At 59.1% G+C, this 57,671-nt stretch carries 50 protein-coding genes (2 of these 50 cut by a window edge); 27 read left to right on the top strand and 23 right to left on the bottom strand.

Going from position 1 to position 57,671, the window contains the following annotated elements; all coding sequences use genetic code 11:
- The 3 genes in view from BMY54_RS22410 to BMY54_RS22400 are tightly spaced (each overlapping or abutting the next) and all read left to right on the top strand, a layout consistent with a single transcriptional unit that may run on beyond the window.
- A protein-coding gene (locus tag BMY54_RS22410) for an ABC transporter substrate-binding protein (RefSeq protein ID WP_093437631.1) crosses the window boundary here: on the top strand, positions 1-700 show its 3' portion. 482 nt of this gene lie to the left of the window's left edge; the window shows 700 of its 1,182 coding nt (coding positions 483-1,182); its start codon lies off the left edge, out of view; its stop codon occupies positions 698-700.
- A complete protein-coding gene (locus BMY54_RS22405) occupies positions 697-1,758 on the top strand; it encodes a FecCD family ABC transporter permease (RefSeq protein ID WP_093437627.1) in 1,062 nt (353 codons plus the stop codon). The genes BMY54_RS22410 and BMY54_RS22405 overlap by 4 nt, the downstream gene beginning before the upstream one ends.
- On the top strand, positions 1,752-2,507 hold the full coding sequence (locus BMY54_RS22400; RefSeq protein WP_093437622.1) for an ABC transporter ATP-binding protein: 756 nt from the start codon (positions 1,752-1,754) through the stop codon (positions 2,505-2,507). Before BMY54_RS22405 ends, BMY54_RS22400 begins: the two co-directional genes overlap by 7 nt.
- A 103-nt stretch (positions 2,508-2,610) precedes the next feature.
- Here the strand turns inward: BMY54_RS22400 and BMY54_RS22395 are convergent, their stop codons facing one another.
- A complete protein-coding gene (locus tag BMY54_RS22395; RefSeq protein ID WP_093437618.1) occupies positions 2,611-3,609 on the bottom strand; it encodes a bile acid:sodium symporter family protein in 999 nt (332 codons plus the stop codon).
- An 84-nt stretch (positions 3,610-3,693) separates the two neighbouring features.
- Here BMY54_RS22395 and BMY54_RS22390 point away from each other — a divergent pair, with 84 nt between their 5' ends.
- Positions 3,694-4,482, top strand: a complete 789-nt coding sequence (locus BMY54_RS22390) for an AraC family transcriptional regulator (protein WP_093437614.1) — start codon at positions 3,694-3,696, stop codon at positions 4,480-4,482.
- On the opposite strand, the gene BMY54_RS22385 is transcribed toward BMY54_RS22390, so the two are convergent.
- A complete protein-coding gene (locus BMY54_RS22385) occupies positions 4,483-5,427 on the bottom strand; it encodes a Dyp-type peroxidase (RefSeq protein WP_093437610.1) in 945 nt (314 codons plus the stop codon).
- 164 nt (positions 5,428-5,591) lie between these two features.
- Between BMY54_RS22385 and BMY54_RS22380 the strand changes: the two genes are divergently transcribed.
- Complete coding sequence (locus BMY54_RS22380; protein WP_093437605.1) at positions 5,592-6,566, top strand: TerC family protein; 975 nt, start codon at positions 5,592-5,594, stop codon at positions 6,564-6,566.
- A 126-nt stretch (positions 6,567-6,692) separates the two neighbouring features.
- On the opposite strand, the gene BMY54_RS22375 is transcribed toward BMY54_RS22380, so the two are convergent.
- Both BMY54_RS22375 and BMY54_RS22370 read right to left on the bottom strand, forming a co-directional pair.
- The gene (locus tag BMY54_RS22375; protein ID WP_093437600.1) at positions 6,693-7,793 is read right to left on the bottom strand and encodes a polyamine ABC transporter substrate-binding protein; all 1,101 of its coding nucleotides are present in this window, start codon (positions 7,791-7,793) and stop codon (positions 6,693-6,695) included.
- A gap of 249 nt (positions 7,794-8,042) precedes the next feature.
- Positions 8,043-9,449: a purine-cytosine permease family protein gene (locus BMY54_RS22370; RefSeq protein ID WP_093437595.1), complete on the bottom strand. Its 1,407-nt coding sequence runs from the start codon at positions 9,447-9,449 to the stop codon at positions 8,043-8,045.
- 324 nt (positions 9,450-9,773) lie between these two features.
- Between BMY54_RS22370 and BMY54_RS22365 the strand changes: the two genes are divergently transcribed.
- Positions 9,774-10,259, top strand: a complete 486-nt coding sequence (locus BMY54_RS22365; RefSeq protein WP_016987069.1) for a flavin reductase family protein — start codon at positions 9,774-9,776, stop codon at positions 10,257-10,259.
- Positions 10,260-10,411: 152 nt separating this feature from the next.
- Complete coding sequence (locus tag BMY54_RS22360; protein ID WP_093437590.1) at positions 10,412-11,455, top strand: LLM class flavin-dependent oxidoreductase; 1,044 nt, start codon at positions 10,412-10,414, stop codon at positions 11,453-11,455.
- Positions 11,456-11,544: 89 nt separating this feature from the next.
- Here BMY54_RS22360 and BMY54_RS22355 read toward each other — a convergent pair whose 3' ends face one another.
- The 9 genes from BMY54_RS22355 to BMY54_RS22320 form a co-directional block, all read right to left on the bottom strand.
- On the bottom strand, positions 11,545-11,940 hold the full coding sequence (locus BMY54_RS22355) for a DUF6911 family protein (RefSeq protein WP_093437585.1): 396 nt from the start codon (positions 11,938-11,940) through the stop codon (positions 11,545-11,547).
- A gap of 225 nt (positions 11,941-12,165) precedes the next feature.
- Positions 12,166-12,645 carry a pentapeptide repeat-containing protein gene (locus BMY54_RS22350; RefSeq protein WP_093437581.1) on the bottom strand — a complete coding sequence of 160 codons (480 nt, stop codon included), beginning with the start codon at positions 12,643-12,645 and terminating at the stop codon, positions 12,166-12,168.
- The gene (locus tag BMY54_RS22345; RefSeq protein ID WP_175559649.1) at positions 12,642-12,938 is read right to left on the bottom strand and encodes a ParB N-terminal domain-containing protein; all 297 of its coding nucleotides are present in this window, start codon (positions 12,936-12,938) and stop codon (positions 12,642-12,644) included. The genes BMY54_RS22350 and BMY54_RS22345 overlap by 4 nt, the downstream gene beginning before the upstream one ends.
- Complete coding sequence (locus BMY54_RS22340) at positions 12,938-13,630, bottom strand: transposase (protein ID WP_093437576.1); 693 nt, start codon at positions 13,628-13,630, stop codon at positions 12,938-12,940. The genes BMY54_RS22345 and BMY54_RS22340 overlap by 1 nt, the downstream gene beginning before the upstream one ends.
- A gap of 151 nt (positions 13,631-13,781) precedes the next feature.
- Positions 13,782-13,985: a hypothetical protein gene (locus BMY54_RS30285; protein WP_139213433.1), complete on the bottom strand. Its 204-nt coding sequence runs from the start codon at positions 13,983-13,985 to the stop codon at positions 13,782-13,784.
- A gap of 43 nt (positions 13,986-14,028) precedes the next feature.
- Entirely contained in the window at positions 14,029-14,589 is a 561-nt protein-coding gene (locus BMY54_RS22335; protein ID WP_093437572.1) for a hypothetical protein, read from the bottom strand.
- An 11-nt stretch (positions 14,590-14,600) separates the two neighbouring features.
- Positions 14,601-23,429 carry a two-partner secretion domain-containing protein gene (locus BMY54_RS22330; protein ID WP_093437567.1) on the bottom strand — a complete coding sequence of 2,943 codons (8,829 nt, stop codon included), beginning with the start codon at positions 23,427-23,429 and terminating at the stop codon, positions 14,601-14,603.
- A gap of 24 nt (positions 23,430-23,453) precedes the next feature.
- Complete coding sequence (locus BMY54_RS22325; protein ID WP_093437562.1) at positions 23,454-25,160, bottom strand: ShlB/FhaC/HecB family hemolysin secretion/activation protein; 1,707 nt, start codon at positions 25,158-25,160, stop codon at positions 23,454-23,456.
- A 173-nt stretch (positions 25,161-25,333) separates the two neighbouring features.
- A complete protein-coding gene (locus tag BMY54_RS22320; protein WP_093437557.1) occupies positions 25,334-25,783 on the bottom strand; it encodes a winged helix-turn-helix transcriptional regulator in 450 nt (149 codons plus the stop codon).
- 186 nt (positions 25,784-25,969) lie between these two features.
- On the opposite strand from BMY54_RS22320, the gene BMY54_RS22315 reads away from it, so the two are divergent.
- The 10 genes from BMY54_RS22315 to argE all read left to right on the top strand — a co-directional run bounded on the left by BMY54_RS22315 (position 25,970) and on the right by argE (position 34,523).
- Positions 25,970-26,788 carry an alpha/beta fold hydrolase gene (locus BMY54_RS22315; protein WP_093437554.1) on the top strand — a complete coding sequence of 273 codons (819 nt, stop codon included), beginning with the start codon at positions 25,970-25,972 and terminating at the stop codon, positions 26,786-26,788.
- Positions 26,789-26,917: 129 nt separating this feature from the next.
- A complete protein-coding gene (locus BMY54_RS22310) occupies positions 26,918-27,682 on the top strand; it encodes a COG4705 family protein (protein ID WP_093437549.1) in 765 nt (254 codons plus the stop codon).
- 27 nt (positions 27,683-27,709) lie between these two features.
- Positions 27,710-28,147, top strand: coding sequence for a hypothetical protein (locus BMY54_RS22305; protein WP_016987063.1), 438 nt, complete (start codon positions 27,710-27,712; stop codon positions 28,145-28,147).
- A 96-nt stretch (positions 28,148-28,243) separates the two neighbouring features.
- Entirely contained in the window at positions 28,244-28,909 is a 666-nt protein-coding gene (locus BMY54_RS22300) for a response regulator (protein WP_016987062.1), read from the top strand.
- Positions 28,885-30,255 (top strand): ATP-binding protein, encoded by a 1,371-nt coding sequence (locus BMY54_RS22295; RefSeq protein WP_093437541.1) that lies wholly within the window; start codon positions 28,885-28,887, stop codon positions 30,253-30,255. Before BMY54_RS22300 ends, BMY54_RS22295 begins: the two co-directional genes overlap by 25 nt.
- A gap of 58 nt (positions 30,256-30,313) precedes the next feature.
- Positions 30,314-30,580, top strand: a complete 267-nt coding sequence (locus tag BMY54_RS22290) for a FecR/PupR family sigma factor regulator (RefSeq protein ID WP_016983890.1) — start codon at positions 30,314-30,316, stop codon at positions 30,578-30,580.
- A 207-nt stretch (positions 30,581-30,787) separates the two neighbouring features.
- Positions 30,788-32,107 carry a flavin-containing monooxygenase gene (locus tag BMY54_RS22285; RefSeq protein ID WP_093437537.1) on the top strand — a complete coding sequence of 440 codons (1,320 nt, stop codon included), beginning with the start codon at positions 30,788-30,790 and terminating at the stop codon, positions 32,105-32,107.
- A 57-nt stretch (positions 32,108-32,164) separates the two neighbouring features.
- Positions 32,165-32,581 (top strand): RidA family protein, encoded by a 417-nt coding sequence (locus BMY54_RS22280; RefSeq protein ID WP_007910844.1) that lies wholly within the window; start codon positions 32,165-32,167, stop codon positions 32,579-32,581.
- A gap of 119 nt (positions 32,582-32,700) precedes the next feature.
- On the top strand, positions 32,701-33,378 hold the full coding sequence (locus BMY54_RS22275; protein ID WP_093437533.1) for a DUF1028 domain-containing protein: 678 nt from the start codon (positions 32,701-32,703) through the stop codon (positions 33,376-33,378).
- Positions 33,375-34,523 (top strand): acetylornithine deacetylase, encoded by a 1,149-nt coding sequence (gene argE, locus BMY54_RS22270; protein ID WP_093437528.1) that lies wholly within the window; start codon positions 33,375-33,377, stop codon positions 34,521-34,523. Before BMY54_RS22275 ends, argE begins: the two co-directional genes overlap by 4 nt.
- Positions 34,524-34,541: 18 nt before the next feature.
- Here the strand turns inward: argE and BMY54_RS22265 are convergent, their stop codons facing one another.
- Entirely contained in the window at positions 34,542-35,453 is a 912-nt protein-coding gene (locus BMY54_RS22265) for a LysR family transcriptional regulator (RefSeq protein WP_093437523.1), read from the bottom strand.
- 235 nt (positions 35,454-35,688) lie between these two features.
- On the opposite strand from BMY54_RS22265, the gene BMY54_RS22260 reads away from it, so the two are divergent.
- Together BMY54_RS22260 and BMY54_RS22255 are read left to right on the top strand one after the other, a co-directional pair.
- Positions 35,689-37,104: a purine-cytosine permease family protein gene (locus BMY54_RS22260; protein WP_093437518.1), complete on the top strand. Its 1,416-nt coding sequence runs from the start codon at positions 35,689-35,691 to the stop codon at positions 37,102-37,104.
- A gap of 100 nt (positions 37,105-37,204) precedes the next feature.
- A complete protein-coding gene (locus tag BMY54_RS22255; protein ID WP_093437514.1) occupies positions 37,205-37,828 on the top strand; it encodes a glutathione S-transferase family protein in 624 nt (207 codons plus the stop codon).
- Positions 37,829-37,834: 6 nt separating this feature from the next.
- Here BMY54_RS22255 and BMY54_RS22250 read toward each other — a convergent pair whose 3' ends face one another.
- Positions 37,835-38,332: a winged helix-turn-helix transcriptional regulator gene (locus BMY54_RS22250; RefSeq protein WP_093437509.1), complete on the bottom strand. Its 498-nt coding sequence runs from the start codon at positions 38,330-38,332 to the stop codon at positions 37,835-37,837.
- A gap of 98 nt (positions 38,333-38,430) precedes the next feature.
- On the opposite strand from BMY54_RS22250, the gene BMY54_RS22245 reads away from it, so the two are divergent.
- Together BMY54_RS22245 and BMY54_RS22240 are read left to right on the top strand one after the other, a co-directional pair.
- Positions 38,431-39,069 carry a cysteine hydrolase family protein gene (locus BMY54_RS22245; RefSeq protein WP_093437504.1) on the top strand — a complete coding sequence of 213 codons (639 nt, stop codon included), beginning with the start codon at positions 38,431-38,433 and terminating at the stop codon, positions 39,067-39,069.
- Positions 39,066-40,631 carry an aldehyde dehydrogenase (NADP(+)) gene (locus BMY54_RS22240; protein WP_093437499.1) on the top strand — a complete coding sequence of 522 codons (1,566 nt, stop codon included), beginning with the start codon at positions 39,066-39,068 and terminating at the stop codon, positions 40,629-40,631. The genes BMY54_RS22245 and BMY54_RS22240 overlap by 4 nt, the downstream gene beginning before the upstream one ends.
- A gap of 27 nt (positions 40,632-40,658) precedes the next feature.
- Here BMY54_RS22240 and BMY54_RS22235 read toward each other — a convergent pair whose 3' ends face one another.
- Complete coding sequence (locus tag BMY54_RS22235) at positions 40,659-41,537, bottom strand: putrescine utilization regulator PtrR (protein ID WP_093437993.1); 879 nt, start codon at positions 41,535-41,537, stop codon at positions 40,659-40,661.
- Between the two features lie 103 nt (positions 41,538-41,640).
- Between BMY54_RS22235 and BMY54_RS22230 the strand changes: the two genes are divergently transcribed.
- Positions 41,641-43,032, top strand: a complete 1,392-nt coding sequence (locus BMY54_RS22230) for an aldehyde dehydrogenase family protein (protein ID WP_093437495.1) — start codon at positions 41,641-41,643, stop codon at positions 43,030-43,032.
- Positions 43,033-43,549: 517 nt separating this feature from the next.
- On the opposite strand, the gene BMY54_RS22225 is transcribed toward BMY54_RS22230, so the two are convergent.
- Complete coding sequence (locus BMY54_RS22225; RefSeq protein WP_093437491.1) at positions 43,550-45,094, bottom strand: MFS transporter; 1,545 nt, start codon at positions 45,092-45,094, stop codon at positions 43,550-43,552.
- Positions 45,095-45,297: 203 nt separating this feature from the next.
- Here BMY54_RS22225 and BMY54_RS22220 point away from each other — a divergent pair, with 203 nt between their 5' ends.
- Complete coding sequence (locus tag BMY54_RS22220; RefSeq protein ID WP_093437487.1) at positions 45,298-46,188, top strand: LysR family transcriptional regulator; 891 nt, start codon at positions 45,298-45,300, stop codon at positions 46,186-46,188.
- A 4-nt stretch (positions 46,189-46,192) separates the two neighbouring features.
- Here the strand turns inward: BMY54_RS22220 and BMY54_RS22215 are convergent, their stop codons facing one another.
- Positions 46,193-47,359: an acetyltransferase domain-containing protein gene (locus BMY54_RS22215; RefSeq protein ID WP_093437482.1), complete on the bottom strand. Its 1,167-nt coding sequence runs from the start codon at positions 47,357-47,359 to the stop codon at positions 46,193-46,195.
- A 218-nt stretch (positions 47,360-47,577) separates the two neighbouring features.
- Here BMY54_RS22215 and BMY54_RS22210 point away from each other — a divergent pair, with 218 nt between their 5' ends.
- On the top strand, positions 47,578-48,174 hold the full coding sequence (locus BMY54_RS22210; protein ID WP_093437478.1) for a paraquat-inducible protein A: 597 nt from the start codon (positions 47,578-47,580) through the stop codon (positions 48,172-48,174).
- A complete protein-coding gene (locus tag BMY54_RS22205) occupies positions 48,171-48,860 on the top strand; it encodes a paraquat-inducible protein A (RefSeq protein WP_093437473.1) in 690 nt (229 codons plus the stop codon). Before BMY54_RS22210 ends, BMY54_RS22205 begins: the two co-directional genes overlap by 4 nt.
- Here BMY54_RS22205 and BMY54_RS22200 read toward each other — a convergent pair.
- The gene (locus BMY54_RS22200; RefSeq protein ID WP_093437469.1) at positions 48,793-51,819 is read right to left on the bottom strand and encodes a D-2-hydroxyglutarate dehydrogenase YdiJ; all 3,027 of its coding nucleotides are present in this window, start codon (positions 51,817-51,819) and stop codon (positions 48,793-48,795) included. The genes BMY54_RS22205 and BMY54_RS22200 overlap by 68 nt on opposite strands.
- 156 nt (positions 51,820-51,975) lie before the next feature.
- On the opposite strand from BMY54_RS22200, the gene BMY54_RS22195 reads away from it, so the two are divergent.
- Entirely contained in the window at positions 51,976-52,860 is an 885-nt protein-coding gene (locus BMY54_RS22195; RefSeq protein ID WP_093437464.1) for a LysR substrate-binding domain-containing protein, read from the top strand.
- Positions 52,861-52,971: 111 nt separating this feature from the next.
- On the opposite strand, the gene BMY54_RS22190 is transcribed toward BMY54_RS22195, so the two are convergent.
- Both BMY54_RS22190 and BMY54_RS22185 read right to left on the bottom strand, forming a co-directional pair.
- Complete coding sequence (locus tag BMY54_RS22190) at positions 52,972-54,246, bottom strand: glucarate dehydratase family protein (protein WP_093437459.1); 1,275 nt, start codon at positions 54,244-54,246, stop codon at positions 52,972-52,974.
- 30 nt (positions 54,247-54,276) lie between these two features.
- Entirely contained in the window at positions 54,277-55,644 is a 1,368-nt protein-coding gene (locus tag BMY54_RS22185) for an MFS transporter (RefSeq protein ID WP_093437454.1), read from the bottom strand.
- A 119-nt stretch (positions 55,645-55,763) separates the two neighbouring features.
- On the opposite strand from BMY54_RS22185, the gene BMY54_RS22180 reads away from it, so the two are divergent.
- On the top strand, positions 55,764-56,663 hold the full coding sequence (locus tag BMY54_RS22180) for a LysR family transcriptional regulator (protein ID WP_093437450.1): 900 nt from the start codon (positions 55,764-55,766) through the stop codon (positions 56,661-56,663).
- A 126-nt stretch (positions 56,664-56,789) separates the two neighbouring features.
- Here BMY54_RS22180 and BMY54_RS22175 read toward each other — a convergent pair whose 3' ends face one another.
- Both BMY54_RS22175 and BMY54_RS22170 read right to left on the bottom strand, forming a co-directional pair.
- Complete coding sequence (locus tag BMY54_RS22175; RefSeq protein WP_093437445.1) at positions 56,790-57,395, bottom strand: DUF6338 family protein; 606 nt, start codon at positions 57,393-57,395, stop codon at positions 56,790-56,792.
- Between the two features lie 102 nt (positions 57,396-57,497).
- A protein-coding gene (locus BMY54_RS22170; RefSeq protein WP_093437440.1) for a GMC family oxidoreductase crosses the window boundary here: on the bottom strand, positions 57,498-57,671 show its 3' end. The gene runs 1,440 nt beyond the window's last position; 174 of the gene's 1,614 nt are visible here — the last part of the coding sequence; the start codon falls outside the window, past its right edge — the gene reads right to left on this strand; the stop codon is at positions 57,498-57,500.

Here is a 57,671-nt window from a genome sequence, read left to right as displayed (position 1 = left end):
GTACGTCGATTTTCGCAACAACCCGATGCAGAACACCGAACCGACCATGCGCCTGTTCGGCAAACTGTTCGGTAAAGAGCAACGCGCCGAAGCCTTCATTGATTTTCGCAACCAGCAGATTCACCGCGTCACCGACGTCATCGAGAAACAGCACCCACCGCGTCCAAGCGTGTTCATCGAGCGCATCGGCGGCTACACCGACGATTGCTGCCTGAGTTTCGGCAACGAGAACTTTGGTCTGTTTGTCGACATGGCCGGCGGCAACAATATCGCCCGGGGGATTATCCCGACCACGTTTGGCCAGTTGAATCCCGAGCAGGTCATCGTCGCCAATCCGGCGCACGTGGTGGTCACCACGGCCAACTGGGAAGCCTTTGCACCCGGTGGCCATTGGGTCGGTGTCGGGCCCGGCGCCGACATGAACCAGGCGCGGAAAAAACTCGCGTGGTATACGCAGCGTCCGGCCTACGCCGGGATCAAGGCTCAGGAGACACAAGCCTTCCACGCCATCTGGCATCAGTTCTACAACAGCCCTTACCAGTTCGTGGCCATTCAGCAGTTGGCCAAATGGTTTCACCCGGAGCTGTTTGCCGATCTCGACCCGGACGCCTCATTCCGTGAACTGCACGAGCGTTTTCTGCCCGTGCCGTATGAGTCGGGCTACTTCGTCAGCCTGCGCAATCCTGAGGTCAAACCATGAGTTCATTGACCGACACCGTCGAGGTGCAGCGCGAAACCTATCGGCGACTGGTGTTGCGTAAACGCCTGATCCTCGCCGGGCTGGTGATTCTGCTGTTGTGCAGCGTGCTGCTCGACCTTGCTTTGGGGCCAGCGAGTTACAGCTTCAGCGAAGTGCTCGGCGCATTGTTTTCACCGGACAGCGCGTCTCCACAAGTGCGCGTGGTGATGTGGGACATTCGTCTGCCAGTGGCGTTGATGGCAGTGGCCGTTGGCGCGGCGTTATCGCTGGCCGGCGCGCAGATGCAGACCATCCTCAATAACCCGTTGGCCAGTCCGTTCACCTTGGGCATTTCCGCTGCCGCCAGTTTCGGCGCGGCGCTGGGCCTGGCGTTCGGTGTGGCGTTGTTCCCGCTGGCCGCGCAATTCATGGTGCCGCTCAACGCCTTCATCATGGCCATGCTCTCGGCGCTGTTGATTCACTTTCTGAGCATGCGTCGTGGCGTCACTGCCGAAACCATCGTGCTGCTCGGCATCGCGCTGGTGTTCACTTTCAATGCGCTGCTGGCGCTGGTGCAGTTCTTCGCCACCGAGCAAGCCGTCGCCGCCGTGGTGTTCTGGACCATGGGCAGCCTGACCAAAGCTACTTGGCCGAAACTCGGGGTGATCTGCCTGGTGATCCTGATCACCCTGCCGATCTTCGCCAAACGCGCCTGGGCCCTGACCGCCCTGCGCCTGGGCGACGACAAGGCTGCCAGTTTCGGCATCAACGTGCGCAGCCTGCGCTTTCAGACGCTGATCATGGTCAGCCTGCTCGCCTCGTTTCCCGTGGCCTTCGTCGGCACCATCGGCTTCATCGGTCTGGTCGGGCCGCACATCGCGCGCATGCTGATCGGTGAAGATCAGCGCTTCTTTTTGCCGGCCTCCTTGCTCACCGGCTCGTTGATTCTCTCGGCCAGTTCGGTGGTCAGCAAGACCTTGATCCCCGGTGCGATTTTCCCTATCGGCGTGGTCACCTCGCTGATCGGCGTACCGTTCTTCATTTCACTGATTCTCGGCGGGAAGAAAAACTCATGGTGACGCTGCAACTGGACAATCTGGGCGCGCGCTACGGCCAGCGCGAGATCATTCGTAGTGTCTCGACGGCAACGTTTTCTGGCGGTCAGGTGGTTGCCGTGGTCGGGCCCAATGCGGCCGGTAAATCGACCCTGTTCAAACGCATGGCCGGGCTGATCGATGGCCCCGGGCAAGTGATTTTGCAGGACTCAAAAAAAGGCCCGAGCGGCATCAGCTACATGCCTCAAGGCCTGAACGCCAGTGCGCGTTTGACGGTGTACGAATCCGTGCTGCTGGCGCGCAAGCAACTGACCCCGGGCTGGGTGGTCCACGATGATGAGCTGAAACTGGTCGACGAGATTCTCGCCGCGCTGGGCATCACCGGGCTGTCGTTCCGTAACCTTGGTGAACTCAGCGGCGGTCAGCAGCAGTTGGTCTCCATCGCCCAGACGCTGGTGCGCGAACCGGAAATCCTGCTGATGGACGAACCGACCAGCGCCCTCGACATGCATCGACAAGTGCAAGTGCTGAATTTCATGCGCAACCTCGCGCGCAAACGCGAGGTGATTGTGTTCATTGCCATCCATGATCTGAATCAGGCGTTGCGCTTCGCCGATCAGGTGCTGGTGATTGCCGATGGCACCAGTCAGGGCAGCGGCCCGAGCAATGAGGTGATCACCGAGCAGATGCTGCGCGAGGTCTACAAGGTCGAAGCACGCATCGAGCAGTGCAGCAAAGGGCTATCGCATATCCTGATCGACGACATCGTCTGATCTCCCCGCCCCTGTAGGAGCTGCCGAAGGCTGCGATCTTTGTTTTTTAAAAGACAAGATCAAAAGATCGCAGCCTGCGGCAGCTCCTACACGGTGGGGTGTGTTATGGATCGACTTGTGCCATCAGCTCTGGCACCGATTCCGGGCGCTTGGCGTAGCGCTGAGCGAGCACCGCACAGACCATCAACTGGATCTGATGGAACAGCATCAACGGCAGGATCAACACGCCAATCGTGCTGCCGGCAAACAACACCTGCGCCATCGGCACGCCGGTGGCCAGGCTCTTTTTCGAACCGCAGAACAGAATGGTGATGCGGTCTTCCTGGCTGAAGCCAAACGCCTTGCCCAACAGCGTCGACGCCAACAGCACCAGCGCCAGCAGAATGCAGCAGACCACCACCAGCCCCAGCAGCTCGATGAGCGGAATCTGATGCCAGATGCCTTCGTTGACCGCCTCGCTGAATGCGCCGTAGACGACCAGCAAAATCGAACCCTGATCAACAAACTTCAGCCAGTTCTTGTTGCGTCCGACCCACGCACCGATCCAGCGACGGGCGATCTGCCCGGCAATGAACGGTAGCAACAATTGCACGCTGATTTTCAGGATCGCATCCAGCGTCGAACCGCCATCACCGTGTACGTCGAGCAGCAGCGTCACCAACAGCGGAGTGAGGAAAATCCCGAACAGACTCGACGCCGCCGCGCTGCAAATCGCCGCCGGAATATTCCCCCGCGCCAGCGAGGTGAAGGCGATCGCCGACTGCACCGTGGCCGGCAATGCGCACAGGTAAAGCATGCCCATGTACAGCTTGTCGCCGATCAGCGGTGACAGCAGCGGTTTCAGCGCCAGGCCCAGTAGCGGGAAAAGGACAAACGTCAGGCCAAACACCAGCAAATGCAGGCGCCAGTGGCCGGCGCCAGCAATGATCGATTCGCGCGAGAGCTTGGCGCCATGCAGGAAAAACAGCAGCGCGATGGCGAGGTTGGTCAGCCAGCCGAAGCCGACGGCGACCTGGCCGCTGGCCGGCAGGAAGCTGGCCAGCAACACGACGCCGATCAGCGTCAGGGTGAAGTTGTCAGGCAAAAAGCGGGGGCGAGTCATGGTCGGTTCATCCGGGGGTTGCCAGTGCGTGCCGACGACTCTAACTTGACTGCCAATTACCGACTAACGCCGAAGGGTCACAAGATGCCGCCTAAAGGACATGAGAAAAGCGTCCGTCGCAGCATTCCCGGGCTGCCCAGCCTGCCGCGTCCACTCTACGGACGCACCGAATCGCTGCCCAATCGCGCCCTGACCCGACGCCACAGCCACCCTTGGGTGCAGTTGTCCTACGCGATTCAGGGCGTGCTGGAAATCCAGACCAGCGCCGGCCGCTTTGTCGCTCCGCCGGAGCGCGCCGTGTGGATCCCGGCGGGCGTGCCGCATCGGGTGTTCAGCTCGCCGCACACGGAAATGCGCAGTCTCTACATCGATTGCAGCTACGCCGGATGGGCGCTTGAGCGCTGCCATGTGCTGGGCGTCAGCGACCTGCTCCGGGAACTGATTCGCGCGTTCAGTGAGGTTCCGGTGGAATACGAGCAAAGCGGCCCGCACGGACGTCTGGCCCAAGTCATCCTCGATCAATTGGCCGAGGCGCCGCAGATCGATCTGATGCTGCCGTTGCCACAAGACGCCCGCTTGAAGCAGATCTACCAGAGCCTTGAGCAACACCCGGAACAGCAGACCACACTGAGCCACTGGAGCGAGAAGTTCGGCGTCACCGAAAAGACCCTAACCCGCCTGTTTCAACGTGACACCGGCCTGACCTTCCGCGCCTGGCGCCAGCGTTTGCGCCTGCTCGGTGCACTGACACCGCTGGAAAAAGGCGAACGCGTCACCGACGTTGCGCTGGCCTGTGGTTACGACTCGACCTCGGCGTTTATCGCTGCGTTTCGCCAACAGTTTGGCGAAACGCCGGGGGAGTTTTTTCGCTGATCAGCGATCCGCCAGTGCTTCCAGCAAGTCCGCTGACGGCACGAAATACAGGCTGCCAGTGACGGCGGTGCTGAAATCCAGCAACTTGTCGTAATTACCCGGTGGCTTGCCGACAAACATGTTTTCCAGCATCTGCTCCATCGGCTCCGGCGAGCGCGCGTAGCCGATGAAGAAGGTGCCGAACTCCCCTGCCCCCGGCCGGCCGAACGGCATGTTGTCACGGAGGATTTTCACTTCCTCGCCGGCTGCGTTGGTGATGGTGGTCAGTGCGCTGTGCGAGTTGCTCGGTTTGACCGCGTCATCCAGTTCGATATCGGAGAGCTTGGTGCGACCGATAACGCGCTCCTGTGCTTCAACACTCAGGCCGTTCCACGCGGTCATGTTGTGCTGGTATTTCTGCACCAGCACGTAGCTGCCGCCGCTGAACTCGGGGTCTTCGTCACCGACGATGGTGAAGTTGACCGCTTTGCGCCCGACCGGGTTTTCCGTGCCGTCGACAAAACCGATGATGCTGCGCATGTCGAAATAGCGAAAACCTTGCACTTCGTCGACCACCGTCACCGCATCGCCGAGAACCGCCATGATCTGCGTGGCCAGTTCAAAACACAGATCCATTTGATCGGCGCGAATGTGCAGCAGCAGATCGCCCGGGGTTGCCGGCGCGTGCCGCCCTTCCTCGCCAAACTCGCGAAAACCGTGCAGCGACGCCGGGCGCGGATGGCCAAACAGACGATCCCAGGCGTTCGAGGAAAAGCCGCAGATGCAGGTCAGATTGCCGGTCGGTACGCGCTTGCCAACCGAACGCACCAGCCCGGCGACATCGCCGCACCAGTCTTTGACGGTTTGCGCGGTTTCAGGCCCGGCATTCAGCGTCGCGACGATGAAAATCGCACTGCTGGTGATCGGACTGCACACCGCTTGAGGTTCGAGAATGTCGGTATTCATCGCTGAAAACATTGCTCCGTAAAAAATGCCCGAGCTGATAACGAGGGCAGATAGTTCGTTTTTATCGAACTGTTGCGTAGAAATAAACGATTTTTCTTTGCCGCAAACTCGTCGCTAGCATGGCCTCGTCTGACCCCAATCCAAGAATAGACAGGGAGCGTGACATGCCAGCCACCAACATCAATATCGGCGAACCGTGGATGTGGGCCGCCTTCATCGTCTTCGTGCTTGCCATGCTGGCATTGGACCTGTTTGTCTTCGGTGGGCGCAAGGCGCACCGGGTGTCGGTTCGCGAAGCCTTGTCCTGGGTCATCGCCTGGTGCCTGCTGGCACTGAGTTTCGCGGCGCTGCTCTGGTGGTATTTGCACGGTGCGTTCGGCGCTGACATTGCCCGGCAGAAAACCCTCGAATTCCTCACCGGTTATCTGATCGAGCAATCGCTGTCGATCGACAACATGTTCGTTTTCGTGATGATCTTCAGCTACTTCGCCGTACCGCCGGAGTTACAGCGACGGGTGTTGCTGTACGGCGTGCTCGGGGCGATCGTGATGCGCGCGGTGATGATTTTCGCCGGCGTGTGGCTGGTGTCGCAGTTCGAGTGGCTGCTGTACGCGTTCGGCGTGTTCCTGATCATCACCGGGATCAAGATGCTGGTGTTTGCCGACCACCAGCCAGACTTGGACAAGAATCCGTTGCTGCGCTGGGTGCGCGGGCATATGCGCATCACCAGCAGCTTTCATGGCGAACGGTTTTTCGTCTTGCAGAATGGCGTGCGCTGGGCCACGCCGATGTTTCTGGTGCTGGTGCTGATCGAGGCCAGTGACCTGATGTTCGCGGTCGACAGCATCCCGGCGATCTTCGCCGTGACGACTGATCCGTTCATTGTCTTCACCTCGAATATCTTCGCGATCATGGGCCTGCGCGCGCTGTATTTTCTGCTGGCAGATATGGCGGACCGCTTTCATCTGCTCAAGTATGGGCTGGCGATTGTGTTGGTGTTTATCGGCGGCAAGATGGTGTTGATGCCGTGGTTGCACATGCCGGTGGAATGGTCGCTGGCGGTGGTGGGTGGGGTCATCCTGAGTTCGGTTTTGCTGAGCCTTGTCATCACCCGAAATGCTGAACGCAGCACCGAATGACACCCTACATAAACCTGTGAGAGCGAGCTTGCTCGCGAAAGCGGTGTGTCATTCAACGATGATGCTGGATGATCCGACGCCTTCGCGAGCAAGCTCGCTCCCACAGGGATTTCGTTCAGCCCATATCTATTTGTCAGACTTGATACTGGTCCACACCCGCGTACGCACGCGCTCGAGCTTCTGCGGCAACGGCTGCACGACGTAGAGGTTTTTCAGTGCTTCCGGGGTCGGTGTAAGGTTCGGGTTACCGGTGATTTCCTTGTTGATCAGCGGCATCGAATCCTTGTTCGCATTCGGGTAGCCGAGGAAGTCGCTGATCGGTGCGATCACTTTCGGATCGAGCAGGTTGTTGAGGAATTCATGCGCTTCGGCGACGTTCTTCGCGCTCTTCGGAATCGCGAAGGTGTCGAACCAGATCGGCGCGCCTTCCTTCGGCAAGCGCCAGTCGACCACCACACCGTTGCCGGCCTCTTTGGCGCGGTTGCCGAACTGATAGAAGCTGCCGGAGTAACCGATCGCCACGCAGATGTCGCCGTTGGCGATGTCGGTCATGTACTTGGCCGAGTTGAAGTAGGTCACGTACGGGCGAACCTTGAGCATCAGCTCCTTGGCCTTTTCATAGTCGGCGGGGTTCTGGCTGTTCGGGTCGAGGCCCAGGTAATGCAGGGCCAACGGCAGGATTTCCGTCGGCGAATCAAGCATCGCTACACCGCAGGATTTGAGTTTTTCCATGTTCTCCGGTTTGAACACCAGATCCCAGCTGTCCACCGGCGCGTTGTCGCCCAGTGCCGCTTTGACTTTGGCCGGGTTGAAGCCGATCAGCACAGTGCCGACCATGTAAGGCACGCCGTACTGGTTGCCCGGATCGTTCTTGCCCAGCAGTTTCAACAGCTCCGGATCCTGATGGCTCCAGTTCGGCAGTTTCGATTTATCCAGCTTCTGAAACACGCCAGCCTTGATCTGCGTTTCAAGGAACTGGTTCGACGGCACCACCAGGTCGTAACCGGAGTTGCCGGTCAGCAGCTTGGCTTCCAGGGATTCATTGGTATCGAAGGTATCCCAAGTCACTTTGATGCCGCTTTTTGCAGCGAAATCCTTGGGCACGGACGGCAGGATGTAGTCCGCCCAGTTGTACACGCGCAGTTCGCGTTGCTCAGCCTGGACAGCGCCGGCCAGCAGCGTCAGCCCACACACAGTGGCACCCAGAATGCGTTTCATCGTGACCATGGTTGTTCCCCAAAAGGCAGCGTGAGTTCGATGGTTTTTATGTTCTGTACACGGCAGCGGCTGTAAAGGTAGCCAAGGGTAAAAAGGGTCGAGCGTCTTGTTGTGGTTTTGATTCTTGCTGACAGCGTAGCTGGAGCACAGTGGGGGATGGGCCAAAAGGGGATCGATGTGGCCAATTTGATTGACCGCCAGGATGCGGAAACAACAATGCCCGGCACTTGGCCGGGCATTGTTGAGTAACGGATCAGCTCAGTCGGTGTAACCCAACCTCGCCGCCCTGCTCTGCTGAGTCTGGCCGCGTGTCGCCAGGCAGTAATACAGCGGCACGGTGACAACCAGGCCCACCAGCCAGGACAAGTCCGCGCCGTCGACCAGATTGGCGTACGGTCCGACATACAGCGACGTGTTGGCGAACGGCAACTGCACAATAATGCCGATGAAGTAGGCAATGATCGCGTGCAGATTAAAGCGCCCGTAAACCCCGCCATCAGCGCGGAAGATCGAGGTGATGTCGTAGCAGCCGCGCTTGATCAGGTAGAAGTCGATCAGGTTGATCGACGCCCATGGCACCAGCACCAGTAACAACGCCAGAATCAAACCGATGAACTCGGAAATGAAATCCGCCGACGCACCCAGTGCTACCACGCAGCAACCCGCGAGCACCACGCTCGACAACACGACGCGCACCTTGATGCTCGGCGTCCATTGGCTGGCGAAGGTCTGGATCGAGGTGATGATCGACAGCACCGCGCCATACAGATTCAGCGCGTTGTGGCTGATGATATTCAGCAGAAACAACACCATCAGAATCGGCCCGAGCCACCCGGTCGATTGCTTGACCGCGACCATCGCTTCGGTACCTTCCGGGGTCGCCAGCACCGCAACCGCACCGAAGCTGAACGACAGAATCGTCCCCAGCGTCGCGCCCAGATAAGTCGCCCAGAACGGCTTGGCAATGCCAATGTCCGCCGGCAGGTAACGCGAGTAATCGGACACGTACGGCGAGAAACTGATCTGCCAGATGATCCCCAGCGATACCGTCGCCAGCCAGCCGGACAAGTTAAAACTGCCGCGAGTGAGAAAGTCCGCCGGCAAGTCATGGGCAAAGATATAGATGAACCCGGCGAGCAACGCGCTGCCCATCACCCAGGTGCCGATGCGGTTCAGCGTATGGATGAAGTTGTAGCCGATCACGCCAATCGCTGTGGCCGCCAGTGCGCCGATCAGAATGCTCAACGGCGCCGGCACCGACGGCGCAATGCCGACGATGGATTTGCCGGCCAGGACGATGTTGGAAATGAAAAAGCCGATGTAGATGATCGCCGCAAAAAACACGATCAACAGCGCGCCATAACGGCCGAACTGGCCGCGACTCTGGACCATCTGCGGAATGCCCATGCGCGGGCCTTGCGCCGAGGCCAGCGCGATCACCACGCCGCCGATCATGTGCCCCAGCGCAATCGCCAGCAGCCCCCAGAGCAAATCGAGATGGAACACCTGAACCACCATGGCGCCGGTGACGATGGGCAGTGGCGCAATGTTGGTGCTGAACCAAAGAGTGAATAGGTCGCGGGCCTTCCCGTGGCGTTCCGCGAGTGGGACGTAGTCGACCGTATGGTTCTCGATCAACGGATCTTGCCGGGACATCTGGGACATATGCATGAACTCGAGTTTGTCTGTTCTTATCGTTGTATGAAGCCAAACCGGGGGGACTCTCTGGCCGCCCCTCAGATGCAGACCATATTATGGTATTCCAAACAATTCACAAGACTGATCCGTAGTTTACGACGCCAGCTGATACGCCATCCTCGCTGAAACCGTGGCCTGCAGACCAGCCGAAAGCCCCGTAAATGCTGAGTTTCCGACGAACGCGGCACGTTTATCGGTTCAGCTTAAAAGGCCTTGCAAAGATCGAATACTGGTATACCATCAGACCAACAAACACATAAAAATAGCAGCACCACACCCGAGGACCGACCAATGATCGATGCCGCCATCTACAAACAAGTCATGGGCTCGTTCCCGTCCGGCGTAACCGTTATCACCACGCTGGACGATGACGGCCAGATCGTCGGCCTGACGGCCAGTGCGTTCAGCTCGCTGTCGATGGACCCGGCGCTGGTGCTGTTCTGCCCCAACTACAGCTCTGATTCCTACCCGGTGCTGATCAAGAACAAGCGCTTTGCCATTCACGTTCTCTCCGGCGGCCAGCAAAGCGAAGCCTACGCCTTCGCCCGCAAAGGCAAGGACAAGGCGCAAGGCATCGAATGGACCTTGAGCGAACTGGGTAACCCGATCCTCGCCAACGCGACAGCTATCATCGAGTGTGAACTGTGGCGCGAATACGAAGGCGGCGACCACGCCATCATGGTCGGCGCGGTGAAGAACCTGATCGTTCCCGAGCAAATCGCCGGCCCGCTGGTGTATTGCCACGGCAAGATGGGCGCCCTGCCCGTCCTGGCCTGATCGTCAGCCCCGCACAAATCAACTGTAGGAGTGAGCCTGCTCGCGATAGCGATTTATCCGATTTCGATAAGTTTTCTGACACACCGCCATCGCGAGCAGGCTCACTCCTACAAGTTTTGTAGCCTCAACAACAAAAGATCCGAGGAAGCGTCATGAAATTTTCCCTGTTCATCCATATGGAACGCTGGGACGAAAGCGTCAGCCACCGCCAACTGTTCGAAGACCTCACCGAACTGACCCTGATGGCCGAAGCCGGCGGTTTCAGCACCGTGTGGATCGGCGAACACCACGCCATGGAATACACCATTTCGCCGAGTCCGATGCCGCTGCTCGCCTACCTCGCCGCCAAAACCACCACCATCCACCTCGGCGCCGGCACCATCATCGCGCCGTTCTGGCACCCACTGCGGGTTGCCGGTGAATGCGCGTTGCTCGACGTGATCAGCAATGGCCGCATGGAAGTCGGCCTGGCCCGTGGCGCCTATCAGGTTGAATTCGATCGCATGGCCGGCGGCATGCCCGCCTCCAGCGGTGGCCAGGCACTGCGCGAAATGGTCCCGGTGGTCCGCGCCCTGTGGCAAGGCGACTACGCCCACGACGGCGACATCTGGAAATTCCCCACCTCCACCAGCGTGCCGAAGCCAATCCAGAAGCCGAACCCACCGATGTGGATCGCCGCCCGCGACCCGGATTCGCACAACTTCGCCGTGGCCAACGGCTGCAACGTGATGGTCACGCCGCTGATGAAGGGCGACGAAGAAGTCCTCGACCTGAAGAACAAGTTCCAGACTGCGCTGGATAACAACCCGGATGTGCCGCGTCCGCAATTGATGGTGCTGCGCCACACTCACGTGCACACCGCTGATAATCCGGATGGCTGGAAAGTCGGCGCGAAAGCTATTTCACGCTTCTACCGCACTTTCGATGCGTGGTTTGGTAACAAGGAGACGCCGGTCAACGGTTTCCTCGCGCCGAGCCCGGAAGAGAAGTTTGCCGGGCGTCCGGAGTTTGAGCTGGAGAGTTTGCACAAGACGGCGATGATTGGTACGCCGGAAGAGATCATTCCACGGATCAAGTACTACCAGGAATTGGGGGTGGATGAGTTCAGTTTCTGGTGTGACAACAGCTTGCCGCATGAGGAGAAGAAGAAATCGTTGGAGCTGTTTATCAAGCATGTGGTGCCGGCATTTCGGTGAGCGTCCGAAATTTAGTGTTCGATAAATGCAAAACGCCCCGGGTGATTTGGGGCGTTTTTTGTTTTGGCCGGAGTCGCTCGAGTTAAACGTCAGTTCATGAGCGCTGGCGACACTCCGCCACTGTCGAAGAGCTGCTTGAATATCTCCACGACAATCTCAAAATTTGAGCAGATGGCTGAACCAGCAACGGCGTCGCCTTGGATATGCATGATTCCGCCACGATTTTTATCGCCGCAAAATACTTTGACATCGTAGTCATCGCCATCATCAACGCCGAGCGTCAGTGCGTACTTGCCTGTCTCTGCAACAACCTGCAATGTCAAGAGTTCGAAGCCTGCTAATTCTTCAATATCCAGGGTTACACTCCCCAAATTTCGGCAGGACTCTTCAAGGTGCGCAACGATATCGTTCCAAGATGGATCTCTTTGCGTGCCACCTTCACAGGTTCTGCCAAAACCGACCGTCCAAGAGAGAGAGCGCTTCATACCAACCCACCTTTATTTTGTTCTTTCCTGAACCCCAACAAAGCGTTTTACCTGTCGCGAGTTCTTAAATAAATGGGACAGACCACATCACCCATAGTGCTTTTGATAATGCGTAATAGTGTCCGACCCAAAATTTCGTCTGTCAGCCCAGCACGGGCGATTGCAGAACTCGCCGACACGTCAGCTACACCAGTTGCCTTTGCACGGTCGCTTTTCAGCAATATTTCAAATCTTTATTGCTCCATGTACAACGGGATTGAAACCGCTTGGCCAAACAGTTTCGCTGTCATACTTAGCGCCAGACAAATCAGACTCTTCTATATGCTCGACCACGAAATAAGCACCGCATAGATTAGCTCCTTTAAAACATGCACCTCGCACACCTAAGCTCTTTAGATTAGACATCGCAAGATTTGCACCAGCAAAAATTGCACCAACAGCATTAGCGCCCGAAAGGTCTACACCTTTCATTTCTGCACAAGTCAATGCGGCATTCATTAATGCTGCATTGCTCATTTTGGAGTCATTCAGGATAGCAAAGTCAAAAATAGCATTTCTTAGATTTGCGTTGGCAAAGTTCGCATTACTGACATCCAATCCTTGAAATATAGCACGATGCAAGTTAGCCGCACTAAAATCCAGACCGACAAAACTATCGCAAGCGTACTGCAAAGTTTCACCGCTTTCAAAATACAAAGTTATCATTTATTACCCCAGTCAGCCGGATCAACTTTGACATCAAATATAGATTTAGTAACGCCAACTTTGTTGGGTGGTAGAACCCAAGGTACCACGTCAGGCTGTAGCCCCAGTATTTTGGCAGCAATATATCGATGATTCCCATCAACAATTACATTACCATCCATTTTGATTGCCGGAGCTTTATCTCCAGCAAGAAGTCGATCAACGTATCTCTGAATGGCAGGTAGCGATACAAAATTTTGTGCACTAATAGTCGAGTCGCCCTGTGAAGAAAAGGGGACAGACCACGTTTTCACTAAATGATCGATTTTTTTGGCCGTCCCGGGCTCCCTCGCTGCACGCGACGACCGATCATTTCCTCGACATCAACAGCAAACTTTGAACCGCCAAAAACATTATTTCCATTGGTCGCGTCACGAATCTGGTCAACCAATTCTGACTCTAAATCATTTTTGAACAGTTCGCGGTAAGCTTCTGCCGGCTGCCTTCCCTGCCCTCCAAGCGCCAAATACTGAGCATGAGGGGTAACAATGTGTGATCGCTCTGATTGTGCGTTAACACGGTAACTTGACCAGCGATATTCTGCCGGATGATTTACCATTTTCGCTCTGACGGGATTCATTTCGATGTATCGATAACAGCACAACAAATATCGTTCACTCTCAACAAGGCATGAACGATACCGGCCTTCCCACAAACTTCCGCTGCGACTATACGCACGATTTATGTATTGGACGTATCTCTGGCCGACACCTTTCATCAGCAGGCTTGCGCTGTTGGCATAATGAGGACTGACTAACAAGTGAACATGATTGGTCATTAGGCACCACGCATGAATATCACATTCATTTTTAGAAGCCTGTTCGTCTAAAAGCTCCAGATAAAAAAGATAGTCTTCGTCGGTAAAAAAACACACAGACCTATTGTTTCCTCGCTGAATCAAGTGCAACGGAACGCCTGGTATCAAAACTCGTGGTCTACGCGGCATCGATGAATCCTTTCAATTGGTCGAACTGAAAGCTTAGCGGGCCGCAAGGCACAAATGACGGCAAATTTTTACGTATTGTTGCAGCCAACTACATTAAAGTGGTCTGACCCCATTTATCCATTAAAGTGGTCTGACCCCATTTATCCTCCATTTATCCTCTTGTTAAGCTGCCTCCAGTATATCCATGCTTTTTCAGAAATTCCGTATCCTCATCGCTCCAGTTTTCTATGACGGTTGAACTTATACCAACACCACACTCATCTGTGACCCGACCATTATCATTTAATTTACCAACAATTGCGCCTAGTTCCTCAGGATCAAGGGATTCAAGCCACTCAGTATTTGCCTGCATCATATTAAAAATATCCTATTGGTTGAATCGAAGTCATACTCAAGCTTTAGTTTATCGAGATTTCCTCCAACTCAACTCCCTTCAACTGAGTTTCCTCTAGCACTGAAAAATCATCAGAATTGTCATGCAACCCATGGGATACTACAAAACTCTTGCCACCTGAAAAACTAAAACGTAAGCCAACTTCGCTTGGGCGCTGGCTCTCAACCGCATTCATGCGCACTCGCTTAAGTATCGTTACGTTGCTCACACAACTGCCGATCAATCGCCTCCAAAAAACAGTAGAGAACTTTCCAGATCCACAGATAGCGAATAGTTCTTCATCACTATCCAAAGAGGCCGGACCTTGACCCGCAACCCTCGCTGCTTCATCCCAAACGATGACACTATTCAGAGACGGGTCACTCGAAAAGCCAAGAATTACGCCATCCTCAAAATAGACAGCTAAAGGTCCGGCAGTTAATGAGAAGGCTAATTCATCCTCGACACCACACTCAGCAGAAACTTCCGAGGCAGGCCACCAGCTATATCTAACAAGCTTGGAGACTCGCTTGCCAGTGAGCCGTCGAAGAAGCTCAATTGTCGTAGACGGTATCATTGAGGTCATATGCTTAGCACCTATTTAAATGGACCATTCTTCTGTGCTGCCTGAATCAACAAATCGATCATTCGAAGATTATTTTTTGATGGTGCAGCGTTAAAGTTAACGGCAAGCGGATCAGCAACCACGACACGCCCATCGTTGCGAATCAGGAACTGCAGGTCGTTGATCTGGATATTATTATTTACGAGTTTATCTCGAATACCTTTCAGATCTGAAATGCTTTGCTGATTGAGGAGTGGCGAATCGCCAACAATTTGTACTTTTCCGTCCATCAGCCTCACGACATCTTTTGACCCTTGAGCAAACTGGTCCATCAGCATGCCGGGGACTCCGTCAACACTCACGGCTTGAGGATTCACTGTCGGAATTCCCGAATCATGCAGCTTTCCGAGCATATAAATTTCATCGGAAATCGCCTGCGAATTCGTTCCATTACGCAAGACGCCAACAGCTTGATTGTCTCCATAGCCATAAACATCCTTATTGCCGCCGCGTCCTAGCAAGTCTCCAAGATCAGCACGACCAATGTTCGAACCTGCAATGGCATCAGTACTTTTTGCGCCTGTCGCTGCCGGCCCAACGATTGCCGCAATCTGCTCAGGCGTTAGCTTAGCCCCAGTTTTCGCTTCGATCTCCATCAAACCGCGAAGATCACTCAGTTCCTTGGTCGCTGCGCCTCCGGCTGCGACCCCCAACCCGGCAGGAAGTGCTTCCGACATCCCTGCATCAGCAGCCCAGATCGTGACTTCGTTAGCGCACAACACTGGATTGGCTGCGCAAGAGGCTGCAGCTCTCGTGGTCAACTGTCCAAGCAAACCAATCGCTTCCGGCGCAAGAGCAATGATCCCCGCTGCAGCCAACAATTTCACCGCATTAGCCGGGTCCCCTTTCGGAAGGTGGTCAAGGACAGCTCGCGTCCTCGCATTGGTGGAGTCGGCGATATTGCTATGGAGGAATTGATCCGTAATCCCCGTTTTGTCATTTTGCCAAAGTTTGTTTAATTCACGAGAGCCTTCATCAATCTCAGCCTTGATCTCCTCGCAATCACCGGTCGCCCAACAGTTATTGAGCCGCGCCGTGTTATCCGCATCACGCTTGGCAAACTCAGCTCGAACCGCATCACAGTCGTCTTTACATTCCTTGAGCGCCTTTTCCAGGTCTTCTACATCCTGGTGGCTCAAGTAGTTGTATTGAGTACCACTCTGTGCGATCGATGACCCTAGCTGCAGCTTGTCGGCATCTGCGTTCGGGTCCTGCACAGCGGTCGTCAAAACCCCGATCAGTTGCGAGTTCATCAGCAACAATCGATCTCTGTCGTCCTTCGACATCCCGGAATACGCCGACGCCAAATCGTCAACGAACGCTTCGTTGACTCCAGCTGCCAATGCGCCCGTTTTGAAGTCCCCACCCGCTGCCAGTGAGCTCAAGCCTCCCATTAGCGCATGTAGGCCTATCTTCTCCAGACCACCGTCCTCCAGGTGGTTTCTCACCCCGATATCACCCACCAGGTTGAAACCATAGGCGGTAAACGCATTCACCAGGCTTTTTTGCACGGCATCACCCAAGCTGCCTTCACGGCCCAGGGCTTTGTTGAGCAACGCGGAGGTGGAGTTTTGCAACAACTGGTTTTCGGTAAAATGCGCGATACCTTGCAAGCTGCTCAGACCACCGGAATCGGCGACGATAACTTTTCCGGTGTTGGCCAATGCGCCTTTGGTGGATTCCGTCAACGCGGGGGATGTACCGGTCGTACTCGAGGTCCAGTCATTGAAGAAACCGGTGGTCAGACCCGCGGTGCCTCCGGCCACAATGTAATTTTTCAGGTTGTCAGCACTGAAGGTTTCTTTGAGCGCCGCTCCGAGATTGCCTTTGTTGTTAATGGTGCTGACGGCCGCCGTGCTGGCTGCCGAAGTGATCATGGCGGTGAGTGCCGCGTTCGCCCAACCTGCTGCCACTGCTTCGCTGGTGGCTGTCGCGGCTAAACCAGCCGACATTGCTGTGCCGGAACCAGCAGTCGCACCTGCACCCACAAGGCCTGACGCCGCACCAGCGGTGAAGTAGGTGACGATGATTATGATGATGATCATCGCAGGGCCACCCAACCCGGAATGGCTTTCATCCCAGCGGTCATGCAGCTCCTGGACTTGACGCCAATCCACATCAGTTCGCGCTTCAGCGTCTTTCAACCAGGCCATACTCGGGTCGGCCTGCACCATGGCGTCGATTGCCTGACTGACGCTTTGCTGGTTGATCTGTTTGATGTCTATGTGAAGCCCATCAACAGCTTTAACGAGCGTCTGACCTTTGGCAGTCAGTTGGTTTTGGCGCAGTGTTTCGTCAACCCGGCCTTTGCTCTCCATACTGGTCCAGGCAGCGCTACTGCTGCTCTTGTCGTGGCTTTCCTGATGCGAATCCTTCACTGCCTCAAAGGTGATGCTGCCACCGCTGTCCAAGGTCAGATTTTTACCACTGTTGAGCTTGGCGCCCTGATAGCGTTGATCACCCTCGCTGACCAGCGTGAGATCGCCCCCAGTCTTGATCTCGCTACCCACATGAGTGATCTGGGTAACCTCGTCGCGCTTCATTTTCTTGGCGCCGAAACCACCCTTCTCCTTCATGTCGTAAAGGGTGTAATCCTTGTTCTGCGCGGCCAGCAAACTCAGGTCGTTGCCGGCGTAGACGTACGCTTCGTTACCCGCGCTGATCTTGCTCGCGACCAGTGTGGTGTCGCGGCCGGAGTTGGTTTTTACATCGCCGCCGGCGATGAATTCAGCGACTTTCTGGACAGTGTGGTTATCTTCTTCGTGGACGCGTTTCTTGCCGTCCTTGCTGTGGGTTTCGACGTTGTTTTCGTCGCCGGCCGAGGACATGAAAATGTCGCGTTTGGCGTCGGCGGTGAGGTTGCCTTTGGATTCGGCGGAGCTGGCGACGACGTTGATGTCGCGACCGGCGTCGAGCTTCAGGTTGCCGCCAGTCTTGACCGTCGACGCGAGGTTTTCGACAGTGGTGTTAATGACGGAGCGATGGCCGCCATTGAACACTTCGTGCAGTTCGTTTTCGTTGCGCGTCGCCAGCAGGTTGATGTCGCGGGTGGCGCTCAGGCTGGCGTCGCCGCCGCTGCTGATTGAGGACGAATTGACCAGATCATTGCCGGACTTAATGGTCAGGCTATCGCGCGCAGTGATGTTGCCGCCCTCATCGACGAGGGTGCGCATGCCGTTGCCATCACGCACCGCGATGGCGGTACGATCGTTGACGATGTCGCCCTTGAGGCTGGTCAGTTCGACCTGGTTGCCACGGATTTCGCCGGCCAGTGCGTTGCGAATGCTGTCGGTGGCCATCAGCTTGATGCGCTCATTGGCTTCGACCAGGCCGCCCTGATAGAGGCTGCCCTTCACATCGACAGAAACGTCTTTGCTCGCGCTCAAGGTACCGACGTTGACCAGATCGTTACCGGCCAGCAGTTCCAGATCGCGGCCCTGAATCAGGCTGCCGCCACGCACGTTGCGCGATTCGGCCTGGGCCAGGTAGAGCACAGGCACCAGCACTTTCTGACCATCGACGACGCGCTCTTCCATCCAGACGATGTCGTGGGTCAGTGCGGCAACTTGCGCGGAGGTCAGGCTGACGCCGACCGCCAGGTTCAGTTCGTTCTTGCTGGCGAGCGCGTTATCCATCAGGTAACGGAATTGCTCGTAGTCGTTCTCCAGGCCATTGGCGAGGAAACGCTGGCCCGTCTGGGCCATCACCGCATCACTGATCAGACGCGATTCGTAGCGACCATCGCCGAGGCGGCGTGCGGCTTCATCGGCGCTGAAATTGAGTTTGCCGAGCAGGTAGTCGGAACTCATGAACGCCGTGGTCTGGGTCAGCTCCGGGTTGGTTTCGATCAGGTAACGGCTCTGCGGATTGGTGCTCTGCACGAACATGCCGTATGGGCCTTTCGGCAAACGGAACGTCGAAGACGCCGTCGGATCAACCGCCGCAAACGGCACACCTTTGAAGTCGGCCGGAACAAAGCTGATCTGCTTCACGCCGTCGGCATCGACATGCTCAATGCGAGTTACGGCGGTCGGTGCCTGGACACTGGCATCGGTGCTGCGCTTGCCCAGATTGATGTTGATGCCACCGACCGCATCGGTCTGGTCGCTGGACAACGAGCCGGTCAGTTGGCCATAAGTGTTCTCGTACAACGTGCCGTTCTGAATGCTGTTGGTCACATCCAGCTTGACCTTGCCCCCGGCCTGGAGCACCGCCGCGTAAACGTTGTTGCCGTTGTCATTCCAGGTGGTGACGTCGCTGGTTTGAGCAAAGCGCGAATCGCTGGAGCGGCTGACCAGTTCTTCGAAACGAGCTTCATCGAAATTGCCCGCCGCAGTCGCCGCGTTGAAGGCCGGGATATCGATGAACTCCATCTGATCCCACAGGCTGTTGTCGATGTGCCCCGGCGTGCCGATCTGCACCACGCGATGGCCCGAACGCGACACCGCGCCTTTGTTCAGCAGGCTGTCGGCCGTAATGCTCAGATCACCATTTGCTGCCAGCAGGCTGTAACGGTTTTCCACCTGATTGGCGTGAATGGTGAAGTTCTTGCCGGCGACGAAACGCGCCGCACGGGAGTCTTTGAGGACCCGGTCGTCGAAGTCGGTGGTGATGGTGATGTAGCCGCGTTTCCAGCCGTCACCGCCGCCGCAATGCTGACCGCAGACCCAGCTGAGGCTGCCGGACGACTGCCCTGAGGTTATCTCGAATTCCGCCTTGGCGTTTTCCACCGAGACCGCGTTGATGTCGATATCACCCTCGCCTTCGACGGTGCCCGACAGGTTGCTGAAGACTGCAGCACGACCACCACCGACCGCATCGAATGTCAGGTTGCCGCGGCTGTAGATGTCGCCATAGAAGTTGTTCAGGCTGTTGCCGTGCAGCTTCATCGTGCCGCCGCTGAACAGCAGCGTATCGGCGTCGTTGTAAATGCCGTTGGCGGCAGTGAATTCGAGGTTACCTTGGGCGCCGAGGGTGCCTTTGTTGTTGATCTGCGCCGCCGTCACCATGAGGCTCTGGTTGGCGATGAGGCGGCCGAGGTTGTCCAGCGTGCCGCGCAGGGTCATGACGGTATCGCCACCGCTGACCAGTCGACCGTCCTGTTGAATCACGTCGTTGGCGTTGATCGTAAGCTTTTGCTGCGTCGAGACTTTTCCGCTGTTGAGCAGGTTACCCCCCAGGTTCAGCGTCAGGTCACCATCGCTTGCCAATTGCCCGGCGTTGTTCAGGTTGGCGACATTCAGATTCAGTGTCGAAGCACTGGCGATCCGGTCGCTGGCGTTGAGCATCAGGTCCTGCGCGCTGGTGTAAGTCAGCCCGCCGTTGAGCTGCCAAGTGCCAACGCCATTGACCGCGCCGACATCCCACACGCCCTTGCCCAGACCGGTGAGGCTGCCCTGGCTGCCGATCAGTTGGCTCAGGTCCAGATCGAACAGACCCTGCGCCGCGTGGCGCACGTTGCCGCTGAGGTTATTCAGTTGCGCGCCGGACAGCACCAAGTCCTGGCTGCCGATTTCGATCACGCCGCTCTGATTGTTCAGGTTCCCGGTCAGTTTGATCTGACTTGCGGCGCCACCTAGCGCACGGATCTGGCCGCCAGCGCTGTTATCCAAGCCGCCGGCAGTGAGTTTGAGGCTGTTGGCCGATTCGATCAGGCCGCCCTGATTGAGAATCTGCCCGACCGCTTCGAGGCCCAGTTGATTGCCACTGATCTCGCCGCCGGTGTTGTCCAGGCTGGTGCCGGTGAAGATCAGCTGATCCTTGCCGAACAGTTTGCCGGCGCGGTTGGTCAGACGGGTTACGGTCAGCGTCAGGTCATCGATCAGGCTGGAAATCAGCCCGGCCTTACCGTTGACTGCGCTGTTGTCGAGGTCGGCACTGGTGATGTCCAGCGAGTCGGCTTGCAGGGTGCCGCCCTGGTTCCGCAGGCTGCCGGTGCCCAGCGCCAGTTCGGCGTGGCTGCCGTTGGCGAGGATGATGCCCTGCTGATTGAGCAGGATCTTGCCGGTGATTTTCAGGCCATCGCTGCCGGCGATGATTTGCCCGCCTGCGTTGTTGTTGATTGCGCTGCTGGTGATGTCCAGACGCTTGCCTTGCAGGGTGCCGCCACGGTTGTCCAGCGAAGTGAGCTGATCGAGCAGCAGACGCTGATCGCCGGCATCGACCACACCTGTCAGGTTGCTGAATACACCGGCAATGTTGAGGACAACATCACCGCCGTTGCCGACGATGCCGCCCTTGTCGTTGTTGCTCAGTTGCGTGGCGTGGATGTCGATGGTGTTGCCGAGCAGGACGCCGGCGCTGTTATCGACGACGTCGCTTTCGATGTGCAGGTCGGCGTCGCTCTGGATCCGGCCCTTGTGGTTGAGCAGTTGCGATTGGCCCGGCGCGGTTTGCTTGAGGATCAATCGCGCGCCATCGGCACCCGCCGCCAACAGGCCGCCGTCACTGTTATCGAGGCTGCCTGCTTGCAGCTTGAGACCGTCGGCGATCATGCGCCCGCCACGGTTGTCGACGTGGCCGTCCTTCGCCACCAGCAACAGTTGTTTCGCGGCAACCACACCTCCACGGTTGTCGACCGAACCGGCCTGAATCTCGACGTCCGCCTGACTGGATTGCAGCCGTCCCAAAGCGTTGTTCAGGTGCTGTTGGACGACCAGCGTGAGCTGGGCGGTTTCGGCGCTGATCGTGCCGTCTTTGTTGCCTGTGAGATTGCGCAGGTTTGCATCGACCACGCCACCGAGCAGTTTGCCGCTGGCGTTTTGCAGATCCTGCGCGGTCAGATTGAGGCGATCAGTACCTTGAATCAGACCCTGGCTGTTGTCCAGGTCTGCGCTGGTGATCAAAGTGTCAGCGGAGGAAATCGTGCCTTGGGCGTTGTCGAGCGCGCCAACGTTGGTCACCTCAAGGGTCTTGCCGGTCAGGCTGGCGTTGCGGTTGTTGATGCTCTGCGCGGCCACCGTCAGGCGTTCCGACGCCTGCACTTTGCCATCGTGGTTATTCAGATCCTGCGTCAGCGTCAGTTCGGCTGTACCGTTTTCGGCACTGATGACACCTTTGTCGCTGTTATCGAGGCGCGCCGCGGTGACCTTGATCTGGTCAGCCGCCAGCGTACCGCCCTGATTGAGCAATTCGCCGCCAGACACTGCCAGTGTGGTTTTCGCCTGAAGCTTGCCTTTGCCGTTGTCCAGACGCTCACGGGCGACCACTTTGGCGTCGCTCTGGCTGGCGCCGATCAGGCCGCTGCTGTTGTCGAGTTGACGGGCATCGATGTCCAGGCGCCCGGCAATGATTTTGCCGTCGGTGTTTTTCACATCTCGGGCATTGAGCTTGAGACTGCCATCAGCGATTTCAATACGCCCGTGACGGTTGTCCAGGCTGTCGACGATCAGGCTCGCCGCTTGCCCATCGGCAAAACGGATCAGGCCGTTGAGGTTGACGATGGCCGGAGCGCTCAAGGCCAGGTGGGTCTCACCGTAAATGCGTGAATTCAGCCCTTGGTTGACCAGGCGCGCAGCGTTGAGCGTGACGGTTTTTGCCTGAACGATGCCGTTCTGATTGTCGAACACGGTCGCAGCGGTGGCGTTCAGGGTGCGGCTGGCCAAGACACTACCCGTGTTGCTCACGGCGGCGCTGTTGATCGACAGATCACCGGCGGCATTGCGGCTGTTATCGGCGTTGACCCCGGCTTCAATCACACCTTGGTTGGTCAGCTTGCTGCCGCTGCTCAGGCTGACGCTGTCGCGGGCGGCCAGGCTTTGGCGGTTGATAAGTTGTTCGGCGGTTTGCACGACCAACTGCGTACCGGCGTAAACCGGCCCCTGGGCATCGAGGCTTTTCGCTTTGACGGTGATGGCATTGCTGGCCGTGACCTTGGCAATGCTCAACTGGCCATTGGCGTCGATCTGGATGTCACCGGCGCTGGCCGCCAGATCACCCGCCAGCTTCACGCCGACGCCCTGCTCGGTCCCCACCAGTTTGATCGCCCCGGCATACATCCCGCCGAGCGCCGAAGAGTCGATGGCCAGTTGCGGTTTGGCGCTGCCATCATCGGCGCGCGCGGTGGCGTTGAGGGTATCGGCGTTGACGTCGTTGCGCCCGGTGGTGATGTTCAGGCGTTTGGCGTGAATCTGCGCGTTGATTTGCGTACTGCGGGTGATGATTTCGAAGCTGTCGACAGTGCTGGCATCCAGGCCTTGGCCATCGATGGAAACGCTGCCCTGATCAACCTGAAAGTGATCGAGCCGACCGTCGTCGAGTACCGGTCTACCAGTGGTCAACGTCACTCGTGGCGCATTGATGAACCCGCAACCGTTGCAGGTGATGCCGTAAGGGTTGGCGACGATCACTCGCGCCGATTGCCCCGCCACTTCGGTATAACCGCGCAGCTGACTCGGGCTGCCGCCGTTGACTTCGTTGAGGATAGTTTGTGCAGCTGCACCGCGCAGGTTCGGGTTACCGAGAATGATCCCGCCCAGTTGCGACTGCTCTGTGCGTGCCGTGACGTTGTTGAGAATTACGCCCTGCGCACCGACGTTGTAATCGTGGAACTGGTTGTGCGACAGGCCGCTGGCATTGGGCGTGGCGATATTGATGATCGGTACGCCATTGCCGGCGCGATCCAGCGAGGTATTCGGATTGGCGACGACAATGCCGTCAGCCTGCGCCCACATCGGTTGCCAGAACATGACGTTCGCCAACAGAAACGCCAGCCCGCGTTTCGGCATGCCGAGGAAGAGTTCGCGGTTTTTTTCGGCAGCAGCAGGCTGGCTGGCCAGAGGGGCCAGTTGACGAATGTCCATTTCAGAATCTCGGGGCGGGCGGTATTAGAGGAAGAAATCCAGGCGGAAGTAGATCGGTGCTTCACGCTCGGTCAGCGCATCCGGGCGTTCCAGGGAATGAGCAAACGTCACCCCGGCGGACAGGTATTTGCCACGGGCAAACAGGTCCAGCGAGTTGCTCGACATGCGCCCGTGCTGATCGCCGTTGTAGCGACCGTTCTGGATCACACCCTGGTCGTAACCGAGGCTGGTGCCGTATTCGGAGAACACCGGTTGCAGCCATTCGATGGTCACCGGGCGCGACCAGCGCAGATCGTTGCGCCAGTAACCACCGCTGTCGCCCGACAGCGACTGATCCTTGTAACCACGAATCGACGACGAGCCACCAAGGCTGGTGCGTTGCGGGCTGAACAACACATCTTCACTGCGCTGGCCGGTCATCAGGCTGCTGAAGCTGAACGACTCGCCCCACAACTTGAACGGCTGCAGGTAGCTCAGGGTGGCGGTGTATTTGCGGTAGCGTGCATTTGGCTCACCCGGGCCCGGATCGTGACTGCCCTGCGCGTCGAAGGCGCCAATGCCTTCTTGCATGCCCGCGTCAAAGTTGACGAAAGCACTGCCGACCCGACGACCGTGGTTGAAGCCAAACTGCGCTTCGCTAATGCGGTTGCTGCTCAGTTTGAGTTTGCTGTCTTCGATGAAGTTGTTGGTGCGCAGGTACGACAGACCGGCGCTGAGCGAGGTCTTGCTGACGGCGTCGCGGTGGATCACCCGCTCGGCGCGCAACTGATGGTTTTCGCTGTCGCCGGTCTGCTTGAAGTTGTAGAGGTTGGCGGCGATTTGCGAGCGGTATTCGCTCTGGCTGTAGGTGTAGCTGAAGGTCCACCAGCCCCACGGCAAGCTGTAGTTGAGCATGGCGTTACGCGAGGTGTGCTGATGATCGGACATCGCATCGTGACCGCCGCGCAGGCTCAACTGATCAGCCAGACCGAGCGGGCTGTCCCAATCAAACGTGGTGCCCCATTGCTGTTCGCCGGTGCTGCGCTGGCCGTCGTTGTTGCGCGACAGCCCGACTCGCCATGGCTTTTGCGGGGTGTTGGTGACCAGCACTTCGCTGCCACCTACATTCTGGCCGGGCGCCAGCTCCATTTTTGCCTGATTCGATGGCAGGCGGTTGAGCTGATCAACCATTTGCTCGATCTCGCGCAGGTTGACCAGGTCACCGGTTTTGCCGGGAAAGGCCATGGCCAGTTCGCGCTCCGAGAGCTGGCTGTTTTCCGCGCCCTTCATGCCTTCAAGTTTGCCTTCGACCACCAGCACTTGCAGATGCCCGGTGGACAGATCTTGCTGCGGCAAGTAGGCGCGGCTGGTGACCAGGCCTTTCTCGATGTAGTGATCGGTGATGACCTTTAGCAGCTCGTTGAGCTGCGGCACGCCCAGGCATTCGCCGATGTAGGGTTTGAGCAGGCGAGTCTTGTCGCGCTCGGAAAGGCTGTCGGCGCCCTTGAGCTCGATGTCTTTGATCGGGAAACAGCGAGTATCGGTGGGGGCTGCCGGTTGCGCAGGTCTGGCATCTTTGCCGGGCAGATCCTTGAGTTCTTCAAGGCGCCGCTGCTGCTCTTCGAGCAGGCGGTTCTGGCGATCACGGATGAGGTCGGTGTCGCCGGGTGTAGGGGCGGCAACGGCAATCTGGAGTGGAGACAGGCACAGCAACGCTACGCACAACCTCGCCACGAGGGCGGGTGAGGACATGTTCGATCCCTCGATACGAAAGTGACATCAAAATAGTGGCGCGATATTAGATGGCCATCATTTTGACGTCAAACTATCGTTTAAACCTTTTGTCGGGTTTGTATCGAAAAATGTACGACGGGGTTCGGTGCAGCGAGGGCCCGTTTGCATTGATCTGGCGGCAGCCCCGCCTTTCAGTGTTCAACACCCAGTCGCGTCGCGACCTCCTCCGGCGCCAGCGCGCGACCATCGGCCGCGATCAATTCCAGCTTGCGAATCGGCTGACGATTCTTCGCATCGACCATCACCGAACCCGGCTCACCCGGCGCGTACATGAATTCACCGCCCCACTGCGACAGCGCGACGATCACGGTCTGCAAGGCTTTGCCGCGCTCAGTCAGCACGTATTCCTTATAAGCCCCGCCGTCGGCGGCTGGCAGCGCTTGCAGAATCCCCTGCTCCACCAGACCTTTGAGGCGGGCGCTAAGCATGTTCTTGGCGATATCCAGACTCTTTTGAAAATCATTGAAACGCCGGATGCCATCCAGCGCATCACGAATGATCAGCAACGACCACCAGTCACCGATCAGGTCCAGCGTGCGGGCAATCGGGCAGGCATTGCCCTGCAGACTTTTGCGTTTCACGTAAACGTACTCCCTCGATTCAGTGGGCGACCGGGCGGCCTTGAGTTGCATCATACAACTCTGGCGCGGATCCACGACCGAGCCGACCTAAAACCAGCACCTGCATACAAGTAGCCGGATCGCTTTGCGTTGATAGTGAATGTCGCCATTTCGGCATCACTCGCGATCCCTGACGCAGGAGTTTCCATGAGCACCTTCACCACGCAAGACGGTACCGAGATTTACTACAAGGATTGGGGCAGCGGTAAACCTGTGCTGTTCAGCCACGGCTGGCCGCTGGATGCCGACATGTGGGAATACCAGATGGAATACCTGAGCAGCCGTGGCTATCGCACCATTGCCTTTGATCGTCGCGGTTTCGGCCGTTCCGATCAGCCGTGGACCGGATATGACTACGACACCTTCGCCGATGACATCGCGCAGCTGATCAACCATTTGGACCTGCGTGACGTGACGCTGGTGGGCTTTTCCATGGGCGGCGGCGATGTCAGCCGTTACATCGCCCGTCATGGCAGCGAGCGCGTTGCCGGTCTGGTGTTGTTGGGCGCAGTGACACCGCTGTTCGGCAAGAAAGCCGACTTCCCGCAAGGCGTCGATACTTCAGTGTTTGACGGCATCAAGGCCGGCCTGCTGCAGGATCGTGCGCAGTTCATCGCCGACTTCGCCGCGCCGTTCTACGGCACCAACCAAGGCCAGAAAGTCTCTGACGGCGTGCTCACGCAAACGCTGAATATCGCCTTGCTGGCCTCGCTCAAAGGCACCGTGGATTGCGTGACCGCGTTCTCGGAAACCGACTTCCGCCCGGACATGGCGAAAATCGATGTACCGACGCTGGTGATCCATGGCGACGGCGATCAGATCGTGCCGTTCGAAACCACCGGCAAACAGGCTGCCGCACAAATCAAAGGCGCCGAGTTGAAGGTTTACGCCGGGGCGCCGCATGGCTTTGCGGTGACGCATGCGCAGGCCTTGAACGAGGACTTGCTGGCGTTCCTCAAGCGCTGAAAACTCAGCGCAGCAAAGTCCGTCAACATCCGTTTGACGGACTTTGTGCTCCCCTCAGTCTCAGCTAAGTTTCCCTCGTTAATGTCTCTCCTGCGCACCTTCAGCGCTGCTCAGGAGAGGCCCCCGCCCATGAATTCCGCGAAAGCCGGATGGCTCAACAAAGTACCCGAGGTCACCCTGGCCTTCTGGGTGATCAAGATTCTGTCGACGACCGTCGGTGAAACCGGTGCGGACTTTCTCGCCGTGGACGTCGGTTTTGGTGCCGGCCCGACCAGCCTCGGCATGGCGTTGCTGCTGGGCGGCGCGCTGTTCCTGCAAATGCGCAAAGTCACCTACACGCCGTGGATCTATTGGCTGACCGTGGTGCTGGTGAGCATCGTCGGCACGCAGATCACCGACATCATGACTGACATGCTCGATATCAGTCTGTACGTCAGCACCGCGGTGTTTTCAGTGCTGCTGGCGATCAATTTCGTGCTCTGGTATCGGGTCGAACACAGTCTGTCGATCCGTGAAATCAACACCCCGCGCCGGGAGCTTTCCTACTGGACCACGGTGCTCTGCACGTTCGCCCTCGGCACCGCCGCCGGTGACCTGGCCACCGAAGCACTGGGCCTGGGCTTCACCCTTGGCGCGGTGATTTTCGGCGCGTTGATTGCCGCCACCCTGATCGCCTGGCGCATGGGGGCCAATGTGGTGTTGACCTTCTGGGTCGCCTACATCCTGACCCGTCCGTTCGGCGCGTCTCTGGGCGATCTGCTGACCCAAGCGAAAACCTACGGCGGTCTCGGCATGGGCGCGGCCTGGACCAGTGCGATTTTTCTGACCGTCATCGTTCTGCTCGTGGCTGTCGCACAAATCAGCGTCGGCACCCGCAAATCCCTTACTCAGTAACCTTCAATATCTATTCGAGGAATCATCATGCGTCCCTTTCAAAATACCATTCGTCACATTGCCATCGTCACCTCGATCTTTCTGCTGGGCATCGCCGCCGGCTGCTCGAAACCGGCGGACAAACCGGCGGGCGGTGCCGCCACGACGTCAATGAGCGCGCCGACGCAATCAGGCTCGAAGCTCGGCGACCTGAGCGAGTTCCGCAGCATCGCCGCCGACGTCGCCGCCCTCGTCGATAAAAACGACCTGCCCGGCGCCAAGGCACGCATCAAGGATCTGGAATCGGCCTGGGACTCCGCCGAAGCCGGGATCAAGCCACGAGCAGCAAGCGACTGGCACGTGCTAGACAAAGCCATCGACCGAGCACTCGACGCCCTGCGTGCCAGCTCGCCGAAGCAGAGCGACTGCAAAGCGGCGATCGACGACGTGCTCAAGGCATTCGATTCGATGAAAGGTCAATCATGACCATGCGCTGAGCGGGTGGCGGACAAACGCCGGCTCAGGTGCTTCAATACAGGCGCGACGGTCTCGACCGTGGCGCCTTTTTTTGCGGAGCGAGACATGCGGATATTGCTGGTCGAAGACGACCCGATGATTGGTGATGCGATACACGGCGCACTGGACGATGCGAGCTACGCCACCGACTGGGTGAAAAACGGCCTCACCGCCCTCGCGGCGCTGGATACACAAGCCTACGACATGGTGCTGCTCGACCTCGGCCTGCCCGGCAAGGATGGCCTCGATGTGCTCGACAGCATTCGCGCGTGCAACAATCCTGTGCCGCTGTTGATCATCACCGCCCGCGATGGTCTTGATGACCGCCTGCGCGGACTGGATGGCGGTGCCGACGACTTCCTGCTCAAACCTTTTGCCATGGCCGAACTGCTCGCGCGCATGCGAGCGGTGTTACGGCGCAAGGGCGGCAGCGCGCAGTCGGTGCTGGACAACGGCGTGGTGTCGCTGGACTTGCTATCCAAACAAGCGCGCACCGCCGAGGCGGACGAGGTGCAACTTTCCGCCCGTGAATTTGCCCTGCTGCAAGCCCTGCTGATCCGGCCGGGGGCGATTCTGTCGCGCAGCGAACTGGAGGATCGAATCTATGGCTGGGGCAATGAAGTGGAAAGCAACGCGGTGGAGTTTCTGATCCATGCATTGCGGCGAAAACTGGGTAACCACGTGGTCAAGAACGTCAGGGGAATGGGATGGATGGTTTCAAAAAGCGTCTGAACGATTCGGTTCAGCTGCGATTGTCGGTGACGCTGTCCGTTGCCATCCTGATTGTTGCGGTGCTGGCCGGGGTATTTGCGTTTTTTTCCGCGCTTGACGAAGCCCACGAAATGCAGGACGCACACTTGCAGCAGGTGGCCATACTGTTTGACCGCCAGCAGATGACCCTGCGCTATCCCGCTGCCGAGCCGTTGGCGGGTGACGATGAGGAATCACGCGTCATCATCCAGTACCTTGCCGACGGTCGCCTGGCGCACGGCAACGACGACAACGCCATTCCGCTGCCCTTTCCCGCCACCCTTGCCGATGGCTTGTCGACCGTGAACATTGCCGGTGAAGATTTCCGCGCGATGGTCAGAACCACCGCCCGTGGCGAGCGCATTGTCGTTGCTCAGGAAACCGGCATTCGTAACCGCGAGGCACGGGAAAGTGCCTGGCGAAGCCTGTTGCCGTTTTTGATTCTGTTTGCCGTATTGCTATTGGTCGTGGGCGATCTGGTGCGCAAGCTATTCCGACCGATCGCCGCCCTCTCCGATGAGATCGACCAGCGTGACCAGCAAGCGCTGCACCCTATCGACGAACAACATCTGCCCAGCGAAATCCGCCCTTTCGTGGTAGCCATCAACCGCTTGCTGGGACGGGTCGCGACGTCGATGGAAAGCCAACGCCGCTTCGTCGCTGACGCCGCGCACGAACTGCGTTCTCCGATGACCGCGTTGTCGTTGCAGGCCGAGCGACTGGCGACCAGCGACATGCCGACAGCGGCTCGCGAGCGCTTGCTGCCACTGACTCAGGGCATTGAACGCAGCCGCCAACTGATCGATCAACTGCTGGCATTGGCGGCAGCGCAGTCGAGCCTGGAGCGGCCACAGACACGCATGTCGGTGCATGCAGTGTTTCGCCGAGTGCTTGAAGACTCAATGCCGTTGGCCGAACGCAAAAACATCGACATCGGCGTAGAAAGTGTTGAAGACGTGCAGGTCTTGATCAATGACATGGACCTGACGATGCTGATCCGCAATCTGCTCGACAATGCAATCCGCTATACCCCTGAGGGCGGCCAGATCGATTTGTCGGTGACGTGCACCGCAGAGGCTGCGGTCGTGCAGATCAAGGACTCCGGACCAGGTATCAGCGCCGAAGAACAACAGCGTGTGTTCGATCCGTTTTATCGCAGTCTGGGCACCGAACAATCCGGCTCCGGGCTGGGTCTGTCCATCGTCAGGGCGATAGCCGAGCGCACTGGCGCTGAAATTCGTTTGAGTTTTACCGATGAAAGCAACCGGCGCGGGCTGTGCGTGACGGTCCACTTCAAACGCGCCTCGAAAACCATCACGTCGTTTTGACATTTTTTTCCCAATTCGCTTCGTAGGGTGCGTTATTCGACTAATCAGGAACCCGCTCATGACCTCTTCCGCCCCTGACGAAATGGACGAAGACATCCTTACCCAAGCCGCCGATTGGTGCATGCGCTTGCACGACGATCATTGCCCGTCTGATGATCGCCGGGAATTTCAGGACTGGATCCAGCTCGACCCGCGCCACGCTTTTGAATACGCAAAAATGCTCGAAATCTGGGATCTCAGCGGCCAATTGCCGGAAGAACCCGGGACGGCGAAAAAGCTCCTGACCGGTGATGCATCGATGCACAAAGGCAGTCGCGAAATGTAGGGACAGGTTTTGCCCCTCCTACTCCCCTTCATAGCGTTCAACCCACCGTATTCAAAGGCTTTCGCCCCTCTGCATCAGAATTTTATCTTCACATCCCAGCTTAATAATATTTTACCGATACCCCCCTCCTCCCTAGTCTGACCTCAAGCCAAACGGACAAGCCAACAGCGGCCCGAATCCCACTGCCTTGCTAGGAAGGATGTAGAGATGACCCCTGAAATAATAAAAACAGACACGCTGATCGTGGGTGCCGGCCAAGCGGGCGTGGCGATGAGCGAGCACCTGAGCAAACTCGGTGTGCCGCACCTCGTGCTGGAGCGCAATCGCATTGCCGAACGCTGGCGCACCGGGCGCTGGGACTCGCTGGTGGCCAACGGCCCGGCGTGGCACGACCGCTTTCCCGGCCTGGAATTCGATGACGTCGATCCCGACGGTTTCGCCCCGAAAGAACGTGTAGCTGACTACTTCGAAGCCTACGCAAAGAAATTCAATGCACCGGTCCGTACCGGCGTTGAGGTGAAAAGCGTGGTACGCAATGTCGGCCGCCCGGGTTTCACTGTCGAGACCTCCGAAGGCGTGATCGAAGCCAGTCGCGTCGTCGCCGCTACCGGACCATTTCAGAAACCGGTGATCCCGGCGATTGCCCCGCAAGACGAACGTCTGTTGCAGATCCACTCCGCAGATTATCGCAACCCGCAGCAACTGCCGGCAGGCGCAGTGCTGGTGGTCGGTGCCGGTTCTTCCGGCGTGCAGATCGCCGATGAGCTGCAACGTTCCGGCAAACAGGTTTACCTGTCGGTCGGCGCCCATGACCGCCCGCCTCGCGCTTATCGCAACCGCGATTTCTGCTGGTGGCTCGGCGTGCTCGGCGAGTGGGACCAAGCGGCGATGAAGCCGGGGCGCGAGCACGTGACCATCGCGGTCAGCGGTGCCCATGGCGGTCGCACCATCGATTTCCGTGGTCTGGCCCATCGCGGTATGACCCTGGTCGGCGTCACCGAATCGTTCAATAACGGCGTGGTGACCTTTAAGCAGGACCTGGTCGGCAACCTCACTCGCGGCGACGAGAATTATCTGGCGCTGCTGGATGCCGCCGATGCCTACATCGAGCGCAACGGCCTCGATCTGCCGGAAGAACCGGAAGCGCGCGAAACCTATCCCGACCCTGAGTGCGTGAAAAATCCATTGGCCGATCTGGATCTGGCCGAGGCCGGCGTCACTTCGATCATCTGGGCCACCGGGTTCGCCGTGGATTACTCGTGGCTGCAGGTCGCGGCGTTCGATGACAAGGGCAAGCCTGTGCATCAGCGCGGCGTGTCGAGTGAGCCGGGGGTGTATTTCCTCGGTCTGCCGTGGCAGTCGCGCCGGGGTTCGTCATTTATCTGGGGGGTTTGGCACGACGCCAAACACGTCGCCGACCACATCGCCACCCAGCGCAAGTACCTCGACTACCGCGATGCCGAACAGCGCGAGGCCGAGTTGCACCAGAACAGCCACAGCAAAGCCGCCGACACCGTCGACGCTTGACAGCCCTTTACGCCCCGGCGCCGATTGCGCCGGGCATACCTTCTTCAGGAGCTTTCCATGAGCCAGCCCACCCACACTCGCATTCGCATGTTCAACACCAAGGACACCTACCCGAACCAGACGCTGGACAATGACCTGTGCCAGGCCGTGCGCGCCGGCAACACGGTGTATGTACGCGGTCAGGTCGGCACGGATTTCGACGGCAATCTGGTCGGCCTCGGAGATCCACGCGCGCAGGCTGAACAGGCCATGCGCAACGTCAAGCAACTGCTCGAAGAAGCCGGCAGCGACATGAGCCATATCGTCAAGACCACCACGTACCTGATCGACCCGCGTTATCGCGAGGCGGTGTATGGCGAAGTCGGCAAGTGGCTTAAAGGCGTGTTCCCGATCTCCACCGGACTGGTGGTGTCGGCGTTGGGGCAGCCGCAGTGGTTGATGGAGATTGATGTGATTGCGGTGATTCCTGAGTAAGGCATCACACCGAGTCGCGGCCTTCGCGAGCAAGCTCGCTCCCACAGGGGAATGTATTTCAACGTAGGAGAGAGCCTGCTCGCGATGAGGCCAGTCCAGACACACAAGGAGTTCAATAGATGACCTTTTCAATCGCAGCCCGCTGCGCCGAAACCGGCCAGTTCGGTGTCGCCATCAGTTCCTCCAGCATCGCCGTCGGCGCCCGCTGCCCGTGGCTGCTGCCGGGTGTTGGCGCGGTGTCGAGCCAGAACATCACCCTGCCGTCTCTCGGCCCGGAAGTCCTTGCGCTGATGGAGCAAGGTCTAGCGCCGGACGATGCGCTGGACAAAGTCCTCACGCGCAACGGCTACAGTCAGTACCGGCAGATCACCGCGATCAACCACCTCGGCCAGACCGCACATTTCAGCGGTGCGCAAACCCTCGGCGTGCACAATGCCGTGAGCGGCGAACAATGCGTCGCCGCTGGCAACATGCTCGCCGGGCGTTCGGTGATCGAAGCCATGGTCAGCGCCTTCGAGGATGGCGAAGGGCAACTCGCTGATCGTCTGCTCAAGGCCCTGCACGCCGCGCAAGCCCTCGGTGGTGAAGCCGGCCCGGTGCATTCGGCCGCTGTCGTGGTGGTCGGCGAGCAGACCTGGCCGATCGTCAATCTACGCGTGGATTGGGCTGATGAAGACCCGATCGGCGAGTTGCAAACTCTCTGGGATGCCTATGCGCCGCAGCTTCAGGATTACATCGACCGCGCCCTCGATCCGGCCAAGGCACCGGGTTATGGCGTGGCCGGTGATGACCGATGAACAGCGTCGAGTTGCTCAAGACGTTGGTGGGTTTCGATACCACCAGCCGTGAATCCAACTTGCAGCTGATCGAATTCGTCCGCGATTACCTCGAAGGTCTCGACGTGCCATGCGCGCTGATCTACAACGATGAGCGCAGCAAAGCCAACCTGTTCGCCACGATCGGCCCGGTGGATCAACCGGGCATTGTGCTGTCCGGGCACACCGATGTGGTGCCGGTCGATGGCCAGCCGTGGACGCTGCCGCCGTTCGAACTGACCGAGCGCGACGGCAAAGTGTTCGGCCGTGGCACGGCGGACATGAAGGGCTACATCGCCTGTGTGCTCGCCCTGGTGCCGTCACTGGTTAAAACGCCGCTGCGCATGCCGGTGCACATTGCTTTGTCCTATGACGAAGAAGTCGGCTGCCTCGGCGTGCGTTCGTTGCTCAAGGTTTTGCAGCAACACCCGATCAAGCCATTGCTGTGCATCATCGGCGAACCGACCGAATTGAAACCGGTGCTCGGCCACAAGGGCAAACTGGCAATGCGCTGCGATGTGCAGGGCCATCCGTGCCATTCGGCCTATGCACCGCTCGGGGTCAACGCGATTGAATACGCCGCCGAACTGATCGGCGAACTGGGTCGCCTCGGTCAGCAACTGAAAGCGCCGGAGCATCACGATGCGCGCTTCGATCCGCCCTACAGCACGGTGCAGACCGGTGTGATCAGCGGCGGCAAGGCCTTGAACATCGTGCCGGCCGATTGCCGTTTCGATTTCGAGATCCGCGCCCTGCCCTCGCAGGATCCGGCGCTCGTTGCCGAAGCGCTGCAAGCCTACGCCGAACGCGAAGTGCTGCCACGTATGCGCGCGGTCAGTGCGCAGAGTGATATTCGCTTCAGCGCCTTATCGGCGTATCCGGGGCTGGCCACCGATGCGCAAAGCCAGGCCGCCGAGTTGATCTCTGCGTTCTGCGGTTCAACGGATTTCGGCACCGTGGCCTTCGGCACTGAAGGCGGGTTGTTTGATGCGGTGGGCATTCCCACGGTGGTCTGCGGTCCAGGCAGCATGGATCAGGGTCACAAGCCCGATGAGTTTGTCAGCCTCGATCAGTTGCAGGCGTGCGATCAGATGCTTCAGCGCATGCTTGCGTTTATCAGTGATTGAACCCCGGCCCGACCGCCCTCACGGGTGCACTCGGGCCAGTTCTTCGCGGCAATGATCGACAAACAACTGCGCCGGTTTGGTCAGTTGCACCCGCCGCAGCCAGGCCGCCGACAATCCCGAACCGGTGACGTTTTCCACCAGCGGCACGCACACCACTTGCTGGCCGTCGTAGGTGTAGTCGCTGAACGGTTTGGTCACCAGAATCGAAAAGCCGAAACCGTTACCGACCATACCGCGCACCATCTCGATCGACGGTGAGCTGAAGACGATGTTCGGCGTCAGTCCGCGTTCCTCGAAGATGCTCACGAAATAGGTGCGGCTCGGCACCACGTCGAGCAGGATCATCGGTTCCAACACCAGATCATGCAGCGAGACTTTCGCCTGTTGCGCGAAGCGATGGCTGGCCGGCAGCAACGCATAAGGCTGTTGCGGCGGCATCAGCGGCGTGGTTTCGATGGTGCTGTCCAGGTCGTGCTCGAACATCATTGCCACGTCGATGCTGCCGGCGGTCAGGGCCTGCACCAACTCTTGTTGTTCGCCATCACGAATGCGGATTTCCACCCCCGGCCAGCGCGACTTGAAGCCGGCGATCAAACGCGGCAAGTACAGTGGTGCGACGGTTTCGAAACAGCCGATATCGATCTGCCCCGCGACCACGTCATTGTCAGCCAGCGCATTTTGTTCGAACTCGTGAGCCACCCGCAGCAACTCCAGCGCCTTGCGATAGAACCGCGAGCCACTGGGCGTCAGCGAGACGCCTTGGGCGTGATGGCGGATAAACAACTGCACGCCGAAGCTTTCTTCCAGATGCTTGATCGCGGTGGAGACCGACGGCTGCGCGATGTAGAGCTTGCGCGAGGCCTCGGCAACGCTGCCGCAGTCGGCGGTGGTGACGAAGTATTTGAGCTGGCGCAGGTTATAGGCGGCCATATGAGTCTCCCGAAGAGCGCGAGTGTTCGCCCTGTTTCCCTGGCGCACGATCAAGCTTGAACATACCGGACGCAGGCGTCAGCCGAAGCATATTTTTTTTAAGGTCTGTAGCAACAAACTTACTAATTTATCTATCCCGACGCTTTGCACATGATCACTTCAACAAGAAATGCGCCGCCCGTGCCGGCGCTTGCCGAAGTACGTCCACGTACTCATCCTTGCCTTGGAGTTCGTCATGGCTACCCCAACAGCATCCTCCGCTCCGCTGATTGAAAAACACACGATAGGATACGTGCCCCCCGAAGATCGCCACGGAAAGGTCAGGGATCTGTTCACGCTCTGGTTCGGCGGCAATATCGCGCCGTTGCCCATCGTCACCGGTGCACTGGGCGTGCAGTTGTTTCACTTGAATCTGCTCTGGGGCATCGTCGCGATTCTCGTCGGCCATCTGGTCGGCGGCGTGTTGATGGCGCTGCACTCGGCGCAAGGCCCGCAGATGGGCATCCCGCAGATGATCCAGAGCCGTGCGCAGTTCGGCTCCCTCGGCGCGCTGTTGGTGGTGTTGATTGCCGGCGTCATGTACATCGGCTTTTTCGCCTCCAACATCGTGCTGGCCGGCAAGTCGCTGCATGGCGTGGTCGACAGCGTTCCGGTGCCGGTCGGCATCGTCATCGGCGCAGTCGGTTCGGGAGTCATCGGCATCATCGGCTACCGCTTTATCCACGTGCTCAACCGCATCGGCACGTGGGTGTTGGGGATCGGCATCGTTGTCGGTTTCGGCTACATCTTTACCCACATTCAAACCGATGATTTCCTCACTCGCGGCAGCTTCAACCTGTCCGGCTGGCTGGCCACTGTGTCGTTGGCGGCGTTGTGGCAGATCGCGTTTGCGCCTTACGTGTCTGATTATTCGCGTTACTTGCCGGCGGACGTTAAAGTCTCGTCGACGTTCTGGACCACGTATCTGGGTTCAGCGCTGGGGTCGAGTCTGGCGTTCATCTTCGGTGCCGTCGCGGTGCTGGCAACGCCCGTCGGCATGGACACCATGGACGCGGTGAAACTCGCCACCGGTTCCATTGGCCCGCTGATGCTGGTGCTGTTTCTGCTCAGCGTAATCAGCCACAACGCCCTCAACCTCTACGGCGCGGTGCTGTCGCTGATCACCCTGGTGCAAACCTTCGCCTACCGCTGGATTCCTACCGCCAAAAGCCGTGCGGTGATCTCGATCATCGTGTTGCTGGCCTGCTGCTTTGCCGCTGTCGGCGCCTCGAAAGACTTTATCGGCCACTTCGTCGACATGGTGCTGGTGTTGCTGGTGGTGTTGGTGCCGTGGACGGCGATCAACCTGATCGACTTCTACGCAATCCACAAAGGTCAGTACGACATCCAGTCGATCTTCCAGGTCGACGGCGGCATCTACGGCCGCTACAACCCGCAGGCGTTGCTGGCTTACGCGATCGGCATCGCCGTGCAGATCCCGTTCATGAACACGCCGCTTTACGTCGGCCCGGTGTCGGCGCACATCAACGGTGCGGACCTGTCCTGGCTGGTGGGGCTGCTGGTGACCTCGCCGCTGTACTTCTGGCTGGCCAATCGGGACACCTCCTATCGTCGGCGGATGATGGGCGGGAAACTGGCGAGCAGTCTGTGATTTTGACCTGATGAACAACCAAGGCCCGCCCAGTGCGGGCCTTGTCTATTGCGGTGTGGTATTACTTCAGGCCTGACGATTATTGGGTAAGGGAAATCCAATGCTGCGAATACTGGGTAAAGCCTCATCGATCAACGTGCGCAAAGTCCTGTGGACTTGCGCTGAACTGCAGATTCCTTTCGAGCGTGAAGACTGGGGTTCGGGATTCAGATCGACGCACGATGCGCAGTTTCTCGCGCTCAATCCCTGTGCCATGGTGCCGGTGATTCAGGACGGCGACTTCACGTTGTGGGAATCGAACACGATCATTCGTTATCTGGTGTCGCGTTATGACGGTTTGCACCTTTATCCGACTGACGCGCAAACCCGGGCGCGGGTTGATCAGTGGATCGACTGGCAGGCATCGGAGCTGAATCGCTCGTGGTCGTACGCGTTTCTATCGCTGGTGCGCCAATCGCCGGAACATCAGGACAGCGCCGCATTGTCAGCCGGTTGCCGCGACTGGGCGCGAAACATGGCCATCCTCGACCGGCAATTGGAAAAGACCGGCGCTTACGTCAGTGGCGAGACGTTTTCCCTGGCGGATATTCCCATCGGGCTGTCGGTGAACCGCTGGTTCGAAACCCCACTGGCTCACCCGGATTTTGCCGCTGTGAAAGCCTATTACGAACGTTTGAGCCAGCGCCCAGACTACTTACTGCACGGTCGCAATGGCACGCCGTGATCGCGGTTATTTGCTTTTGAACGCCTCACGCCGCGCCTGCCGTTCGGCGGCGTAGGCTGCTTGTGGCTGGCTGACCAAATCTTGCCGACGCAACGGTTCACCGCAGTGCTCGCACAGCGGCCCGAGACCGGCGCTGTGGTTGCAGTTTTTGTGGGTCATGTTCACCGCCAGCCCCTCCTCCGGTGATTTGCACCAAGTCTCTCCCCACGCACGCAACGCGATGATCACCGGATAGAACGCCTCGCCCTTCGCGGTGAGGTGGTATTCGTAGCGTTTCGGCCGTTCGTTGTACAACCGGCGCTCGACCAGCCCATCCGCTTCCAGACTTTTCAGACGCGCGGCGACCATTTGCGGCGTGCCGCCGGTCTGCGCCTGAATCTCGTCATAGCGATGATTGGCCATGAACAACTCGCGCAAAACCAGCACGGTCCAGCGGTCGCCGACGATCGTCTCGGCCCGGGAAATCGGGCACAGCGTGTCGGGAAGGCTATCGTTTACTGCCATCAGGGCTTGCCTCTTTTACAGTTACTATGATTATCATATCTACACGATGCCGGGACAAGCCCTGTGCACCGATAATCCCATTGCCGGAGCAAGCAGCCATGTCGAATATCCCCTATCCGCTGGACAGAACCGCCTACCTGTTGGTCGATCCGTACAACGATTTTCTCTCGGAGGGTGGCAAGATTTTCCCTTTGATCAAACCCATGGCCGAGCAGAACGGCCTGCTCGACAACCTGCGCAAACTCGACCGCACGGTGCGCGACCTGAACATTCCGGTGGTCATCGTACCCCATCATCGCTGGGAAAAAGGCGACTACGAAACCTGGGACCACCCGACCCCGACCCAATGCAAAATCATGCACATGCATCATTTTGCCCGGGGCGAATGGGGCGGCGAATGGCACCCGGATTTTGCGCCGAAGGACGGCGACATCGTGGTTCAAGAACACTGGGGTTCCAGTGGTTTCGCCAACACCGACCTGGATTTTCGCCTGAAGCAGCAAGGCATCACCCACGTAATCATCGTCGGCCTGCTGGCCAACACCTGCATCGAAGCCACCGCGCGCTATGCCTCGGAACTGGGCTACCACGTCACCCTGGTCCGCGATGCAACAGCGGCCTTCAAAGCGGAAATGATGCACGCCGCCCACGAACTCAACGGCCCGACATTCGCTCACGTGATTGCCAGCACCGACGAACTGATTGCCAACCTCAAATCCCAAGGTGAATCGAAATGAGCCTGACCGGCCATTTGCTGATCGGCGCGGCGGATGTCGCCGCCACCGAAGGCACGATGAAAGCGCTGAACCCGGCCACCGATCAACGGATAGAACCGGACTTCGCTTTCGGCGGTGCGGCCCAGGTTGATCAGGCTGCAACACTCGCCGATGCCGCGTTCGACCACTACAGCCACACCTCGCTGGCCGAGCGTGCCGCGTTTCTCGAGAGCATCGCTGACAACCTCGATGAGGTGCGCAGCGAACTGACGGCACGCGCGGCACTGGAAACCGGGCTGCCCGAAGCTCAGCTTGAGGGCGAAGCTTTGAGAGCCGCGATCCAGTTCCGCCAGTTCGCCGATGTGGTGCGCCGGGGCCGCTTTCTACAACTGGCGATCGACCCGGCACAACCCCAGCGTCAGCCGCGTCCACGGATGGATCATCGCTTGCAAAAAATCGCCATCGGCCCGGTGGCGATTTTCGGCGCGAGCAACTTCCCGATTTCCTACTCGGTGGCGGGTGGCGATACCGCGTCAGCATTGGCGGCCGGCGCTACCGTGATTCTCAAGGCGCACAACGCCCACCCCGGCGCCTCGGAAATCCAGGCGCGAGCCATTCGTAAAGCCGTGCAGGCGCATGGCTTGCCCGAAGGCGTTTTCTCGATGGTGCGTGGCGGCGGCAATGCCATCGGCGAAGCGCTGGTCGATCATCCGTTGATCAAAACCGTGACCTTCACCGGCTCCGAACCGGGTGGCATGGCGCTCTATCGCCGTGCGCAATTGCGCCCCGAGCCGATCCCGGTGTTCACCGAAATGACCAGCGTCAACCCGACCTTCATCCTGCCCGAGGCGCTGGCGGCTCGCGGCGCCGAAATCGGCGACGGCTTTATCGAGCGCATGCTGGTCAACGTCGGGCAGGCCTGTTTGTGTCCGTCGATCCTGATCGCCATCCGTGGTGCGGGGTTTGAAGAGCTGCGCAACGCCATGTGCAAACGGGTCAGCGCGGCACCGGCGCGAACAATGCTGACGCCGGGCATTCATGGTGCCTACGTCGAGGGTCTGATTGCGATGGAAGGTGCCGGCGCGCAGGTGATCGCGGCAGGCACGCCGGCCGATGCCACATTCGCTGGACGCGCTGTGTTGCTGGAAGTCGAGGGCCACCAATTGCTCAGCGAGCCGGGGTTGGCCCACGAAGTGTTTGGCCCGTCGGCACTGTTGGTATCGGTCAGTGATGAAGCTGAGCTGCTGGCAATCGCCCGTTCGTTCAAGGGACAGCTCAGCGCGGCGATTCACCTTGAAAGTGTCGATCTGGGATTGGCGCGGCGCCTGCTGCCGATTCTCGAACGCCGCACTGGACGCATCGTGGTCAACGCCTTCGCGCATCCACAGGAAGTGACCTTTGCTACGGTGCACGGCGGCCCTTTTCCGGCTACATCGGACAGCCGCTTCACTTCCGTGGGCATGACCTCGATCGAGCGCTTCTTACGGCCCGTGGCTTATCAGGGGTTTCCGGATGAGTTGTTGCCAGAGGTGTTGCGCGAGAGTAATCCGCTGAATCTGCCGCGCAGCATCGACGGGCAATAACGGCAACCCAGTGCGCGGCAGACGCGATCATGCATCTGCACGCACCACCCCGCGCTCTTCCAGCAAGCGCACAAACATACTCAGACTGCGCGATACCGTGCCCCGCCGCCATACCAGCCACGTGGTCAGATAGCGAAAATCCGCCGCCAATGGCCAGACGCTGACGGTCGCGCTGCCGGGCATGCTCTGCAGCATTTTGCGCGGCATCAGCGCCAGCCCGGCGCCTGCACTGACGCAGGCGAGCATGCCGTGATAGGACTCCATTTCGAAAATCTTGCCCGGTACGGCGGCGTCGGTGCTGAACCATTTTTCAAAGTGGTGACGGTAGGAACAGTTGGAACGGAAGGCATAAATATTCTCGCCGTTGACATCCGCCGCGCGCTTGACGGGCGCGTGGTTGAGCGGCGCGATGATGACCATTTCTTCCTCGAATGCCGGCACACCTTCCAGCGTCGGATGCAGCACCGGGCCGTCGACAAACGCTGCAGCCAGACGCCCGGACAGCACGCCGTCGATCATCGTGCCCGAGGGGCCGGTCGAAAGGTCGAGATCGACCTTGGGGTGCAACTGGTTGTACGCCGCCAGCAACTCGGGAATGCGCACCGCTGCCGTGCTTTCCAGCGACCCCAGCGGAAACGCGCCTTGCGGTTCCTCCCCCGCCACCGTTGCCCGGGCCTCTTGCACCAGATCGAGAATCCGTCGCGCGTATTCAAGAAAACTCCACCCGGCCGGCGACAGGCGCAAACGGCTTTTCTCACGGATAAACAGATCAACGCCCAGATCCTGCTCAAGCTGCTTGATCCGCGTGGTCAGGTTCGACGGCACGCGATGAATCTGCGTGGCGGCGGCGCTGATGCTGCCGTGCTCGGCAACGGCTTTGAAGATTTCCAGCTGCACCAGATCCACAGTCATTCTCCAATCGTGAAAGAAACGATCTTTATTATTCAGTTTCCAGAAAACAAACACCACCCTACTCTAGGCCCATCCGACGAACATGCAGGACGATGCCATGAGCCAGATTTCCAGCCAGACCCACGCCATCTCGATCAACCCCGCCACCGGCGAGCAGATCGGTCACTACGCGTTTGAATCCGCCACTGCCCTTGACGCTGCGCTGACCCGCGCCGCCTATGGCTTTGGCAAGTGGAAGCGCAAGCCGCTGCAAGATCGCTCGCGCTTGTTGAGCGCCCTGGCCGGTGCGTTGCGTGAAACCAGCGAAGCCATGGCCACGATGATCACCCAGGAAATGGGCAAGCCGATTGCTCAGGCCCGTGGTGAAATCGAGAAATGCGCCAAGCTCTGCGAGTGGTACGCCGAGAATGGCCCGGCCATGCTTGACGCTGAACCGACCCAGGTTGAAGGCGGCAAGGCGCGCATCGAATACCGTCCGCTCGGCCCGATCCTCGCGGTAATGCCGTGGAACTTCCCGATCTGGCAAGTGCTGCGCGGTGCCGTGCCGGCGCTGATCGCCGGCAACACTTACGTGCTCAAACATGCGCCGAACGTGATGGGCAGCGCCTATCTGCTGCGCGACGCCTTCACCCGCGCAGGTTTCGCCGATGGCGTGTTTGAAGTGATCAACGTCACCCCGGAAGGCGTTTCCACTGCCATCGCCGACTCGCGTATCGCCGCCGTGACCCTGACCGGCAGCGTGCGTGCCGGCATGGCCATCGGCGCTCAGGCCGGTGCCGCGCTGAAGAAATGCGTGCTGGAACTCGGCGGTTCCGATCCGTTTATCGTGCTCAACGACGCCGATCTGGATGAAGCCGTGCAAGCCGCTGTGATCGGTCGCTATCAGAACTCCGGTCAGGTCTGCGCAGCGGCCAAACGATTGATCATCGAAGCAGGCGTGGTTGAAGAGTTCACCCGCAAGTTCGTCGAGGCTACGCGTAAATTGAAGGTCGGCGATCCATTGTCCGCAGAGACCTACATCGGCCCGATGGCACGTTTCGACCTGCGTGACGAACTCGATCAGCAAGTGCGCGACACCCTGGAAGAAGGCGCCACCCTGCTGCTCGGCGGCGGCAAGTCGCAAGGCCCGGGCAACTACTACGAGCCGACCGTGCTGGCCGACGTCACCGACCGCATGACCTCGTTCAAACAGGAGCTGTTCGGCCCGGTGGCCTCGATCATCACTGCCCGCGATTGTGCGCACGCCGTGGCCTTGGCCAACGACAGCGAGTTCGGTCTGACCGCGACGATCTACACCGCCAACGTGGCACTGGCCCAGCAACTGACCAGCGAACTGGAGACTGGCGGCGTGTTCATCAACGGCTACTCCGCCAGCGACCCGCGCGTGACCTTTGGCGGCGTGAAAAAGAGCGGTTTCGGACGTGAACTGTCGCACTTCGGCGTACGCGAGTTCTGTAACGCGCAGACCGTGTGGCTGGATCGTAAATAATCCAGACACCGGAAACCCCTGTAGGAGTGAGCCTGCTCGCGAAGAGGCCGGCCCAGTCAACATCTCCATTGTCTGACTCACCGCTTTCGCGAGCAGGCTCGCTCCCACAGGGATTCGCAGACAGATTGAAAATAGCTGGCTTGGCACAATCCAAAGTGGGAGCGAGCTTGCTCGCGAAGAGGCAATATCAGTCAAGACATCCGTTGCTGACTCACCGCTTTCGCGAGCAGGTTCGCTCCCACAGGGATTCGCAGACAGATTGAAAATAGCTGGCTTGGCACAATCCAAAGTGGGAGCGAGCTTGCTCGCGAAGAGGCAATATCAGTCAAGACATCCGTTGCTGACTCACCGCTTTCGCGAGCAGGTTCGCTCCCACAGGGATTCGCAGACAGATTGAAAATAGCTGGCTTGGCACAATCCAAAGTGGGAGCGAGCTTGCTCGCGATGAGGCAATATCAGTCAACACATCCGTTGCTGACTCACCGCTTTCGCGAGCAGGCTCGCTCCCACAGTGGGTTTATGCTGCAGCCTGTTGTGGCTCGGCGACGCTGCGATCTTTGCTCAACAACCCCAGCACCACCGCCGCCGATGCGAGGGTGATCACCGTCAGGATGTGCAGCAGATACTGAAACGCCGCCGCATAACCTTGCACCAAACGTTCATTGGCCAGACCTGGCACGGTGTTGATCGCATGCGCCATATCGCCGGTGGTTACCCGGTGCGCGGTCTCGGCGATCAGCGACGCCTCAGCGCTGCCTGTCACTGCGTGCAGGGCACTCGACAGATCGGCGTGCAGCAATGACGCCAGCAGCGCCGCGACAATCGCCAATGCAATCCCCTCACCCGCCACTCGCACAGTGCTGAAGATGCCCGCCGCCATGCCGGCGCGCTCTTTCGGCACGACACTGACCGACAAACCATCCATCAGCCCCCACGGTAAACCGGCGCCCATGCCGATCAGCAGCATCGGCACCACCAAGGCGATTTTCGGCTCACCGACGTTGTACAGACTCAGCCAATGCAAGCCCACAGCGGCCATCAGAAATCCGGCACCGGACAAGATGCCGGCGGAAACGAAGCGCGCCAGCGATGCGGCCAGCATCGGCACCACCAGCATCGGCGCCGACAACGCCAGTAACAGCAGACCGGCGTCGATCTCGCTCAGCCCCTCAACGCCGATGAAGCGCAGCGGTAACATCACCACCAGCACGATGTAGCAGAAACAGGTGCCGATCGGCAGCATCTGCACGCCGATGAATCGCGGATAACGAAACAGCGTCAGATCCAGCATCGGCCGTTCGACACGCATCTCGACGATCACGAAGGCGGCCAGCAGCACCGCCGAAGCGCACAGCAAACCGAGCACAAGTGGACTGTTCCAACCACTGTCCGGCGCCTGGATCAGGCCAAACGTAAACAGCGCCAGCATTGCGCTGAACAGCAGCGTGCCCGGCCAGTCCAGCCCTTTGGCGTGCGGATCGCGGGTTTCACGCATGCGCGGCACACCGAAAACCAGCGCGATGATTCCAATCAACGCAGTAAAGACAAAAATCGCCCGCCAATTGAATGCCTCGATCAACGCGCCGGCCACCAGCGGACCGAAAGCCAGACCAATGCCGAACGTAGTGCCGAGTACGCTGTACGCTCGAGTCCGGGCATGCCCTTCAAACTCTTGCGCCAGCGCCGCCGAGCCGCAGGCCAGCGCCGCCGCCCCCGCCACACCTTGTACAGCGCGCAATACATCCAGCCAGAACACCGAAGGCGCCAGACTCTGCGCAAACGACGCGGCGGTAAACAGCAACATGCCGAAGGTGAACAGGCGTTTGCGTCCATACACATCAGCCAACGCGCCGGCGGCCATCAGCAAACTGCCGAACGACAACATGAACGCATTGGTGATCCAGGTCAGCGCCACCGGGCTGCCGCCCAGGTCCCGGCCGATGGCCGGTGTCGCCACCGCACCGCCAGTAAAACTTAACGGCAGGACCAGTGCCGAGAGGCACACGGCCGCGAGTATGAGCAACTTGTCGCGCGCTCCGTGCGGCTGAGTCAAAGCGTTCATCATTCCATCCTTTGAGCAATCAAAAAGCTGCATAACGCAGCGAATAAGGCGCGAAATCCGCAGAAAAATCCACCACCGTTTCCAGTCGATAAAAAAGAAAGCGAGCAGCCTCAAATCTGGTCGACGTTGATGCGACTTTAAAGCCGTGCTACTGATGCGATAATCCCAACAAATTTGCATGGCTTTGTGAAAGGCATTCACAGATGAAAACCCCTTCAGCGGCAGATCTTTCGGTATTTCTCTGCACCGCTCAGCAGTTGAATTTCAGCAAAGCGGCAATCGAGCTAGGCCTGACGCCGTCCGCGTTAAGCCATTCAGTAAAGGCACTAGAGAATCGTCTAGGCGTGCGCCTGTTCAATCGCACCACCCGCAGCGTGGCGTTGACTGAGGCTGGCGAACGCCTGTATGCCCGACTGAAACCGGCATTCCGCGACATCGACGATGCTTTGGAAGACCTCAACCATTTCCGCGATAAACCCTCGGGCAACCTGCGCATCACCTGCGGGCGGCAAGCCTGCGAACTGGTGTTGCTGCCGATTGCCAGTGAGTTTTTGCTGGCCTATCCGGACATCCGCCTGGAAGTGGTGGAAAGCGATGCACTGCTGGATATCGTCGCCAACGGTTTTGATGCCGGCGTGCGCTTCGGCGATCGTCTGGAAGCCGACATGGTGTCGCTGCCGATCGGCCCGACAATGCGTTCGGTGGTGGTCGGATCGCCAGCCTTTTTTGCACGCCACGCAGCACCGCAAAAGCCCGAAGACCTGCACGGACTGCCGTGCATCCGCCACCGCTTTCCCAGCGGCTCGATGTACCGCTGGGAACTCGAACGCGGCGGCATCGCCCAGGAAATCGAAGTCAACGGCCCGTTGACCCTCGGCGATGTCAGCCTGATGGTCGGGCCCGCGCTGCAAGGGCTGGGCCTGGCCTATGTGTTCGAAGACATGGTCAGCGAACACTTGGCCAGCGGGCGTCTGCTGCAAGTGCTGGGAGACTGGTGCCCGTTCTATCCGGGCCTGCACCTGTACTACCCGAGCCGGCGTCATGTGCCGGCACCGCTCAAAGCGTTTATCGACTTCGTGCGCAACCGGCGTTAGGAGCTTACAAGTACTTCAGCCAGGCGATGTCGCGGCGCCGCGCCTTCAACGCCGAAAACCAACGCACGGCCGGGAACAGTGCAATCGCCAGAATGACTGCGGCCAGCCAGATTGCCGAGACGGACGAAAAACCGAAATAGCTACCCTGATTCAGCCCGAACAAAGCCACGCCAATCAGGTACAAAACCTTCAACGCGTACAGATGCAGCAGATAGAAAAACATCGGCGCCGAACCGAACACAGTCAGCCAGCGAATCCAGCGACGATCCTGCAAGCGCTCGAAGGCCAGCAGCAGCAACAGCCCGGCGCCCACGGTCAGCGCGATAAACAACAACGACGGCGGGTACTTGGTGATGTTGAAAAAACTCATCAGGGTTTGCACCGACGAGTCACCCACGGCCCATGGTTTTTCGCCATAGCCGTTGATCAGCCGCAACCCGACAAAACCGAGCAGTCCGGCGCTACCCGCGATCAGCAGCTGCCACTGACGCAAACCCGCCTCAACGCCGCGAGCAAACCACGGCCCCAGCGCATAACCCAGGCCGATCACACCGATCCACGGCAGTAACGGATAGGAGGTGCGCAGGCGCAGATTTTCACTGACTTCGATCCAGCCACGATCATGCAAAATCGCCCACGGCACATGCAGCGCCGACTCCACCGGGAAATGCACCGCGTCGAGCAGGTTGTGTCCGGCGATGATCGTCAGGCTCAACGTCAGCAACAGCCAGCGCGGCAGCCACACCAGCAGCGACAGGGCGATCATGCTCAAGCCGATCGCCCAGATCACTTGCAGATAAATCACACTCGGTGGCAGTTGGAAGGTCCACGCGAAGTTCACCAGCGTGAACTCCAGCACCACCAGAAACAGACCGCGTTTGAACAGAAACGCACTGACATCGGCCTTGCCTGCGTACTTTTCGCCGAACAACCACGCCGACAATCCCGTCAGCAGCACGAACACTGGCGCACACAGATGCGCCAGCGTGCGACTGAAAAACAACGCCGGTTCAGTGCTGGCAATGTCCATCGGGTCGGCGACCTGGCGGTGCAGCAAAAAAGTTTCGCGCACGTGGTCCAGCAGCATGAACAGAATGACCAGGCCTCTGAGGGCGTCAATGGACAGCAGCCGGCCAGTGGGCGAGGCAGAATGGGGGAGCGCAATTGTCATGAGCGTTTCGCAATCGAAGGGTTAACAGCGGGCGCCGACAAGGACTGCCCTGAAAACGTTGCGTTACCTTATAACACTAAAAAGCAAAATCCAAAACCCAATCGATAGCAATTCTCAGAAAACCGCAGCCGATCACACCGTCCAGGTTGCCCAATAGCCTCAGGCTTCTATAGTGATCAGGTCCCCCTGCCCTTGCGGCCTGTTGTCGAGCGTTGTCCATGGTCAACACCGAACACCTGATCATTTGCGAGCACTGCGACTGCGTGTACGAAAAAGCCGTGCTGGCCAAACACCAGAAAACCTCGTGCGTGCGTTGTGGCGGCGTGCTCCAGCGCTTCAACGGTTTGACCGTCGAACAGCGCCTGGCCCTGACCTTCACGGCGGCGATGCTGTGGCTGTTTGCCAATTTCTATCCGGTGATGAGCATCAGCCTCAAAGGCCTGAAAAACAGTGCGACGCTGTGGGATTCGGTGCTGGCGCTGAGTCAGGGGCCGATCACCTTCATAGCGATGGTTGCGGCGATTTCGATCATTATTGCCCCGGCATTTCAACTGGTCCTGCTGACCTGGGTGCTTAGCTTCGCGCTGTCATCGCGACGCGCACCGGGGTTCAAGTTGTGCATGCGCTGGCTGGAAACCCTGCGGCCGTGGAGCATGCTCGAAGTGTGCCTGCTGGGGGCGATGGTCGCGGTGTTCAAACTGGCGGGATTGCTCGACGTGTTGCCCGGCATCGGCCTGTTCGCATTGGCCGTGCTGAGTTTGATGATGATCAGGATTGCCGGCCGCGATATCCGCGACCTATGGGATATTCCATGAACCGACCCGCGACTGCCAGCGAACTCAACCTGTGCCTGTGCCACAGCTGTGGCCTGGCTTGCGACATGACCGACGAGCCGCATGAATGCCCGCGCTGCGATGCGCCGCTGCACCGGCGCAAGACCAATTCACTGGCGCGCACCTGGGCCTATATGCTCGCGGCGCTGGCGTTTTACGTGCCGGCCAATCTGCTGCCGGTGATGAACACCACCATGCTCGGCAGCGGCGCCGACAGCACGATCATGAGTGGCGTGCTGGAGTTCTGGCAGCATGGCGCGTGGGACATCGCACTGATCATCTTCATCGCCAGTATCGCCGTGCCGGGCGTCAAGTTCGTCGCCCTGTCGCTGTTGTTGATCACGGTGCAACGCGACAGTGGCTGGGCACGCCGGGAGCGCTCGAAAATGTTCCGCTTCGTCGAGCTGATCGGCTACTGGTCAATGCTCGATGTGCTGGTGGTCGCACTGGTCGCAGCGTTGGTGAAGTTCCAGACACTGGGCGATATCGAACCGCGACCGGGCATCCTGTTCTTCGGCATGGTCGTGGTGCTGACCATGCTCTCGGCAATGAGCTTCGACCCCCGGCTGATCTGGGACAACGCTCCGGACGATGAACCGCTCAGCGACGCAGAGCCGTCAACAACACCTGCAACGGATGGCGCAGTGCCTGATCCGACTGGCGCTTGACCTGACTGCGGCAGGAATACCCCGTGGCCAACGCTTCACCCTGCTCTGCCGGCGCCGCCACCTGACGGGCCCACGACTGCTCGTAGATCACCGCTGAGGTTTCGCGGTTGCGCGCTTCGTGGCCGTAGGTCCCGGACATGCCGCAGCAACCGGTGGCTTGCGTGGCCAGTTTTAACCCTGCGCGCTCGAACACCTGTTCCCACTGCCGAGTCGCGGCCGGGGCGTTGGTTTTCTCGGTGCAATGGGCGAGCAGTCGGAACGAGGCGGTTTTATCCTGCGCCGCCTGCTCTGGCATGACCTTGAGCAACCATTCCTGCACCAGCGCCACCTCCGGGCATTGCTCCATGCCGGGGACTTTCAGGTATTCCTGGCGATACACCAGCGTCATCGCCGGATCGAGGCCCAGCAACGGCACACCGATGTCCGCCAAATCACGCAACTGCCGGGCATTGCGCAGCGCCGCGCGGTTGAACGCCGAGAGGAAGCCTTGCACATGCAATGGCTTGCCGTTGGCGCTGAACGGCGCGAGATACACCTGATAACCCAGACGCGAAATCAGCTCGACCAGATCAGCCAACAGCGGCGCTTCGAAGTAGCGCGTGAAGGCATCCTGCACGATGACCACACTGCGTTCGCGTTGCGCTGGAGTCAGCGCCGCCAAGGTCGACACCGTCGCTGGCTGCACTTGCCAACGGCGCATCGCCGCGTGGAAATCGAAGCGACTGAGCAACGGCACATCGATCATGCCGCCGACGCGTTCCAGCAGCCCGCGAACCCATGCAGCGCCCATCAACCCGTTATACAGCGCCGGAATCCGCGCCATGTACGGAATGCTGTACTCCAGCGAAGCAATCAGATAATCCCGCGCCGGACGCAGATAACGACTGTGATACAGCTCGAGAAAGCGCGAACGAAACTCCGGCACGTTGACCTTGACCGGGCACTGTCCCGCGCAGGATTTGCACGCCAGGCAACCGGCCATGGCGTCGTAGACTTCGTGGGAAAAGTCTTCGGCCTGCGCACGACTGTTGCGCCAGCGCTGCCACAACGTGCTGAAAAACGCCGGCTTGCGAATCGCCTCGGACAATACGTCAACGCCCGCCTCGCCCTGCAAACGGAGCCACTCACGAATCAATGAAGCCCGGCCCTTGGGCGATTGCGCACGCTCACGGGTAGCTTTCCACGACGGGCACATCGCATCATCGAGGTCGAAGTTGTAGCAGGCGCCGTTGCCGTTGCAGTGCATGGCCGCGCCGTAGCTCTGCCAGACTTTTTCGTCTATCTGCCGATCCAGTTCACCGCGCAAAGTGACTTCATCGATTTTCAGCAGCGCCGCGTCGGTGTTGGCCGGGGTGGCGATTTTGCCGGGGTTGAACTGATTGAACGGGTCGAACGCGACTTTCAAGGCTTGCAGCGCCGGGTACAGTTCACCGAAGAAGGCCGGCGCATATTCCGAGCGCAAGCCTTTGCCGTGCTCGCCCCACAGAAGGCCACCGTAACGCTGGGTCAACGCGGCGACACCATCGGACACCGGACGCACCAGCGCCGCTTGCTGCGGATCTTTCATGTCGAGGATCGGCCGCACGTGCAGCACGCCTGCATCGACGTGACCGAACATGCCGTACTGCAAGCCGTGGCTGTCGAGCAGGTCGCGTAATTCGGCGATGTACTCGGCCAAGTGCTGCGGCGGTACCGCGGTGTCTTCAACGAACGGCTGCGGCCGCGCTTCACCGGCAACGTTGCCGAGCAAACCTACTGCACGTTTGCGCATGCCATAGACTTTGTTCACCGCTGCGTGTCCGACCGCCAGCGTGTGGCCCAAACGCTCGACAGTACGGTCGCTGCTCAAGTGCTCGACAAACGCCTCGACCCGGCGTTGCAGCTCTTCGGGATCTTCGCCGCAGAACTCCACCAGGTTGATGCCAAGGGTCGGCCGCTCGGCGCTTTCCGGGAAATACTCGGCGACGCCGTGCCAGACGATGTCCTGCATCGCCAGCAGCAAGACTTTCGAGTCAACGGTTTCGATCGACAAGGGTTTGAGCGCCATCAAGGCGCGGGCGTCGCGCAGTGCGTCCATGAACCCGGCGTAGCGGATATTCACCAACATTGTGTGCTTGGGGATCGGTAAGACATTCAGCCGCGCTTCGACGACAAATCCCAGCGAGCCTTCGGCACCGCAGAGCACGCTGTTGAGGTTGAAACGGTTATCCGCCTCACGCAGGTGTGCGAGGTCATAACCGGTCAGGCAACGGTTGAGATCGGGGAAACGCTGTTTGATCAGTTCACCCTGCTCATCAATGATCTGCCGGGCGCAGCGATAGACCTCACCGACGCGATCTTCGCGGGCGCACTGGGCTTCGAGTTCGCTTTCCTCAAGAGGCAGACCGTGCAGACGCTCACCGCCGCGCAAGATCATGTCGAGTTCGAGCACATGGTCGCGGGTCTTGCCATAGGTGCAACTGCCCTGACCACTGGCATCGGTGTTGATCATGCCGCCGACGGTGGCGCGGTTGGAGGTCGACAATTCCGGGGCGAAAAACAGCCCGGCGGATTTCAGCGCGGCGTTGAGCTGATCCTTGACCACCCCGGCCTGCACCCGCACCCAGCGCTCTTCAACGTTGATCTCCAGAATGCGGTTCATGTGCCGCGACAGGTCGACGACGATGCCGTCCGTCAGTGATTGGCCGTTGGTGCCGGTGCCGCCACCGCGCGGGGTGATCACCACTTGTTGATAGGCCGGCTCGGCGATCAGCCGCGCCACCCGTGCCACGTCATCAGCGTCCAGCGGAAACACCGCCGCTTGCGGCAGGCGCTGATAGATCGAGTTGTCGGTCGCCAGCACGACACGGCTGGCGTAATCGGCGCTGATTTCACCGCGAAAGCCGCTGGCTTTCAGGGCTTTGAGGAACTGCTGGTAATCGCTGGTCAGGGCTTTGGCGGGGGACAGCTGGGCAATCATCGGTCGGTTATCTCGGTCAAATCGGGCCGCGTGGCGGTGAACAGTTGTACGCAACGAATGATTGCGTCAGGCTCCGCCATCTCATGGTGTCCATGTTCATTGCTGGCGAACGCCGGGACAACCGTAAATTCGACCCGCTATTGATGACTTTTACGAATGAATCCGCGCACGCTCACGCCTTCCATGTCGTTATTGCTGGCTTTCGAGGCCGCCGCACGCCACGAAAGCTACACCCGCGCTGCTCATGAACTGTCGCTGACGCAGAGTGCGGTCAGCCGTCAGGTGCAGATTCTCGAGAAAATGCTCGGCATGCGCCTGTTCACGCGCGAAGGCCGGCAAGTGGTGCTGACCGATGTCGGACGGATGTATCAACGCGAACTCGCCGAAGCGCTCGGGCAGATTCGCAGCGCGACGTTGCAGGCCATGGCGTTTGGTTCGGGCATTCACAGCTTGCGCCTGGCAACGCTGCCGACCTTCGGCTCGAAATGGTTGCTGCCGCGCCTGAAGGATTTCTACACCGCGCACCCGGGCATGACCGTGCATTTGCATTCCCGGATCGAAGCGATCGACTTCGATACCAGCGAAATCGATGCGGCAATCTGTGTCGGCGGTGGTGACTGGCCGGGGCTGACCGCCCTGCCCCTGCACACGGAAGAATTGGTGGTGATTGCCAGTGCGCAGCTGTCCGACGCCGAGCGCGACGACGCCGAACAACACATCGCCGGGCAACTGCTGCTCAATGTCAGCAGCAATGCCCAGGCGTGGGCGGAGTGGTTCAGCCATCAAGGTCTGCCGCACCGCAGCATGCGTATCGGGCCGAGCTTTGAAATGACTTCGCACTTGATTCAGGCAGTGCGGGCCAATATTGGCGTGGGGTTGGTGCCGCGGATTCTGGTTGAGGATGAGTTGTTGAAGGGTGAGTTGCTGCAGCTGGGTGAGGCGATTACCAGTCGCCGCAGCTATTACCTGGTGTATCCGCCACGAAATGAGAATTTGCCGTCGCTGAAAGCGTTTCGGGATTGGCTGGTGCATACACTCTGAAGGAATGAGTCGCCCCCTTCGCGAGCAAGCTCGCTCCCACAAAGGATTTGTGAACGCCACAGATCAAATGTGGGAGCGAGCTTGCTCGCGAAGAGGCCAGCGAGCACGACATCAAAATCTCGGCTTTACCGCCCTCCAGTCCGGCTTGTAGCGCTGCATCTGCCGCACATCATCGCGCTGACGAATCCCGCACGTCAGGTACTGATCATGCAGCTTGCCCAACTGATCCCGGTCCAGCTCCAGCCCAAGCCCCGGCGCGCGGGTGATCTTCACGCAACCATCGACAATCGGCAGTTTGCCACCCTTGATCACCTCCTCATCCGGCTCCTGCCACGGGTAATGGGTGTCGCAGGCGTAATCCAGATTCGGCACCGCCGCCGCGACATGCGCCATCGCCATCAGGCTGATACCCAGGTGTGAATTGGAATGCATCGACACACCGAGACCGAACACATCGCACATCTTCGCCAGCGTCTGCGTGTCGCGCAGGCCACCCCAGTAATGGTGATCGGCAAGCACGATCTGCACACTGTTCTGCGCAACGCTGCGACGGAACTCGTCGAAATCGGTGACCACCATATTGGTCGCCAGCGGCAGACCAGTACGCTTGTGCAGTTCGGCCATGCCGTCGAGGCCCGGGGTCGGGTCTTCGTAATACTGCAAATCATCGCCGAGCAACTCGGCCATGCGAATCGAGGTTTCCAGCGACCAGTTGCCGTTCGGATCGATGCGCAACGGGTAACCGGGAAAAGCCTTTTTCAACGCTTTGATGCACGCCACCTCATGCTCCGGCGGCAAGGTGCCGGCCTTGAGCTTGATGCTCTTGAAACCGTACGCCTCGATCATCCGCGCGGCTTGCGCGACGATCTGCTGCTCGCTGAGCGCCTCGCCCCAATTGTCCGGTTTGTACGGCGAATCGACATGCTGCGCATACTTGAAGAACAGGTAGGCGCTGAACGGCACCTCTTCACGAATCGCGCCGCCGAGCAGATCCACCAGCGGCACATTGAGGTAATGCGCCTGCAAATCGAGGAACGCCACTTCGAACGCCGAATAGGCATTGCTCACTGCTTTACTGGCGTGGGAACCGGGCGCCAGTTCGGCACCAGCAATGCTTGCAGGTTTGTTCGCGGCAACGGTGGCCTGCACGATCGCGCGCAACTGGTTGAGGTTGAACGGGTCGAGGCCGATCAGTTGCCCCTGCAACTGCTGCTGGATCGCCAGCGCCGGGGCATCGCCATAGCTTTCGCCGAGGCCGATGTAGCCGTTATCGCTTTCGATCTCGATGATCGAACGCAGGGCAAACGGTTCGTGGATGCCGCTGGCGTTGAGCAGCGGCGGATCACGAAAGGCAATCGGGGTCACGGTGACACGGGTGATTTTCAAGATAACGCTCCTGACAGATCAACAATCAATTCAATGGCTCGCGGCCGGTCTGGCCGTCGCGACAACGGCGGTCTCGTCATGGGGCTTTGCCGGAGTTTTACCCTTGGCACCCGGGGCCGTGCGAGCAAAGAAGATCACCACCGCAGCGACCAGTGACGTCGCCGCCAGGCCATAAAGACCGCCCTCGATGGAGCCGGTGGTTTCTTCGAGGATGCCGAACGCCGTCGGTGCAACGAAGCCGCCGAGGTTGCCGATGGAGTTGATCAACGCGATCACTGCAGCGGCAATGCGCGCATCCAGATAGCTTTGCGGAATCGGCCAGAACAACGCCGACGCAGCCTTGAAGCCGATGGCGGCGAAACAGATGGCAACGAAGGCGAAGATCGGCCCGCCAGTGGTCGACATGAACATGCCGATCGCCGCGATCACCAGTGTCAGCGCGACCCAGGCCTGCTGGAATTTCCACTTGCCGGCCATCGCCGCGAAACCATACATAGCAACAATCGAAATGATCCACGGAATCGAATTGAGCAGGCCGACCTGGAAGTCACCGAGGTTGCCCATCTTCTTGATCATGCTCGGCAGCCAGAACGTCGCGCCGTAAATGGTCAGGGCAATGGAGAAGTAGATGAAACAGAACAGCGCAATCTGCCGATCCGCCAACAGCTTGAACATCGACGGTTTGGCCACTTGCACCGCCTCACGAGCGCGCTGCTCTTCGGCAATTGCCGCCACCAGCGCTTCGCGTTCCTCTTCGCTCAGCCACTTGGCCTGACGCGGATGCGATTGCAGCCAGAACCAGACAAATGCGCAGAGCACCACCGATGCGGCACCCTCGATCAGGAACATCCACTGCCAGCCATGCAAACCCAGGCCACTGATATGCAGCAACGCACCGGACACCGGGCCGGAGATCACCGAGGCAATCGCCGAACCGCTGAGAAACACCGCCATGGTCTTGCCGCGCTCGGAGGCTGGCAGCCATTGGGTGAAGTAATAAATGATCCCCGGAAAGAACCCTGCTTCGGCCGCGCCGAGAATAAAGCGCAGCACATAGAAACTGGTTTCACCTCTAACGAACGCCATGGCCATGGCGGCCGCGCCCCAGGTGAACATGATCCGCGTCAGCCAGACCCGTGCGCCGTAACGTTGCAGCAGCATGTTGGACGGCACTTCGAACAGCGCGTAGCCAACAAAGAACAAACCGGCACCGAGGCCGTAAGCCGCCGCACCGATGCCGAGGTCGGTTTCCATGTGACTGCGCACAAAACCGATGTTGACCCGATCGATGTAGTTGACGATGAACATCACCACGAACAGCGGCAGCACGTGGCGCTTGACCTTGGCGGCGGCACGGGCAAGCACCGTGACGTCCAGCGGACTCTGGAGGGTTTTCAAGGGGCGACTCCCGATCTTGTTTTTTTAGGGATGGCGTAAAGCGATGGGCCGATCATGGACGGCGATCATTGATCCCGTCTAATCTAACTTGGCATTCGATTGATACCCGGATTAGATCAATGTTCGAACTGACTCAACTGCGCTGCTTCACCACCGTCGCCACCGAACTCAACTTTCGCCGCGCCGCTGAGCGACTGAACATGACCCAGCCGCCACTGAGCCGGCAGATTCAGTTGCTTGAGCATCACCTCGGCGTCGAACTGTTTACCCGCAGCACTCGCAGCGTCGCGCTAACGGCTGCCGGTCGGGCGTTCTTCGTCGAAGCACAGAACCTGCTGGAGCGCGCACAGCAAGCAGCCGTCACTGCCCGACGGTTCGCAGAGGGCGACATCGGTACGGTGAACATCAGTTTTGTCGGCAGCGCGGTGTATGAATTTCTGCCTAAGGTGATTGCCGAGGCGCGCCTGAAACAACCGCAGGTGAAAATCGATCTGTCGGAGATGAACACTTACCAGCAGCACGAAGCCCTGCGCGCGCGACGCATCGATTTGGGCATCGCCCGTGCGCCGCTATTGGAGCCTGGCTACGCGACTGAATGCCTGGTGCGCGAACCGTTTGTACTGGCGGTGCCGAGCGGACACCCATTGGCGTCGGCGGCTGAAGTGGCGGTCAGTGATCTGGATAAACAACCGTTCCTGATGTACTCCCATGCCGCGTATCCGCCGTTCAACGAATTGCTCACCGGAATGCTGCGCTCGGCTCGGGTTGCGCCGGATTATGTGCAGTGGCTGGGCTCATCGTTGACGATTCTGGCACTGGTGAATGCCGGGATGGGCCTGGCGCTGGTACCGCGCTGCGCTACCAGTGTGGTGTTCAGGAATGTGGTGTTCCGCGACATTGATCTGGGTGAAGGCGTGCAGAGCGAGCTGCATCTGATCTGGCGCGAGAACAACGACAACCCGGCGTTTGCGATGTTGCTGGAAGCGATTCGCCGGGCGGTGGCTGAGGGTTGGGGCTAAGGAAATACTAGCTCTTCAGCGGTGGTGGAGCGCTCGGTGCTCTAGGCTGCGCATTTGCCACTGGCTTGCCATCTTTCGTGTAACGACGCGCTACCCATTCCGGCATTGGTTGCGGTGCTCTGGCTGTCATAAAGAAACCTCCGATTTCGGGCCGAATTCGACCCACTTGACCTTGCCGGAATCTATCAGCAAAAACTCAGCGCCAAAAGGCACTTCTGCCCCTTCGGCATCCAGCCAACAGGGATTCTGCATCACGAACTGGCCACTGCTGGATTCCGGTGGCCACTCCACGGGCCAGCCAAAAACGCGCCTTTCATCGTTCAAATGTAGCGTGACCAGACGATGATGTTGGGCAAAAACGCTGAACCATTCGCTGGGGTAGGAAGTTTGTTTCGTGACATTTCGACTGCGTAACCAGCCATGCAATTTGTCATTCGTGGCCAGGTAGCAGGAAAGCAACCCGAGCGTCACCGACACAACGAATGCCCAAATTGTTTCGGCCTTGGCATCCCAACGTCCTACAGAAAAGCCTTTCGAGCCTACCCACAAACACATCGCCCCAATCCCCAAAACCGCTCCCTGAATCACAAATGTAAAAATCAGCGCCTGGACAATCTGCCCGAACGTATCGGGTCGTTTGAATGCCGTCAGCGAATAAAAAATCCACGCCGACAAAAAACCGGGAATCAGGTACTGCAACAGCGGAATTACTTCTTTGACCAGATCATCCATGATCCGAGGCTCCTTGAAAGACCGGCCGATCTGACTATCGACCGCCCCTCAAAAGCCTAGTGCACACGGCTGAAAACCCTCACGCGCAACTGTCACCACTCATTACGCATCCTGCAAAATCAGATCCGCGCCCTTCTCCGCCACCATCAACACCGCCGCGTGAGTATTGCCCGATGTCACGTTCGGAAAGATCGACGCATCAACAATCCGCAGCCCTTGGAAACCGTGCACCTTCAGCCGCTTGTCGACCACCGACGTCTGCTCGTCAGCGCCCAT

Origin of the sequence: Pseudomonas sp. ok266 (assembly GCF_900110195.1) — a bacterium.
GTDB classification, from domain to species: domain Bacteria; phylum Pseudomonadota; class Gammaproteobacteria; order Pseudomonadales; family Pseudomonadaceae; genus Aquipseudomonas; species Aquipseudomonas neuropathica.
This window is presented reverse-complemented; position numbering and strand designations above follow the sequence as displayed.

What these genes read in the sequence shown, in the direction of transcription:
- BMY54_RS22405 (WP_093437627.1), top strand. Translation starts at nt 697, where the DNA reads ATGAGTTCATTGACCGACACCGTCGAGGTGCAGCGCGAAACCTATCGG.
- BMY54_RS22400 (WP_093437622.1), top strand. Translation starts at nt 1,752, where the DNA reads ATGGTGACGCTGCAACTGGACAATCTGGGCGCGCGCTACGGCCAGCGC.
- BMY54_RS22395 (WP_093437618.1), bottom strand. Translation starts at nt 3,609, where the DNA reads ATGACTCGCCCCCGCTTTTTGCCTGACAACTTCACCCTGACGCTGATC.
- BMY54_RS22390 (WP_093437614.1), top strand. Translation starts at nt 3,694, where the DNA reads ATGCCGCCTAAAGGACATGAGAAAAGCGTCCGTCGCAGCATTCCCGGG.
- BMY54_RS22385 (WP_093437610.1), bottom strand. Translation starts at nt 5,427, where the DNA reads ATGAATACCGACATTCTCGAACCTCAAGCGGTGTGCAGTCCGATCACC.
- BMY54_RS22380 (WP_093437605.1), top strand. Translation starts at nt 5,592, where the DNA reads ATGCCAGCCACCAACATCAATATCGGCGAACCGTGGATGTGGGCCGCC.
- BMY54_RS22375 (WP_093437600.1), bottom strand. Translation starts at nt 7,793, where the DNA reads ATGGTCACGATGAAACGCATTCTGGGTGCCACTGTGTGTGGGCTGACG.
- BMY54_RS22370 (WP_093437595.1), bottom strand. Translation starts at nt 9,449, where the DNA reads ATGTCCCAGATGTCCCGGCAAGATCCGTTGATCGAGAACCATACGGTC.
- BMY54_RS22365 (WP_016987069.1), top strand. Translation starts at nt 9,774, where the DNA reads ATGATCGATGCCGCCATCTACAAACAAGTCATGGGCTCGTTCCCGTCC.
- BMY54_RS22360 (WP_093437590.1), top strand. Translation starts at nt 10,412, where the DNA reads ATGAAATTTTCCCTGTTCATCCATATGGAACGCTGGGACGAAAGCGTC.
- BMY54_RS22355 (WP_093437585.1), bottom strand. Translation starts at nt 11,940, where the DNA reads ATGAAGCGCTCTCTCTCTTGGACGGTCGGTTTTGGCAGAACCTGTGAA.
- BMY54_RS22350 (WP_093437581.1), bottom strand. Translation starts at nt 12,645, where the DNA reads ATGATAACTTTGTATTTTGAAAGCGGTGAAACTTTGCAGTACGCTTGC.
- BMY54_RS22340 (WP_093437576.1), bottom strand. Translation starts at nt 13,630, where the DNA reads ATGCCGCGTAGACCACGAGTTTTGATACCAGGCGTTCCGTTGCACTTG.
- BMY54_RS30285 (WP_139213433.1), bottom strand. Translation starts at nt 13,985, where the DNA reads ATGATGCAGGCAAATACTGAGTGGCTTGAATCCCTTGATCCTGAGGAA.
- BMY54_RS22335 (WP_093437572.1), bottom strand. Translation starts at nt 14,589, where the DNA reads ATGACCTCAATGATACCGTCTACGACAATTGAGCTTCTTCGACGGCTC.
- BMY54_RS22330 (WP_093437567.1), bottom strand. Translation starts at nt 23,429, where the DNA reads ATGGACATTCGTCAACTGGCCCCTCTGGCCAGCCAGCCTGCTGCTGCC.
- BMY54_RS22325 (WP_093437562.1), bottom strand. Translation starts at nt 25,160, where the DNA reads ATGTCCTCACCCGCCCTCGTGGCGAGGTTGTGCGTAGCGTTGCTGTGC.
- BMY54_RS22315 (WP_093437554.1), top strand. Translation starts at nt 25,970, where the DNA reads ATGAGCACCTTCACCACGCAAGACGGTACCGAGATTTACTACAAGGAT.
- BMY54_RS22310 (WP_093437549.1), top strand. Translation starts at nt 26,918, where the DNA reads ATGAATTCCGCGAAAGCCGGATGGCTCAACAAAGTACCCGAGGTCACC.
- BMY54_RS22305 (WP_016987063.1), top strand. Translation starts at nt 27,710, where the DNA reads ATGCGTCCCTTTCAAAATACCATTCGTCACATTGCCATCGTCACCTCG.
- BMY54_RS22300 (WP_016987062.1), top strand. Translation starts at nt 28,244, where the DNA reads ATGCGGATATTGCTGGTCGAAGACGACCCGATGATTGGTGATGCGATA.
- BMY54_RS22295 (WP_093437541.1), top strand. Translation starts at nt 28,885, where the DNA reads ATGGATGGTTTCAAAAAGCGTCTGAACGATTCGGTTCAGCTGCGATTG.
- BMY54_RS22290 (WP_016983890.1), top strand. Translation starts at nt 30,314, where the DNA reads ATGACCTCTTCCGCCCCTGACGAAATGGACGAAGACATCCTTACCCAA.
- BMY54_RS22285 (WP_093437537.1), top strand. Translation starts at nt 30,788, where the DNA reads ATGACCCCTGAAATAATAAAAACAGACACGCTGATCGTGGGTGCCGGC.
- BMY54_RS22280 (WP_007910844.1), top strand. Translation starts at nt 32,165, where the DNA reads ATGAGCCAGCCCACCCACACTCGCATTCGCATGTTCAACACCAAGGAC.
- BMY54_RS22275 (WP_093437533.1), top strand. Translation starts at nt 32,701, where the DNA reads ATGACCTTTTCAATCGCAGCCCGCTGCGCCGAAACCGGCCAGTTCGGT.
- argE (WP_093437528.1), top strand. Translation starts at nt 33,375, where the DNA reads ATGAACAGCGTCGAGTTGCTCAAGACGTTGGTGGGTTTCGATACCACC.
- BMY54_RS22265 (WP_093437523.1), bottom strand. Translation starts at nt 35,453, where the DNA reads ATGGCCGCCTATAACCTGCGCCAGCTCAAATACTTCGTCACCACCGCC.
- BMY54_RS22260 (WP_093437518.1), top strand. Translation starts at nt 35,689, where the DNA reads ATGGCTACCCCAACAGCATCCTCCGCTCCGCTGATTGAAAAACACACG.
- BMY54_RS22255 (WP_093437514.1), top strand. Translation starts at nt 37,205, where the DNA reads ATGCTGCGAATACTGGGTAAAGCCTCATCGATCAACGTGCGCAAAGTC.
- BMY54_RS22250 (WP_093437509.1), bottom strand. Translation starts at nt 38,332, where the DNA reads ATGGCAGTAAACGATAGCCTTCCCGACACGCTGTGCCCGATTTCCCGG.
- BMY54_RS22245 (WP_093437504.1), top strand. Translation starts at nt 38,431, where the DNA reads ATGTCGAATATCCCCTATCCGCTGGACAGAACCGCCTACCTGTTGGTC.
- BMY54_RS22240 (WP_093437499.1), top strand. Translation starts at nt 39,066, where the DNA reads ATGAGCCTGACCGGCCATTTGCTGATCGGCGCGGCGGATGTCGCCGCC.
- BMY54_RS22230 (WP_093437495.1), top strand. Translation starts at nt 41,641, where the DNA reads ATGAGCCAGATTTCCAGCCAGACCCACGCCATCTCGATCAACCCCGCC.
- BMY54_RS22225 (WP_093437491.1), bottom strand. Translation starts at nt 45,094, where the DNA reads ATGAACGCTTTGACTCAGCCGCACGGAGCGCGCGACAAGTTGCTCATA.
- BMY54_RS22220 (WP_093437487.1), top strand. Translation starts at nt 45,298, where the DNA reads ATGAAAACCCCTTCAGCGGCAGATCTTTCGGTATTTCTCTGCACCGCT.
- BMY54_RS22215 (WP_093437482.1), bottom strand. Translation starts at nt 47,359, where the DNA reads ATGACAATTGCGCTCCCCCATTCTGCCTCGCCCACTGGCCGGCTGCTG.
- BMY54_RS22210 (WP_093437478.1), top strand. Translation starts at nt 47,578, where the DNA reads ATGGTCAACACCGAACACCTGATCATTTGCGAGCACTGCGACTGCGTG.
- BMY54_RS22205 (WP_093437473.1), top strand. Translation starts at nt 48,171, where the DNA reads ATGAACCGACCCGCGACTGCCAGCGAACTCAACCTGTGCCTGTGCCAC.
- BMY54_RS22200 (WP_093437469.1), bottom strand. Translation starts at nt 51,819, where the DNA reads ATGATTGCCCAGCTGTCCCCCGCCAAAGCCCTGACCAGCGATTACCAG.
- BMY54_RS22195 (WP_093437464.1), top strand. Translation starts at nt 51,976, where the DNA reads ATGAATCCGCGCACGCTCACGCCTTCCATGTCGTTATTGCTGGCTTTC.
- BMY54_RS22180 (WP_093437450.1), top strand. Translation starts at nt 55,764, where the DNA reads ATGTTCGAACTGACTCAACTGCGCTGCTTCACCACCGTCGCCACCGAA.
- BMY54_RS22175 (WP_093437445.1), bottom strand. Translation starts at nt 57,395, where the DNA reads ATGGATGATCTGGTCAAAGAAGTAATTCCGCTGTTGCAGTACCTGATT.